Source organism: Pampinifervens navoyensis, from assembly GCF_046159715.1.
Lineage (GTDB): Bacteria > Aquificota > Aquificia > Aquificales > Aquificaceae > Pampinifervens.
The window spans coordinates 54,965-101,805 of record NZ_JBJXCT010000007.1; the positions used below are offsets into that span (position 1 = coordinate 54,965).

The 46,841-nt window shown below is 48.2% G+C and carries 58 protein-coding genes and 1 tRNA gene (1 of these 59 cut by a window edge); 15 read left to right on the top strand and 44 right to left on the bottom strand.

Annotation, left to right across the window (positions count from 1 at the left end; all coding sequences use genetic code 11):
* Positions 1–1,528: the 3' portion of a CTP synthase gene (pyrG, locus tag ACKRDP_RS06450; RefSeq protein WP_409153956.1), read on the top strand. 50 nt of this gene lie to the left of the window's left edge; only the last 1,528 of its 1,578 coding nucleotides appear in the window; its start codon lies beyond the left edge, outside the window; it ends in the stop codon at positions 1,526–1,528.
* On the opposite strand, the gene ACKRDP_RS06455 is transcribed toward pyrG, so the two are convergent.
* From ACKRDP_RS06455 to guaA, 8 genes are read right to left on the bottom strand one after another with little or no spacing between them, the layout of a single operon-like run.
* The gene (locus tag ACKRDP_RS06455) at positions 1,500–2,642 is read right to left on the bottom strand and encodes a metallophosphoesterase (RefSeq protein ID WP_409153957.1); all 1,143 of its coding nucleotides are present in this window, start codon (positions 2,640–2,642) and stop codon (positions 1,500–1,502) included. The two genes, pyrG and ACKRDP_RS06455, sit on opposite strands and share 29 nt — an antisense overlap.
* The gene (locus ACKRDP_RS06460) at positions 2,639–3,310 is read right to left on the bottom strand and encodes a response regulator (RefSeq protein ID WP_409153958.1); all 672 of its coding nucleotides are present in this window, start codon (positions 3,308–3,310) and stop codon (positions 2,639–2,641) included. The genes ACKRDP_RS06455 and ACKRDP_RS06460 overlap by 4 nt, the downstream gene beginning before the upstream one ends.
* Positions 3,307–5,142, bottom strand: coding sequence for a sodium-extruding oxaloacetate decarboxylase subunit alpha (gene oadA / locus ACKRDP_RS06465; RefSeq protein WP_409153959.1), 1,836 nt, complete (start codon positions 5,140–5,142; stop codon positions 3,307–3,309). Before oadA ends, ACKRDP_RS06460 begins: the two co-directional genes overlap by 4 nt.
* A gap of 8 nt (positions 5,143–5,150) precedes the next feature.
* Entirely contained in the window at positions 5,151–6,077 is a 927-nt protein-coding gene (thiL, locus tag ACKRDP_RS06470) for a thiamine-phosphate kinase (RefSeq protein ID WP_409153960.1), read from the bottom strand.
* Positions 6,074–6,316, bottom strand: coding sequence for an NIL domain-containing protein (locus ACKRDP_RS06475; RefSeq protein ID WP_409153961.1), 243 nt, complete (start codon positions 6,314–6,316; stop codon positions 6,074–6,076). Before ACKRDP_RS06475 ends, thiL begins: the two co-directional genes overlap by 4 nt.
* A gap of 12 nt (positions 6,317–6,328) precedes the next feature.
* Entirely contained in the window at positions 6,329–7,576 is a 1,248-nt protein-coding gene (locus ACKRDP_RS06480) for an EAL and HDOD domain-containing protein (RefSeq protein WP_409153962.1), read from the bottom strand.
* Positions 7,542–8,828, bottom strand: coding sequence for a serine hydroxymethyltransferase (glyA, locus tag ACKRDP_RS06485; RefSeq protein WP_409153963.1), 1,287 nt, complete (start codon positions 8,826–8,828; stop codon positions 7,542–7,544). The genes ACKRDP_RS06480 and glyA overlap by 35 nt, the downstream gene beginning before the upstream one ends.
* Positions 8,829–8,838: 10 nt before the next feature.
* Complete coding sequence (gene guaA, locus ACKRDP_RS06490) at positions 8,839–10,371, bottom strand: glutamine-hydrolyzing GMP synthase (protein WP_409153964.1); 1,533 nt, start codon at positions 10,369–10,371, stop codon at positions 8,839–8,841.
* Between the two features lie 67 nt (positions 10,372–10,438).
* On the opposite strand from guaA, the gene ACKRDP_RS06495 reads away from it, so the two are divergent.
* Positions 10,439–11,632: a class I SAM-dependent methyltransferase gene (locus ACKRDP_RS06495; RefSeq protein WP_409153965.1), complete on the top strand. Its 1,194-nt coding sequence runs from the start codon at positions 10,439–10,441 to the stop codon at positions 11,630–11,632.
* Here ACKRDP_RS06495 and ACKRDP_RS06500 read toward each other — a convergent pair.
* From ACKRDP_RS06500 to ACKRDP_RS06515, 4 genes are all read right to left on the bottom strand, one after another.
* Positions 11,611–12,375 carry an ABC transporter ATP-binding protein gene (locus ACKRDP_RS06500; RefSeq protein WP_409153966.1) on the bottom strand — a complete coding sequence of 255 codons (765 nt, stop codon included), beginning with the start codon at positions 12,373–12,375 and terminating at the stop codon, positions 11,611–11,613. The two genes, ACKRDP_RS06495 and ACKRDP_RS06500, sit on opposite strands and share 22 nt — an antisense overlap.
* The gene (locus ACKRDP_RS06505) at positions 12,372–12,809 is read right to left on the bottom strand and encodes a pyridoxamine 5'-phosphate oxidase family protein (RefSeq protein WP_409153967.1); all 438 of its coding nucleotides are present in this window, start codon (positions 12,807–12,809) and stop codon (positions 12,372–12,374) included. The genes ACKRDP_RS06500 and ACKRDP_RS06505 overlap by 4 nt, the downstream gene beginning before the upstream one ends.
* 3 nt (positions 12,810–12,812) lie before the next feature.
* Positions 12,813–13,388, bottom strand: coding sequence for a CDP-alcohol phosphatidyltransferase family protein (locus ACKRDP_RS06510; RefSeq protein ID WP_409153968.1), 576 nt, complete (start codon positions 13,386–13,388; stop codon positions 12,813–12,815).
* A gap of 12 nt (positions 13,389–13,400) precedes the next feature.
* Positions 13,401–13,488: transfer RNA gene (locus ACKRDP_RS06515), tRNA-Ser, on the bottom strand.
* A 22-nt stretch (positions 13,489–13,510) separates the two neighbouring features.
* Between ACKRDP_RS06515 and ACKRDP_RS06520 the strand changes: the two genes are divergently transcribed.
* Positions 13,511–14,680, top strand: a complete 1,170-nt coding sequence (locus ACKRDP_RS06520) for an O-antigen ligase family protein (RefSeq protein WP_409153969.1) — start codon at positions 13,511–13,513, stop codon at positions 14,678–14,680.
* On the opposite strand, the gene ACKRDP_RS06525 is transcribed toward ACKRDP_RS06520, so the two are convergent.
* Genes ACKRDP_RS06525 through ACKRDP_RS06545 form a run of 5 tightly spaced genes read right to left on the bottom strand, consistent with a single transcriptional unit; the run spans position 14,622 to position 18,653 of the window.
* The gene (locus ACKRDP_RS06525) at positions 14,622–15,554 is read right to left on the bottom strand and encodes a dihydroorotate dehydrogenase (protein WP_409153970.1); all 933 of its coding nucleotides are present in this window, start codon (positions 15,552–15,554) and stop codon (positions 14,622–14,624) included. The genes ACKRDP_RS06520 and ACKRDP_RS06525 overlap by 59 nt on opposite strands.
* On the bottom strand, positions 15,547–16,491 hold the full coding sequence (locus ACKRDP_RS06530) for a complex I NDUFA9 subunit family protein (RefSeq protein ID WP_409153971.1): 945 nt from the start codon (positions 16,489–16,491) through the stop codon (positions 15,547–15,549). The genes ACKRDP_RS06525 and ACKRDP_RS06530 overlap by 8 nt, the downstream gene beginning before the upstream one ends.
* Positions 16,488–17,222 carry a twin-arginine translocase subunit TatC gene (gene tatC, locus ACKRDP_RS06535; RefSeq protein ID WP_409154011.1) on the bottom strand — a complete coding sequence of 245 codons (735 nt, stop codon included), beginning with the start codon at positions 17,220–17,222 and terminating at the stop codon, positions 16,488–16,490. Before tatC ends, ACKRDP_RS06530 begins: the two co-directional genes overlap by 4 nt.
* Positions 17,176–17,499: a twin-arginine translocase TatA/TatE family subunit gene (locus ACKRDP_RS06540; RefSeq protein WP_409153972.1), complete on the bottom strand. Its 324-nt coding sequence runs from the start codon at positions 17,497–17,499 to the stop codon at positions 17,176–17,178. The genes tatC and ACKRDP_RS06540 overlap by 47 nt, the downstream gene beginning before the upstream one ends.
* A gap of 23 nt (positions 17,500–17,522) precedes the next feature.
* Positions 17,523–18,653 carry an aspartate aminotransferase family protein gene (locus ACKRDP_RS06545; protein WP_409154012.1) on the bottom strand — a complete coding sequence of 377 codons (1,131 nt, stop codon included), beginning with the start codon at positions 18,651–18,653 and terminating at the stop codon, positions 17,523–17,525.
* A gap of 203 nt (positions 18,654–18,856) precedes the next feature.
* Here ACKRDP_RS06545 and ACKRDP_RS06550 point away from each other — a divergent pair, with 203 nt between their 5' ends.
* Positions 18,857–19,576 (top strand): hypothetical protein, encoded by a 720-nt coding sequence (locus ACKRDP_RS06550; RefSeq protein WP_409153973.1) that lies wholly within the window; start codon positions 18,857–18,859, stop codon positions 19,574–19,576.
* Here ACKRDP_RS06550 and ACKRDP_RS06555 read toward each other — a convergent pair.
* Positions 19,564–21,255: an NAD+ synthase gene (locus ACKRDP_RS06555; RefSeq protein ID WP_409153974.1), complete on the bottom strand. Its 1,692-nt coding sequence runs from the start codon at positions 21,253–21,255 to the stop codon at positions 19,564–19,566. The two genes, ACKRDP_RS06550 and ACKRDP_RS06555, sit on opposite strands and share 13 nt — an antisense overlap.
* A gap of 79 nt (positions 21,256–21,334) precedes the next feature.
* Between ACKRDP_RS06555 and hfq the strand changes: the two genes are divergently transcribed.
* The 5 genes from hfq to ACKRDP_RS06580 all read left to right on the top strand — a co-directional run bounded on the left by hfq (position 21,335) and on the right by ACKRDP_RS06580 (position 24,803).
* Positions 21,335–21,538: an RNA chaperone Hfq gene (hfq, locus tag ACKRDP_RS06560; protein WP_409153975.1), complete on the top strand. Its 204-nt coding sequence runs from the start codon at positions 21,335–21,337 to the stop codon at positions 21,536–21,538.
* A complete protein-coding gene (hflX, locus tag ACKRDP_RS06565) occupies positions 21,538–22,644 on the top strand; it encodes a GTPase HflX (RefSeq protein ID WP_409153976.1) in 1,107 nt (368 codons plus the stop codon). Before hfq ends, hflX begins: the two co-directional genes overlap by 1 nt.
* Positions 22,641–23,933, top strand: a complete 1,293-nt coding sequence (locus ACKRDP_RS06570) for an adenylosuccinate synthase (protein WP_409153977.1) — start codon at positions 22,641–22,643, stop codon at positions 23,931–23,933. Before hflX ends, ACKRDP_RS06570 begins: the two co-directional genes overlap by 4 nt.
* On the top strand, positions 23,918–24,154 hold the full coding sequence (locus tag ACKRDP_RS06575) for a nucleotidyltransferase family protein (protein ID WP_409153978.1): 237 nt from the start codon (positions 23,918–23,920) through the stop codon (positions 24,152–24,154). Before ACKRDP_RS06570 ends, ACKRDP_RS06575 begins: the two co-directional genes overlap by 16 nt.
* A gap of 127 nt (positions 24,155–24,281) precedes the next feature.
* Entirely contained in the window at positions 24,282–24,803 is a 522-nt protein-coding gene (locus ACKRDP_RS06580; RefSeq protein WP_409154013.1) for a CDP-alcohol phosphatidyltransferase family protein, read from the top strand.
* On the opposite strand, the gene ACKRDP_RS06585 is transcribed toward ACKRDP_RS06580, so the two are convergent.
* The 9 genes from ACKRDP_RS06585 to ACKRDP_RS06625 form a co-directional block, all read right to left on the bottom strand.
* On the bottom strand, positions 24,727–25,824 hold the full coding sequence (locus ACKRDP_RS06585; protein ID WP_409153979.1) for an MGDG synthase family glycosyltransferase: 1,098 nt from the start codon (positions 25,822–25,824) through the stop codon (positions 24,727–24,729). The two genes, ACKRDP_RS06580 and ACKRDP_RS06585, sit on opposite strands and share 77 nt — an antisense overlap.
* Positions 25,821–26,552 carry a metal ABC transporter permease gene (locus tag ACKRDP_RS06590; RefSeq protein WP_409153980.1) on the bottom strand — a complete coding sequence of 244 codons (732 nt, stop codon included), beginning with the start codon at positions 26,550–26,552 and terminating at the stop codon, positions 25,821–25,823. The genes ACKRDP_RS06585 and ACKRDP_RS06590 overlap by 4 nt, the downstream gene beginning before the upstream one ends.
* The gene (locus ACKRDP_RS06595; RefSeq protein WP_409153981.1) at positions 26,549–27,433 is read right to left on the bottom strand and encodes a metal ABC transporter solute-binding protein, Zn/Mn family; all 885 of its coding nucleotides are present in this window, start codon (positions 27,431–27,433) and stop codon (positions 26,549–26,551) included. The genes ACKRDP_RS06590 and ACKRDP_RS06595 overlap by 4 nt, the downstream gene beginning before the upstream one ends.
* Complete coding sequence (locus ACKRDP_RS06600) at positions 27,430–27,654, bottom strand: hypothetical protein (RefSeq protein ID WP_409153982.1); 225 nt, start codon at positions 27,652–27,654, stop codon at positions 27,430–27,432. Before ACKRDP_RS06600 ends, ACKRDP_RS06595 begins: the two co-directional genes overlap by 4 nt.
* 167 nt (positions 27,655–27,821) lie before the next feature.
* Positions 27,822–29,252, bottom strand: a complete 1,431-nt coding sequence (locus ACKRDP_RS06605; protein ID WP_409153983.1) for a hypothetical protein — start codon at positions 29,250–29,252, stop codon at positions 27,822–27,824.
* Between the two features lie 12 nt (positions 29,253–29,264).
* A complete protein-coding gene (locus ACKRDP_RS06610; protein ID WP_409153984.1) occupies positions 29,265–29,603 on the bottom strand; it encodes a sulfur reduction protein DsrE in 339 nt (112 codons plus the stop codon).
* A 46-nt stretch (positions 29,604–29,649) separates the two neighbouring features.
* Positions 29,650–29,940, bottom strand: coding sequence for a hypothetical protein (locus ACKRDP_RS06615; protein ID WP_409153985.1), 291 nt, complete (start codon positions 29,938–29,940; stop codon positions 29,650–29,652).
* Between the two features lie 4 nt (positions 29,941–29,944).
* On the bottom strand, positions 29,945–30,235 hold the full coding sequence (locus ACKRDP_RS06620) for a nucleotidyltransferase domain-containing protein (protein ID WP_409153986.1): 291 nt from the start codon (positions 30,233–30,235) through the stop codon (positions 29,945–29,947).
* Complete coding sequence (locus ACKRDP_RS06625) at positions 30,216–30,647, bottom strand: nucleotidyltransferase substrate binding protein (RefSeq protein ID WP_409153987.1); 432 nt, start codon at positions 30,645–30,647, stop codon at positions 30,216–30,218. The genes ACKRDP_RS06620 and ACKRDP_RS06625 overlap by 20 nt, the downstream gene beginning before the upstream one ends.
* A gap of 18 nt (positions 30,648–30,665) precedes the next feature.
* Here ACKRDP_RS06625 and mog point away from each other — a divergent pair, with 18 nt between their 5' ends.
* Entirely contained in the window at positions 30,666–31,196 is a 531-nt protein-coding gene (gene mog, locus ACKRDP_RS06630; RefSeq protein ID WP_409153988.1) for a molybdopterin adenylyltransferase, read from the top strand.
* Between the two features lie 2 nt (positions 31,197–31,198).
* Here the strand turns inward: mog and ACKRDP_RS06635 are convergent, their stop codons facing one another.
* The 7 genes from ACKRDP_RS06635 to ACKRDP_RS06665 all read right to left on the bottom strand — a co-directional run bounded on the left by ACKRDP_RS06635 (position 31,199) and on the right by ACKRDP_RS06665 (position 34,563).
* Positions 31,199–31,438, bottom strand: coding sequence for a PepSY domain-containing protein (locus ACKRDP_RS06635; RefSeq protein WP_409153989.1), 240 nt, complete (start codon positions 31,436–31,438; stop codon positions 31,199–31,201).
* A 26-nt stretch (positions 31,439–31,464) separates the two neighbouring features.
* Positions 31,465–31,677, bottom strand: coding sequence for a DUF3276 family protein (locus ACKRDP_RS06640; RefSeq protein WP_409153990.1), 213 nt, complete (start codon positions 31,675–31,677; stop codon positions 31,465–31,467).
* A 21-nt stretch (positions 31,678–31,698) separates the two neighbouring features.
* Positions 31,699–32,238 (bottom strand): Uma2 family endonuclease, encoded by a 540-nt coding sequence (locus ACKRDP_RS06645; protein WP_409153991.1) that lies wholly within the window; start codon positions 32,236–32,238, stop codon positions 31,699–31,701.
* The gene (locus tag ACKRDP_RS06650) at positions 32,238–32,783 is read right to left on the bottom strand and encodes a Uma2 family endonuclease (protein WP_409153992.1); all 546 of its coding nucleotides are present in this window, start codon (positions 32,781–32,783) and stop codon (positions 32,238–32,240) included. Before ACKRDP_RS06650 ends, ACKRDP_RS06645 begins: the two co-directional genes overlap by 1 nt.
* A 48-nt stretch (positions 32,784–32,831) precedes the next feature.
* Positions 32,832–33,341 (bottom strand): thiol peroxidase, encoded by a 510-nt coding sequence (tpx, locus tag ACKRDP_RS06655; protein WP_409153993.1) that lies wholly within the window; start codon positions 33,339–33,341, stop codon positions 32,832–32,834.
* 143 nt (positions 33,342–33,484) lie between these two features.
* Entirely contained in the window at positions 33,485–34,027 is a 543-nt protein-coding gene (locus ACKRDP_RS06660) for a Uma2 family endonuclease (RefSeq protein WP_409153994.1), read from the bottom strand.
* The gene (locus ACKRDP_RS06665) at positions 34,027–34,563 is read right to left on the bottom strand and encodes a Uma2 family endonuclease (protein ID WP_409153995.1); all 537 of its coding nucleotides are present in this window, start codon (positions 34,561–34,563) and stop codon (positions 34,027–34,029) included. Before ACKRDP_RS06665 ends, ACKRDP_RS06660 begins: the two co-directional genes overlap by 1 nt.
* Positions 34,564–34,606: 43 nt before the next feature.
* Here ACKRDP_RS06665 and ACKRDP_RS06670 point away from each other — a divergent pair, with 43 nt between their 5' ends.
* The 5 genes from ACKRDP_RS06670 (at position 34,607) to ACKRDP_RS06690 (ending at position 38,290) form a co-directional block, all read left to right on the top strand.
* Positions 34,607–35,077, top strand: a complete 471-nt coding sequence (locus tag ACKRDP_RS06670) for a pilus assembly FimT family protein (RefSeq protein ID WP_409153996.1) — start codon at positions 34,607–34,609, stop codon at positions 35,075–35,077.
* Between the two features lie 67 nt (positions 35,078–35,144).
* Entirely contained in the window at positions 35,145–35,609 is a 465-nt protein-coding gene (locus tag ACKRDP_RS06675; RefSeq protein WP_409153997.1) for a GspH/FimT family pseudopilin, read from the top strand.
* Positions 35,606–35,935: a type IV pilus modification PilV family protein gene (locus ACKRDP_RS06680; protein ID WP_409153998.1), complete on the top strand. Its 330-nt coding sequence runs from the start codon at positions 35,606–35,608 to the stop codon at positions 35,933–35,935. Before ACKRDP_RS06675 ends, ACKRDP_RS06680 begins: the two co-directional genes overlap by 4 nt.
* A gap of 10 nt (positions 35,936–35,945) precedes the next feature.
* The gene (locus ACKRDP_RS06685; RefSeq protein WP_409153999.1) at positions 35,946–36,773 is read left to right on the top strand and encodes a PilW family protein; all 828 of its coding nucleotides are present in this window, start codon (positions 35,946–35,948) and stop codon (positions 36,771–36,773) included.
* 5 nt (positions 36,774–36,778) lie between these two features.
* On the top strand, positions 36,779–38,290 hold the full coding sequence (locus ACKRDP_RS06690) for a hypothetical protein (protein ID WP_409154000.1): 1,512 nt from the start codon (positions 36,779–36,781) through the stop codon (positions 38,288–38,290).
* Positions 38,291–38,441: 151 nt separating this feature from the next.
* Here ACKRDP_RS06690 and ACKRDP_RS06695 read toward each other — a convergent pair whose 3' ends face one another.
* From ACKRDP_RS06695 to ppsA, 10 genes are all read right to left on the bottom strand, one after another.
* Positions 38,442–38,750 (bottom strand): type II secretion system protein, encoded by a 309-nt coding sequence (locus ACKRDP_RS06695; RefSeq protein ID WP_409154001.1) that lies wholly within the window; start codon positions 38,748–38,750, stop codon positions 38,442–38,444.
* A gap of 55 nt (positions 38,751–38,805) precedes the next feature.
* Complete coding sequence (locus ACKRDP_RS06700) at positions 38,806–39,129, bottom strand: type II secretion system protein (RefSeq protein ID WP_409154002.1); 324 nt, start codon at positions 39,127–39,129, stop codon at positions 38,806–38,808.
* 205 nt (positions 39,130–39,334) lie between these two features.
* Positions 39,335–39,466 (bottom strand): hypothetical protein, encoded by a 132-nt coding sequence (locus ACKRDP_RS06705; protein WP_409154003.1) that lies wholly within the window; start codon positions 39,464–39,466, stop codon positions 39,335–39,337.
* On the bottom strand, positions 39,463–39,729 hold the full coding sequence (locus tag ACKRDP_RS06710; protein ID WP_409154004.1) for a hypothetical protein: 267 nt from the start codon (positions 39,727–39,729) through the stop codon (positions 39,463–39,465). The genes ACKRDP_RS06705 and ACKRDP_RS06710 overlap by 4 nt, the downstream gene beginning before the upstream one ends.
* A 16-nt stretch (positions 39,730–39,745) precedes the next feature.
* Positions 39,746–41,725, bottom strand: a complete 1,980-nt coding sequence (locus ACKRDP_RS06715) for a type II secretion system protein GspD (protein WP_409154005.1) — start codon at positions 41,723–41,725, stop codon at positions 39,746–39,748.
* The gene (locus ACKRDP_RS06720; RefSeq protein WP_409154006.1) at positions 41,722–41,955 is read right to left on the bottom strand and encodes a hypothetical protein; all 234 of its coding nucleotides are present in this window, start codon (positions 41,953–41,955) and stop codon (positions 41,722–41,724) included. The genes ACKRDP_RS06715 and ACKRDP_RS06720 overlap by 4 nt, the downstream gene beginning before the upstream one ends.
* Positions 41,952–42,692, bottom strand: a complete 741-nt coding sequence (locus tag ACKRDP_RS06725) for a hypothetical protein (protein ID WP_409154007.1) — start codon at positions 42,690–42,692, stop codon at positions 41,952–41,954. The genes ACKRDP_RS06720 and ACKRDP_RS06725 overlap by 4 nt, the downstream gene beginning before the upstream one ends.
* A 3-nt stretch (positions 42,693–42,695) precedes the next feature.
* On the bottom strand, positions 42,696–43,346 hold the full coding sequence (locus ACKRDP_RS06730; RefSeq protein ID WP_409154008.1) for a hypothetical protein: 651 nt from the start codon (positions 43,344–43,346) through the stop codon (positions 42,696–42,698).
* Positions 43,343–44,206 (bottom strand): type IV pilus biogenesis protein PilM, encoded by an 864-nt coding sequence (gene pilM / locus ACKRDP_RS06735; protein ID WP_409154009.1) that lies wholly within the window; start codon positions 44,204–44,206, stop codon positions 43,343–43,345. Before pilM ends, ACKRDP_RS06730 begins: the two co-directional genes overlap by 4 nt.
* Entirely contained in the window at positions 44,203–46,758 is a 2,556-nt protein-coding gene (gene ppsA, locus ACKRDP_RS06740) for a pyruvate, water dikinase (RefSeq protein ID WP_409154010.1), read from the bottom strand. Before ppsA ends, pilM begins: the two co-directional genes overlap by 4 nt.
* Positions 46,759–46,841 lie beyond the last annotated feature (83 nt).

Below are 46,841 nucleotides of genomic sequence, written 5' to 3' on the forward strand. Positions count from 1 at the left end.
GGGTGTTGCCTCAGCCTCAATAGCAACACTGCTTGAGGAGCAGGGGCTTAAGGTAAACCTTCAGAAGCTTGACCCATATCTCAATGTTGACCCTGGCACCATGAGCCCTTACCAGCACGGTGAAGTCTATGTTACGGAGGACGGTGCAGAGACTGACCTTGACCTTGGACATTATGAGAGGTTCACAACCATCAGCATGAGCAGAAAAAACAACGTGACCGCAGGAAGGGTCTACTATAACGTCATACAGAGGGAAAGAGAGGGTGGTTACCTTGGGGCTACCGTGCAGGTCATACCCCACATAACCGATGAGATAAAGAGACTGATAAGGGAGCTGGAGGATGGCTGTGATGTGGTGGTGGTGGAGATAGGGGGAACGGTGGGGGACATAGAGAGTCTTCCCTTCCTTGAGGCTGTGAGACAGCTCTCCGTGGAGGCGGGCAGGGAAAGAGTGCTTTTTGTGCACACCACCTATGTGCCATACATAAGGATAACTGGAGAGCTAAAGACAAAGCCCACACAGCACTCTGTAAAGGAGCTCAGGGCAATCGGTATACAGCCAGACATAATTCTGTGCAGGTCAGAGACGGAGGTGCCTGAAGGCATAAAGGAGAAGATAGCTCTTTTCACCAGCGTCAAAAAGTCTGGGGTTATATCAGCACCTGATGTGGATTACATATACGAGGTTCCTCTGGTTTTCAAGAGGCAGGGGATTGATAAACTCATACTTGAGCATTTTGGCTTTGAATACAGAGAGGTGAGAAGCAAATGGGAAAGTATAGTGGAAATTCTCAGGTCTTCAAGGGGTGAGGTAAACATCGCCCTTGTGGGAAAGTATGTTTCCCTGAAAGATTCCTACAAGAGCGTGGTTGAAGCCCTCATCCATGGAGGTATAGCCAACAGAGTAAGGGTAAACATTAACTGGATAAACTCAGAGGACTATGAGGAAGAGCTTCTTGAAAAGTCTGACGGCATACTTGTTCCGGGAGGCTTTGGAGAGAGAGGGACAGAGGGCAAAATGAGGGCGCTCACCTATGGCAGAGAGAAGAAAAAGCCCACCTTTGGTATATGCCTTGGTATGCAGCTCATGTGCGTGGAGTTTGCAAGGAATGTGCTCGGTCTGGAGGGTGCCAACTCTACAGAGTTTGACCCCATAACGCCCCATCCAGTTATAGACATAATGGAGGAGCAGAAGAACATAAGACAGCTTGGCGGAACCATGAGACTGGGTTCTTACCCATGCATGCTTGTGGAGGGGACAAAGGCAAGGGATATATACGGACAGGAGCTGGTCCACGAACGCCACAGGCACAGGTATGAGTTCAATAACCTATACAGAGAAGCCTTTGAAAGCTCCGGTATGCTCTTTTCCGGGCTCTCGCCCGATGGGAGGCTTGTGGAGATAGTAGAATTAAGGGACCATCCCTGGTATCTTGGCTGCCAGTTTCACCCCGAGTTCAGAAGCAAACCCTTCCAGCCCCACCCTCTCTTTGTGTCCTTCATCTCCGCCTGTTTACAAGGCCAATGACCGCCACATCTGGCGGAGAAAAGAGCCTCATGGGAGGACCGCCCGTTCCTACTCCCTTGCTTACGTAAAGGTAAGAGCCTCCAAGACTATGAAAACCCCTGTCGCTGAGGAAAAGTTTTGTAAGTATAAGCCTGCCCAGTGGATAGTAAACTCCCCCGTGGGTATGACCCGAAAGCATGAGGTCAAAAAGACCCAAAGTCCCCTCTTCCAGCCTTGGCTTGTGCTTCAGGTATAGGACAAAGCTTTTCCTGTCAACCCTCTGCAAAAGCTCTCTGTCTGAAAGGGTGCCAAGGCAGGCTCTGAAAAGCCTGCAGTCATCGTCGTCAATTCCAGCAACTGTGAGGTTGTATTCTTTCAGGTATATCACATCTCCTCTGAGAAGTTTAAAGCCAGCTCTCTGGGTAAAATCCACTGCCTGCTCCACTCCCCTGTAGTATTCATGATTTCCCAGCACTGCATACTTTCCCAGCGGCGGGTTCATCTCTGAAAGGGCATCAGCCAGATAAAGCTTATCCCTCATGTTTCCGTCCACCAGGTCCCCTGTGGAGACCACCAGGTCTGGCCTTTCCCTCTCATACACCTGCATTATGAGCCTGACCTTGTCCATACCCATTACAGGACCAAGGTGAAGGTCCGAGATGTGAAGTATTCTGACCCTCTCCACATGAGCCGGTAGTTTATCCGTATAGAGGGTAAACCTCTCCACCCTGAGGTTAAGAGTTTCGTAGTGGCTGTAGGCGGAAAGGGCAAGGGAAAATATCAGGAGCGCGGCTGCAACCACTTTTACAGGGGGCTTAGGCAGTGGGTTAATCCTCAGAAATCTGTAAGAAACATAAATGACTGCCCTGTAGAGCTCAAAAAGAAGTCCACCCAGCACCAGATAGAAGAGAAATCCCATCCAGAGAAGCCCGCTCAGGGCTGTTATGTAGGCAATATGATAGTTCATGTGAGCATCCGCAAAACGCCAGATGAAGGGTGAAAGGAACCCGAGGAAAAAGAGGGAAAGCACAGCCCTTCTGCCTATTTTTCCAAGGGCTGGCTTGAAAACTCTGAAGTATGCGTAAGCATGCATGAAACCAAAGACTGTAAGAAAAATCAATATAAACCACATCATAGTCCCAGCTTATACCCGAAGCCCCTCACCGTCTGAATCGCCCTGCCCTCTTCGCCCAGCTTTTCCCTGAGCTTTTTTATGTGAACATCCACAGTTCTATCATACACATCTCTCTTGAGAACCCTTTCTATAAGATACTCCCTGCTTACGGGTTTTCCATAGTTTTCAAGAAGTGCAGACAGTATCATAAACTCTGTAGGTGTCAGTTCAATGAGCTCATCCCCCCTTTTTACCTCCTTTTTTTCCAGGTCCACTTGAAGACCACCGAGCTTGAAATGGGTCTGTCTCTTTTCCTTTCCAACCCTTCTCAGCACCGCCTTTACCCTTGCCACAAGCTCCTTCAGAGAAAAGGGCTTTGTTATGTAGTCATCTGCGCCCAGAGAAAAGCCTCTCAATTTGTCCTGTTCCATATCCCTGGCTGTGATAAATATAATGGGGATTTCTCTCAGGTTGTTGCTGTTTCTCACATACTGAGCTATCTTAAACCCGTCGTAGTCTGGAAGCATCACATCAAGGAGCAGCAGGTCGGGTTGTTGTTCTTGGAGATACTTCACAGCTTCAGCGCCCCTCAGACAGATAATTGGCTGATAACCCTCTTTTTTAAGGTTATAGGCTATGAGCTCAGCAAGGTCACTGTCGTCTTCCACAAGGAGTATCTTCAGGTTCATATCTTCAAGGGCTTTATCCTTACAGCCACCTCGTCCGGGTTTACCACATCACCCACAGATATGAGCACTTCCTCCACCACGCCTTCCACAGGACTGTGAACTTCGTTTTCCATCTTCATGGCCTCTACCACAAAGAGCACATCTCCTTCTTTTACCTCCTGCCCTATGCTCACCTTTACGTTTACCACCTTGCCTGATATGGGCGAGGTTACATCTCCAACGCCCACGGGCTTTGGTCTTCTGGGCTTCACCTCTACTGCAGAGGTTATTTCACCGTAAGGAGAGGGAATGCTTTCCACTTCCTTGAGTGGCCTTAGGATGACCTCTTCCAGCTTTCCATCAAGCCTCACAAAGAAGGGCCTTCCTTCGGTGGTTGGTTCACCCCTCCCCGCTATCTGCACATGATACTGTTCTCCATGGACTGTAACAATGAACTCAACAGGTATGTTTTCCTTCATTTCTTCCACGAGTTCCTCAGGTGGAAGTTTTTCTCCCTTCTCTCTGGACTCAAAAAACTCCTTCGCTACCAGGGGAAAGATGGCATAAGAAAGCACATCCTCCTCACTCTTTGCCCCAGCCCTTACAGCCTCTTCCCTTGCTTTGGGTAGCTCAGGCTCAAGAAGGTCTGCAGGCCTTATGTGATATATGGGCTCCTCGTCACCCAGTATCTTTTTTATAAGCTCTTCCCTTATGGGTGCAGGGGGCCTGCCATAGAGACCCTTCACGTAATCCCTGGTCTCCTTTGTCACCACCTTGTACCTTTCTCCGTGAACCACATTAAGAAATGCCTGAGAACCAACTATCTGACTTGTGGGGGTTACAAGGGGAGGATATCCAAGGTCCTGACGGACTATAACCACCTCCTCAAGGACCTCTGGAAGCCTCTCCTCCATACCCTGTTCTCTGAGCTGACTTATAAAGTTGGAAATCATACCACCGGGAACCTGATGGAGAAGCACGCCCACATCGGGATAGGGAGGGAGCACATCATATTTTTTATACTTCTTCCTTATGCCTGCAAAAAGGTCTCCGGCCCTCTGGTAAAGCTTTTCATCCACCCTCACCTGATAGCCGAACTCCCTCAGCACATATATCATGGTCTCACCTGGCGGGTGAGATGTCTGACAGGAGAGGCTGTAAAAGACCGTGTCTATCATGTCCGCCCCCGCTTCCACGCCTTTGAGCTGTGCCATCTGTGCAAGGTCTGCTGTGGTCTGGGTATGAAGATGCACCATGTATTCTGGAAATTCTGACTTGAGGGCGTAGACCAGCTCGTAGGCAACCTTTGGGGAGAGCAGTCCGGCCTGGTCCTTTATGGATATGATATCTATGCCCATATCCACAAGTTCTCTGGCAATACCCACATAATATTCCACCGTGTGCACCGGGCTTATAGTGTAAGAGAGCACACCTTTTACCGTTGCCCCTACCCTCTTAGCAGTTTCTATGGACTTTCTCATATTTCTTGTATCGTTAAGAGCGTCAAAAATCCTGAATACCTCTATGCCGTTGTCATATGCCCTCTTTACAAACTCCTCTACCACATCGTCCGCATAGTGCCTGTAGCCCACCACATTCTGACCTCTCAGGAGCATCTCAAGCCTTGTGTTTGGTGCATGCTTTTTGAAGAGCCTGAGCCTCTCCCATGGGTCTTCCTTGAGATACCTGAGGCACACATCAAAGGTGGCCCCTCCCCATACCTCAAGAGACCAGAATCCGCACCTGTCAAGGACCTCTATAAGTTCAAGCATGTCCTCTGTCCTGACCCTTGTAGCAAGGAGAGACTGAATACCATCCCGTAAAGAAACGTCTGTGATAAAAATCTCTCGCATAGGGAAAATTATAACACCCTGAAGTGGTCAAAGCCTGTAGGCTCAAGCGGCTTCCCATCAAGGAAAACACCCTGCCCCTCTTCCACAAAACCTATCTGCACAATGCTGAGGAAGGGGTTCAGTCTTTCAGGGGGATGGGTAAAAAGAAGCTCGTAGTCCTCTCCACCAGAAAGGGCATACTCAAGAGGGTCTTTTCCGTGCTTTTTGCAGAAGTTTATGAGTTCCTGAGAGAGGGGAATTTTTTCAGAGAAAAAACTGAGCCTCACACCGCTTGCCCTCGAGAGCTTTTCCGCATCTGAGGAAAGTCCGTCGCTTATGTCCATGCTGGCGTTGGCATACTTTGAAACATGTTTTAAAAGGTCTATTCTTGCAGTGGGTCTTAGATGCTTCTCCATAAGCCTGAGCTCAAAGTCCTCGTAAGAGCGTCTTTCCATCAGGAGAAGCTCAAGCCCTGCCCTTGAGTCCCCCAGAGGTCCAGACACAAAGACTCCGTCCCCCGCCCTGGCACCACCCCTGCCCACAAACCTCTCCGCCTTCCCTAACATAAATACATCTATACACAGCTTATCCCCTCTGCTCAAATTCCCGCCCACCACCTCACAAGAGTAGAACTCACAGGCCCTTTTTATGCCAAGGTATACATCCTCTATATACCTCAGCTCCATGTCTGGAAGCACCAGTGAGACAAGGGCATACAGGGGTTGTCCACCGTTTGCCACCACATCGCTCACATTTACAGATATTGCTTTCCAGCCTATGGCGGAGGGAGGATAGTGAAGCTTGAAGTGCCTGTCCTGAAGAAGCACATCGCACGTAAGGAGAAGTAAGCTATTTCCCAGCCTTACTGGTGCGGTGTCGTCTCCTATGAGTCCACTTCCCAGTATACCTTTAAGCCTTTCTATGAGGCCGAACTCACCTATCTCAGAAACCTTCATTCTGTAAATATCTGCCCCTCTATGGGCTGAACCATAACACCCCTATCTTCAATAAACTTCATTGCCCTCTCTATCTCCTCAGCCTCACCTTCCACTTCAACGGTGAGTATGCCTGTGTCCTTTGTTACCTTTGCAGTTCTTATGTTAACCACCACATCAAAATTCTTGCAGACCATACACAGGACTGGCTCCTTCACCTTTTCCTCTGGATATATGAGCTGAAGCCTTATCAGGTTCATAGAAAAATTATATCAGACCTTGAGAATGTAATCGGCCATCTCAAAGGAAGATTTAGCTATGGCAATCAAAGCCTGACTGTTTATACCTGTCAGCTTTTCCAGATTCACAACCACATCACCCTGAGCAGGGTCCTGCATGTTTAGCAATTCCGGAAATTTTTCTTCCAGCACTATAGAATAATCCAGTATGCTCCTCAAGTGCACATTCTTTCCCGTATAACCATCAATAATCTCCTGTTCTATTCTGACATCTTTTAGAAAAGCTATCTTATCCATACCAAGAATTTCATCTATAAGAGAGAAAAGACCAATAAGGTAGGCTTCAGACTCATACTTAGGGTTTATAAGCTCGGCAATCTTCTGAGCTATTAGAGCCCTTGTGAGTGATTTCTTCCATAATTCTGGATTCTCAACGGATACGTAGTCATTCATTGCCAGAACAAGCAGAAAGTTTCTCAAGTTTTTCAGGCCAAGCATGGCACAGGCCTGCTCCACACTCTTTATTTCCTTTATGGGAGAGTAATAAGCAGAGTTTACAAGCCTGAGTATCTTTGCGGTCATGCCCACATCTGTGGCTATGAGGCTGGCAATTTCTCTGGGGCTCTGGGCAGCATGTATGGTGGCTATAAGTCTCAGCAGGGTATTTTTCAGGTAGGGTGCGGTCTGGAATTCTTTCAGTATAAAGGGACTTTCCAGGTAAATACCCTGGAAAAGGTCTCCTATTTTGCTAACTCTGTTGTATTCTTCCGCATCCTCTATTCTTGAGATGAGAAGGGTTTTTGACTTTGACTTTGATAGGTCCAGAATCTTCTGATTTAGCCTTTTTGCATCCACAGAGATTATGTTTACCTTGTCCAGGAGTCCGGCCATCTTCTCATTTTCCAGATTTTTTTCATTTAAACTGAACATAACGCCCTGCTCCATGTATCTGTCTATGGCGTTCAGTATCTGCCTGTAGACCATTTCACCTACTGGCACCTGGGGTTCTATTACCTCAATTATCAGCTTCCTGGGATCAAGGGACTCAATGGCCTTGTTTATAAGTGAGTCAAGGGACACATTTATCATTATCCTTTTGCCTTCTCCCACCCTTTCTATACCCTGCTCCAGAATTATCTCTATTATTATGTAGGTTGCCCTGCTGTAAGGAACTTCCTTTGGATACTCATACATGTTATCCCTTTTTCTGAGAAAGACCTCAAAGGCAACCCTCCTGCCCTCTCTGTTAAATATGGGTTGCTTTGCTATAAGAAAGCTCATCCATGACCTCTTTCATTTCGGGATACAGCGGGAATTGCTGGCAGAGTTCTATAACCTCCCTGCCAACTCTTTCAATAACATCCCTGTCTTCTAAGTTCTCTATCACCTGAGCTATTAGTCTGGCTATTAGCCTCATCTCCTCTTCCTTCATGCCCCTGGTGGTCATGGCAGGCGTTCCGATTCTTATGCCACTTGTCTTTGTAGGTGGCAGGGGGTCAAAGGGAACAGCGTTCTTGTTAACTGTTATGTTTGCTTTTCCAAGGGCATCTTCCACCTGTTTGCCCGTTATTCCCCTGTCTCTCAGGTCAAGGAGCACTATGTGGCTGTCCGTTCCACCGGATACTACCTTAAAACCCAGCTTTATGAACTCTTCAGCCATTGTCTGAGCGTTCAGAACCACCTGCCTTGAGTAAGCCTTGAACTCTTCGCTCATGGCTTCTTTAAAGGCAACTGCCTTCGCCGCTATAACATGCATTAGAGGGCCGCCCTGCAGACCCGGAAAGACGCTCTTGTCTATATCCTTTGCAAACTCTGCTCTGCAGAGTATAAAGCCACCTCTGGGACCTCTGAGGGTCTTGTGAGTGGTGGAAGTCACAAAGTGAGCGTAGGGCACAGGGTTTGGATAAACCCCGCCTGCTATGAGACCTGCATAATGTGCCATGTCCACCATAAGGTATGCACCCACATCTTCCGCTATCTGGGCAAACTTTTCCCAGTCTATAACCCTTGGATATGCGGATGCACCTGCCACTATTAGCCTGGGCCTGTGCTCCTTTGCCAGCCTGTAAACTTGGTCATAGTCAATGAGCTCAGTCTCTGGATTGAGGCCGTAATAGACCGCATGGTATACCTTTCCGGAAAAGTTTACCTTTGCTCCATGCGAGAGATGCCCGCCATGGGCAAGGTCCATACCAAGGATTGTATCGCCGGGTCTGAGAATGGCCATGTATACCGCCATATTTGCCTGAGAGCCTGAGTGGGGTTGCACATTTGCATGCTCCGCACCGTAGAGTTCCTTTACTCTACTTATGGCAAGGTCCTCTGCTATGTCAACAAACTCACAGCCGCCGTAATACCTTTTGTGAGGCAATCCCTCCGCATACTTGTTGGTGAGCACCGAGCCCTGTGCTTCCATAACCGCAAGGGAGGTGAAATTTTCTGAGGCTATGAGTTCAAGATGGTAGAACTGCCTTCTGTATTCCTTGACTACTGCCTCGTATATATCCGGGTCTACCTGTCTGAGGTGTCTCATGTCTATTATTTTACTCCCATTCTATGGTGGCTGGTGGTTTCGAAGATATGTCATAAACCACCCTGTTTATGCCTTCCACCTCGTTTATAATCCTTCTCATCACATAGTCAAGAAACTCGTAAGGAAGCCTTGACCAGTCTGCTGTCATGCCGTCAGAGCTGTCCACAGCCCTGAGCCCCACAACCCTTTCATAGGTTCTCACATCGCCCATCACTCCCACGCTTTTAACTGGCAAAAGCACCGCAAAAGCCTGCCAGACCTTATCATACAGACCCCACCTTTTAAGCTCCTCTATGAATATGCTGTCTGCCTCCCTTATGGTCTCCAGGTCTTCTTTCTTAACCTCTCCCAATATTCTTATGGCAAGTCCTGGACCCGGGAAGGGATGACGCATGAGCACCTCCTCCGGCATTCCGAGAAGTCTTCCCACCTGACGCACTTCGTCTTTGAAGAGCTCCCTCAGCGGCTCAAGAAGTCTCAAATTCATCCTCTCTGGAAGTCCTCCCACGTTGTGATGCGTCTTTATCACCTTTGCACCGGGAATACCCGCACTTTCCACCACATCAGGATACAGAGTGCCCTGAAGCAGAAAGTCTGCACCCAGCTTCTCAGCCTCCCTTTCAAAAACCTCTATAAAGGTGTGTCCCACTATTCTTCTCTTCTCCTCAGGGTCTTCCACGCCCCTTAGCCTCTCCAGAAAGAGCTCTTCTGCATCAACCCTGTAGAAGGGCAGGTTCATCCTCCCGAAGTAGCCTTCCACCTCTTCTACCTCACCCTTTCTGAGAAGTCCGTGGTTTACAAAGACGCATCTGAGCTGGTCTCCAACAGCTCTGTATGTGAGAAGCGCAGCAACTGTTGAATCCACACCACCTGACAGGGCACATATTACCTTGCCGTCCTTTACCTCTTCCCTTATCTCTTCCGTCTTTTCCTTAACAAAGTTGCCCATGCTCCAGTTTTTCTGAGCACCGCACACTTCAAAGAGGAAGTTTGACAAGAGCTCTTTTCCATACTCTGTGTGGGCAACCTCGGGGTGAAACTGCACACCATAGATGGATCTGTCCCTGTGTCTGATGATTGCATAGGGGGAGTTCTCCGAACTCGCAAGGCTTTCAAAACCCTCAGGAAGCCTTACTGCCTTATCTGCATGGCTCATCCACACATCAAACTCCTGGGGGAGGTCTCTGAATATGGGGTCACTCTTCACAAGTCTAAGTCTGGCTCTTCCGTATTCCTGTTTTTCAGACCTTTCCACCAGACCACCAAGCTGGTGCACCATTGCCTGTAGTCCGTAGCATATGCCAAGAATGGGAATGTTAAGGTCATAAAGTCGGAAGTCTGGAAGGGGGGCATCCGGTTCATACACAGAGGCAGGACCACCGGAAAATATCAGACAGTAAGGATTTTTCTCCTTCACCTCTTCATGACTTATGTTGTAGGGTACAATCTCGCTGTAAACACCGAGCTCTCTTATTCTCCTCGCTATAAGCTGGACATACTGGGAACCAAAGTTCAGGATTAGGGCGGGTCTCCTTACCACCATATTTAATTATACATCATTGACAGTTTGGAGTGGTGCGTATATACTAATCGTTGAGGAGGGTTATCAAATGGTAGAAAAAATCATAGCAAGGATAAATACGGGTTTCAGTGAGGGTTTATCCGTTGAACTGCCCGATGGACTGTGTATAGGAAATGGTCAGCACAGGATAAAGGTTCTGAGGAAAGATGTTGTAAAGGATGTTCTGAGAGACCCTGAGATGGGCTTCTGTGAGGCTTACATGAGGGGGGATATTCTCATTGAGGGAGACCTTGAAAAGGTTGTCCGAGCCTGCATGGAATATGTGGAATCGGAAGGTGGAGAAGGTTTGAGAGGCGTTCTGATGACCCTTCTGAGATGGCTATTGAAGGGTTTTGGGTTTATCAAAATGATTGAAGGTAAAGAGGTAAGAAGGCATTACGACCTTGGTAATGAGTTTTATCAGCTCTGGCTTGACAGGTCCATGACCTACTCCTGTGCCTTCTTTTCAGAGCCCAGCATAAGTCTGGAGGAGGCGCAGAGTGAAAAGAGAAGGATAATATACGAAAAATTACAGCTAAAAGAGGGTGACAGGCTTCTGGACATAGGATGTGGATGGGGTTCCATCATACTTGAGACCGCATCCATGTATGGAGTAAACTCTGTAGGCATCACCCTTTCCAAAAATCAGTATGAATACGTGAAAGATAAAATAGAAGGCCTTGGTCTAAGGGGAAAGACTGAGGTTTATCTCATGCACTATGAAGACCTTCCAGAACTTGGCAGGAAGTTCAACAAGGTGGTGTCTGTGGGTATGTTCGAGCATGTGGGAAAGGGAAGGCACAGAAGGTTCTTCGAAGCGGTTACCCAGATAATGGAGGATGGCGGTCTTTTTCTGCTTCATACCATAGGGAAGGTCCATCCTTCAAGTCAGAGCAGATGGATAAGAAAATACATATTCCCCGGTGGCTATTTGCCTTCCATAGAAGAAGTGCTCAGGGCTTCCAGAGGGCTTGGTTTCAACCTGATAGATATAGATGACTGGAGGCTCCACTATTATCTCACACTAAGGGAGTGGAAGAAAAGGTTCCTGAGTGTTAGAGACTGGGTTGTTAAAAGGTATGGAGAGGAATTCTTCAGAATGTGGGAGCTCTACCTTACTGCCTCTGCTGTTTCTTTCTATACGGGCAGCAACCACCTTTTTCAGTTTCTCTTCTCAAGGGGTGTGCTTAACAGCTACCCGGTTATGAGAAGATACATGGGTCAGCCCCTCCTCGCCTCCTGAAGGTCTCCCAGACCTTTCTTTATAAATTCCCTTACAAAAGGTATGCTGGAGTTCATGATATCTTCTCTCGTGCCTGTCTGAACCACCTGTCCATCCTTCAGTATCATTATCCTGTCCGATATGGAAAAGGCGGACACAAGGTCATGGGACACCACGATGGCGGTTGAGCCTGTCCTTTCCCTTAGGTTCAGTATGAGCTCGTCTATGAGCCTGCTTGTAATCGGGTCCAGGCCAGAGGTGGGCTCGTCGTATATTATGAGCTCAGGCTCTGTAGCTATGGCCCTGGCTATCCCAACCCTCTTTTTCATCCCCCCTGAGAGTTCAGAAGGGTAAAGGTCAAGATGTTCTTCAGAGAGTCCAACCATGTGGAGATATTTAAGAGCGAGAACCCTCAGGTCCTCTTCCCTGTTCCTTCCGTGTTCAAGATGGAAGAAAACCACGTTCTCCCATACGGTAAGGCTGTCAAAAAGAGCTGCTCCCTGGAAGACGTAACCTATGTGCCTCCTGAGCTCATCAAGCTCCATCTGATTCAGCGCCGCCACATTCTTCCCAAAAGCCTCAACTCTTCCGGATGTTGGTTTATAGAGTCCAACAAGGCATTTGGTTATGGTTGTCTTACCGCTTCCGCTCCCACCCAGTATGGTAAAGACCTCACCCTCATAAACCTCAAAGCTCACATTCCTGAGTATTTGCCTTTCACCTATATAAAGGCTCAGATTCTCTACTAGGACAAGGGGTTTCATGGAGCCTTCAGGGCGTCAAGCACCAGCTGGTCAAGCTCTCCAGCCCTCTGCAGGTCTCCTGTATGCATGAAGGGTATGGTGCCCGTTATGGTGCCTCCAGGGAAAAGGTTGTTTTCTACGCTGTTTATCTTGACCTCAAACACAGAGACAGGAAATTTGACCTCTTCTATCCTTTCGTGAAGAAGGCTTGCAGTTCCGTAGCAGGCAAGAGCCTTGTCCTGTGCTATAAGCATGAGGCATACCTGCCCTGTCTGGAGCATGTTCTTGGCACTCTTGGCGTTAGAACTCAGGGCAACCCTCAGTGTCCTGTCATCCACTGGATACATCCAGGTTATAAAGGTAAGGTGCATGTTCCCCTCCTTATCGGAGGTAGCAAGAACTGCAGGGAAAACGCCCAGATTACGCATCAGGTCTGCAAGTTCCTTCGGAATCATACTTCACCTCCTTTGAGACTTTTTAAAAATATAAACCCTCTGCAGGGTGGTAAATAGGGAACCCAGAGCCACTATGCTTACCGCGATAAAGACCATATCCAGGGCTATACCAGCCAGAAGCACCGCCCATCTTTCTGGTCTTTCAAAGAGCCCTGCCTTCAGCTCATAACCCAGGCCCTCTGCCCTTGCTCTTGTGTAGCTCACCGTGAAGGAGAAAAGCATGGCTAAGAGCGCCATGAGGGAAAGAAGTCTGTCCTGCGAGGAAAGAGCTAATGCTATAAAGGGGAGGGCATCGGACACTCTGTCAAGAAGGGAATCAAGGAGCGCCCCTAAATCCGAGTTTTTACCAAGTCTTCTGGCAAGACTTCCATCCAGTGCATCAGCAAGAGCACCAAGGAGAAGTAGTAAAAAACTCAAAGCTGTATATCCTGAGTAAAGAGCCAGGGACCCAAGGAACACAAGAAGAAAACCTGTAAAAGTTATGAGGTTAGGCGTAGCCCCCAGCTTTTGAAGCAGGGCGATAAGGGGTTCGGTCATCCTCTCAAAGGCAGGCTTTAGCTCCCTTACAATATAGCTCATGTTCATCTCCTGCGGCGAGGGAGGGATTCGAACCCCCGGTGGGCTCTGAACCCACAGCGATTTTCGAGACCGCCCCGTTCGTCCACTCCGGCACCTCGCCTCACTTATAATTATAAAGCCATATGTTGCTTACAGTTCTTTTTGCAACAGCACTACTTTCTATAAGCCTCTTTGAAGCACTCATAGTTCTCCTGCTTGTGTATGCTCTTTACAGGTTCTTCAGAGGTTTAAGGTATGGGGGTAGGCTTTTCTTGCCACTGACTTTGCACGCTTTTACGGTGCTATTGTCGACAAGCCTTTTCCATATGTCGCAGATAGGCAAAGCTATAGAGAGGGGTCCTTTCCTGCTTCTTTATTGCTATGGAGAACTTCTCAAAGTAAACCCAAAAAGTCTGTTAAGGTTCAACCAGTTTTTGTTTCTGTCGGGGCTTTTTCTTCTACCTGTGGTTTTCTACAGATATAGTCAGACAGGTCAACCTGCCATGTTGTGGGGTGGCTGGTTTGAGGTAGGTGCCTTCTACAGCATTTTCACAGTAGCCAGCCTTTCTCTCTTTTTCTACTCGAGAAAAATATACTATCTGTTGCCCTTCATACCTTTTGTAGGAATGGTCTTTTTCACCATGAGAAGGTCAACCATGCTGGGGCTGGCCTTCGCCCTGATTGCCTTTGCACTGCTCGCCAGTAAGAGTCTTTCCAGAAGGGCCTTCTGGGGTATTTTGATTACCCTATTCATTGGCTTTGTTGCAAGTAGCGTAACTCTCGCTCAGAAAGACATAAGATACAGAGCTGTGTATGAGTTCATAACTGGAAAGAGAGCACTGGACGATGAAGCGCTAAACACCATATCAAGCTATCGCTGGGAGATTGCGAAGGCAGGTATTCAGGTTATAAAGGAGGACCTTCAGGAAGGCAACTGGCTCCCTCTCCTCATAGGACATGGTATAAACTCAGGCTATTACCTTGAACCCAGAAGTCCTGTTGGTGGTGTATATGAGTCGGTTTTTTTGCTTTCTGAATTTATTGAAAAGGGTCTCATTGGCCTTCTGGCAGTTCTCTGGGTATACTACTCCTATTTCAGGTTTCTGCTGAATTTCAGGCTCATGCGTAGAGAAGAATATCTTCTTATGCCCCTTCTCCTTGCTCTTGGCTCACATCTGATAGGTTCTGTCTTTACCTTTTTCTGGGATGCTATGCTCCCCCTCTATCTCGTAATGTTCAGGGTGGTAGAAAGGCTCAAGAACGCACCATCATACGGTGAGCCCTCCCCACAAGCTCAGAAAAGCTCTGAATAGACCTCTCCCTCAGGTATTCTTCCAGGCCATCAAGAATCTTGAGAGGAGAATAAGGGTCAAAGAAGTTGGCAGTGCCTACCTGAATGCACGTTGCCCCTGCCAGCACATGCTGAAGGGCGGAGTCTGTGTCGTGTATGCCACCAACACCTATTATGGGCACAGAAAAACCAAACTCTGAGAAGACTTCCCATATCATTCTTACCGCTACAGGAAGTATGGCAGGTCCGGAAAGACCACCCATCAGAGTAGAAAGCTCCGGCTTCTGTGTCCTTGTATCTATTTTCATGCCAAGCAAAGTGTTTATAAGCACAAGTCCATCAGCTCCAGAGTCCAAACATACTCTGGCGAAGGCTTTTACATCGCCCGTGTTGGGCGAGAGCTTGACAAGAACAGGTTTTCTGACCCTTGCCCTGACCCTGTCCACAAGCCTTCCGAGAACAACAGGGTCATGCCCAAAAAGCATGCCGCCCTTTTTCACATTTGGACAGGAGACATTAAGCTCATAGGCCACCACCTTCTCCGCTCCCTCAAGGGCAAGGCATACCTCCACATATTCCTCCTCGGTCTCTCCGAAGATGTTGGCTATGAAGTGAGTTTCTATGTCTTTTATGCGTGGGTATATCTTTCTCAGAAAGCCCTCCACGCCCGGGTTCTGAAGGCCAATGGAGTTAAGCATTCCACAGGGTGTTTCTGCGATTCTCTCTGGTGCGTTTCCCTCCCTTGGTTTTAGGGATATACCCTTGGTGACTACCGCTCCCAGCCGTGAGATATCGTAGAGTTCCATTGCCTCAAGACCATAGCCAAAAGTGCCTGATGCAACCCAGACAGGGTTTTTAAACCTTATGCCAAAGAGCTCCACAGAAAGCTCAGGCATTCAAACTCCTCCCGAATTCCTCAAGGCTCCACCTGAGAGACTCTTCATAAGGCACAGGCTCTCTTCCGCAAAGCTTTTTTACACCGTTGCTTTCCACATCCTGGTCAAGGCCGCACACATTGCCCCTCCACATCATAAGCATCTGGTCTGAGCTGAAAGGCGGTGGCTGGAGGAGCTTTTCAACCAGAAGACCACCAAGATACATTGCAGCCCTTGGCAAAGGCAGAAGAAGCACCCTTCTCCTCCAGAAACTGAATATATCCTCAAGAAGTTCTCTGAAGCTCACTTTCTGGCTTCCGCATAGCTCGTATGTCTTTCCATCACTTTCATCCGCCTTTAAGGCATTTACAAAAGCGCAGACCACATCCCTAACATCCACGGGCTGGAAAAGATAGCTACCACCACCGGGCAGTGCGACCACGGGCAGGATTCTGGTTATCTTCCACATGTCAGAAAAGAGCCTCTGCTCTGGTCCAAGTATGATTGAAGGTCTCATTATGGTGTAGTTAAGACCAGACCTTTTTAGCTCCTCTTCCGCCATAAACTTGGTGCGGTGATACATGGAAGGTGCATCTGGGTGAGTGCCGAGGGCGCTCATATGAACCACTTTCCTGAGCCTTCCGTATTCCTTAGATACTTCATAAAGGGTCTTTGAGTAAAGATAATGCACCTTCATAAAGGTCTGAGCGTGCCTTCTGTCTTCCACAAGGATACCCACAAGATGTATTAGGAAATCAGGCTCAAATTCCTCAAAGACCTTCAAAAGAGATTTTTTATCCCCAAGGTCAGATATGTAGGGTTCTACCTTATCACCGAACAGATGCTCCAGCTTACTCACATCCCTTACAATGCATCCAACGGTGTAGCCAAGTTTCAGAAGCTCATCAACCACATGTCTTCCCACAAAGCCAGTTGCACCTGTTACCAGAACTTTCATCCCTGAACCACCTCTATGGCGGTTTCCTTTTGCCTGCGCCTTCCTAGCTTGCCTGCCAGAAGGGAAATCTCATATAGAAGGATGAGAGGCACTGCCATGAGCACCTGAGTGGTAACGTCTGGTGCTATGAGGGCCCCAGCCACGAAGGCAAGAACTACAAAATACTTCCTGAAGGACTTGAGCTGTTTTTCTGTGACAAGACCAGACCTCTGCAGGAGAAAAATAACCACAGGAAGCTCAAAGGCTATACCAAAGCCCACTATCATCTTGAGAAGGAAGGATATATAAAGGTTGACAGAAAGAAAGGGAGTTGCCTGGAGCTGGGAAAGTCCTATACCCAGCAAAAACTTCAGAGCCATGGGGAGAGCCAGAAAGTAGGAAAAGGCTCCACCAAGGAGGAAAAGAAGTATAGAGAAAAAGGTTAGAGGCAGGACAAGCCTTTTTTCATTTGGATAGAGAGCTGGCTCTACGAACCTCCACAGCTGATAGAGTATAACGGGCAGAGAGAGAATAAAACCGAAGACTATGGATATTTTCAGAAGTATGAAAAGAGGCTCGGTGGGTGAGAGGGTTACAAGCTGAACCTGGGGGTATGACTTCCTGACAGGCTCTTTGAGAACCTCAAATATGTAGCTGGCAAAGTAAAAAGCCACACCGGTGCCCGCCAGAAACGCCAGTATAGACTTAATCAGCCTGCTTCTGAGTTCCCTCAGATGCTCCGTCAGGGGCATCCTGGGAAGTTCCTGATTCTCCATTCTCTTTCTTTACCTCCTCATGCTGAGCCTCTTCTATTAAATCATATGAGTCTGCTTGAGGGCTGACATCCTTGCTTTCTTCCATTATCTTCTTGTTCACACTTTCCATGTATAGCTGATACCTGAGCTCATCCCAGGTTTCCCTTATCTTGCGCAAAAACTCGCCCAGCTTAGTGGCTACCTCCATCATCCTCTCTGGACCTAGGAAGATGAAAGCCACCGCAAGAATCACCAAAAGCTCAGGAAAGTCCATAGCTCACGCATATTAATATAGCACTATCTGAGGACTTCTGCCAGTATACCCATGGCTTCGTCCACATGCTGTTCCTGAATTATGAGGGGGGGCACAAACCTGAGAACCCTCTCTGAAGTGCAGTTTATCACAAGACCCTTCTCAAGAGCCTTCAACGCCACCTGAGAGCATTCCCCGTCCAGCTCAAGACCAAGCATTAGACCCCTTCCCTTCACCCTGCCTGCCTTCAGCTCCTCAAGCCTGTGTTTAAAGTAATTCCCTACCCTCTCTATCTGGGGAAGAAGACTCTTTACCTTTTTTACCACCACCATGGCGCCCGCACAGACCAGAGGGTTGCCCCCAAAAGTTGAGCCGTGAGAGCCCGGCTTGAAAGCCTGTGCCACCTCCTCCCTTGCCAGAAGCGCACCTATGGGAAGCCCACCCCCCAGACCCTTGGCAAGGGTTATGATGTCTGGCTGTATGCCGTAGTGCTCGTAGGCGTAGAACTTCCCGGTTCTTCCAACACCTGTCTGCACCTCGTCCACCACAAGAAGTAGACCCTCCCTTCTGCAGAGCTCCTGAAGCCTCTGGAGAAACTCCATCTGAGCCTCGTTTATGCCACCTTCGCCCTGAATGACCTCAAGCATTATGCCTGCAGTTTCTTTTCTGAGAGCCCTCAGCACCGACTGGAAGTTGTTAAACTCTGCATAGTCAAAGCCCTCCAGCAGTGGTTCAAAGCCTTTCTGAATCTTCTCCTGAGCGGTTGCAGACATGGCACCGAAGGTCCTTCCATGAAAGCCCCTGTAGAAGGTGATAATCCTATATCTCTTTTCCCCCCTCTCGTAGAAGTATCTTCTCACCAGCTTTATGGCTCCCTCGTTGGCCTCTGCCCCGCTGTTGCAGAAGAAGACCTTTCCCCTTGTCCAGAAGCTTTTGATAAGCTCACCAGCCAGCTCTTCCTGCCAGGGGTTTTCAAAGAGGTTGGAAACGTGCAAAAGCCTCTGAGTCTGCTCGCAGATAGCCTGAGTGAGCTCAGGGTCTGCATAACCCAGAGCATTGACCGCAATACCTGCCAGAAGGTCAAGGTATTTCCTGCCCTGCTCGTCGTAAAGGTACACGCCCTTCCCCCTCACAAAGCGGACAGGAAGCCTTCTGTAAGTGTCCATAAGGTGCATGGCTAAATAGTCTACCACTTCTTAACTATTTTTAACCGGACTGGTATGTTATAACGCAAGTTGCAGGTTAGACTACAGCCATCTATCTTTACCTCTTGACCACACTGAACACATTCTCAGCAAGCCTCCTGTATCCTTTTCAGCTCAGGTTATAATATTGATATTGAATGTGCTTTTTAACATGGTTTTATGGAGGTATAAAGATGAGAAAGTTAGCACTTGTTATGGTAATGTATTCTCCTGCCCTTGCCTTCTTTCCCTTTGAGGCAGAGGACGCAGGCACGCTGGGAGGACTGGGAAACTTCCAGTTTGAAACCAATTACGCCAGCTTTAAATACTACAACGGAGCAAGAAGGCAGAGCCTGGACTTTCAGTTTCAGGCTGGACTTTTAAAGAACATGGACCTTGCCCTCCTTCAGCCCTATGTGAAGCTCAGGGAATGGGGGGAGAGGCTCAGCGGTCTGGACGACCTTAGGGTTTTCATAAAGCACATACCCTATGAGAAAGAGGGCTGGAGAGCAGGCTACAGGCTACAGCTCAACCTTGACACGGGCAAAAGGGGCATAGGCTACGGAAAGACCACCGCCAACCTCAACCTTATTCTTGAAAGAGACATAGGTAGGCTCACCCTCAACCTGAACGGCGTATACCTAAAGTCCTCCCATGTGGAAGGTCTGAGGGACGCCTACGGCGTCATATTTCATGCCTACGGCAGACCCACTCAGTGGCTCACCCTCGGTGCAGAGCTAAAATACATAAGACCAGAGCAGAGAGAATCAAAGAGAGATACCCATGCTCTCCTTGGCATACTACTGCATCCCACAGAAAGCATAGACCTCAGCTTTGGTCTTCACAAAAGCCTCAACAAACATCCTGCACAGCCAGACTATGGCTTTCTTGCCGGCTTTCTCTACAGGTTCTGATAGCCGTTGCTTATGGGCATCCTCCAGTCCTTTCCAAAGGCTCTCTTTGTGAGCTTTGGACCGGGAGGTGCTTGCTTTCTTTTGTATTCCGCTCTTTTTACCATCTGCAAAACTCTTCTTACAAGCTCCCTGTCATACCCTTCAGATACTATCTCCTCCAGACCCATGCCCTCCTCTATGTGCAGCTCCAGAACCCTGTCCAAGAGCTCGTAAGGTGGAAGGGTGTCCTGGTCTGTCTGACCGGGCCTTAGCTCTGCGGTGGGAGGTCTCAGGAACACCCTCTCGGGAATGTCTGGGCTAATGGAGTTTCTGTATCTGGCAAGCCTGTAGACCCATGTTTTGTAAAGGTCCTTTATGGGGGCAAAGCCCCCCGCCATGTCTCCGTAGATAGTGGTGTATCCCACCGCAGACTCGCTCTTGTTGGAGGTAGACAGCACAAGCCAGCCATACCTGTTGGAAAGGTAAAAGAGTATGTTTGCCCTTATGCGAGCCTGAAGGTTTTCCTCTGCGGTTGTAAGCTCCTGTGAATTTACAGTATTGAGATAGCTCCTGTAAACCTCTGTGATGGGATATTCAAGAAGCTCAAAGCCTAAATTTTTTGCAAGTTGGTAAACATCCTCTCTGCTCTCTCTGGAGGTAAACTCCGAAGGCATAAAAACGCCAACCACCTTCTCCTTTCCCAGGGCGTCCACCGCAAGGCAGGCAACAAGAGAAGAGTCTATCCCACCAGAAAGACCCAGAACCACCCTTTCAAAGGAGTTCTTCCTCACGTAGTCCTCTAATGCCAGCCTTATGGCTCTGTAGAGCTCTTCCTCCTCTGAAGGGGAGCTTTCCACACGGGCAGACACCCTTTCCCTTTCCGGAAAGTCCGAAAGCGATACGGGTTTTACCCTTTCTACAACCCTCTCGCGGAGTCTGAGGTCTAAAAGCCTTTTCCTTCTTACCCTCTCTATATCAAGGCTTACAAGGAGCAGGTCTTCCTCAAAGGCCTTTGCCCTTGCCATAACCTTGCCCTCCGGGTCCACAACAATGCTCCTGCCGTCAAAGACCAGCTCATCCTGTCCCCCCACCATGTTCACGTAGACCACATATGCCAGATTGTCCTGAGCCCGAGCCTTCAGGAAGTTCTCTTTGAACTGATACTTCCCTCTGTAGTAGGGAGAGGCGTTTATGTTTATGAGCACTTCACAGCCAGAAAGGGCGTAGTATCTTTCCCAGCCGTCGGGATGCCATATGTCCTCACACACAGAAAAGCCCACTCTTACGCCGTTTATTTCAAGCATGAGAGGCTCCCTTCCAGCTCTGAAGTATCGTTTCTCATCGAAAACAGAATAGTTGGGAAGGAAAGTTTTTTTATACACACCCAGCACCTCACCCCTGCCTATCAGCACAAGAGCGTTGTAAAGGTCTTCCTCGTAGTAGGGGGTTCCGAGAACTAAAAGTGAGGACATACCCCTGGATAAGCTCACAAGCTCATCAAGGGCTCTACGGCATTTTCTCAGAAAATCCAGCTTCAAAAGTAGGTCCTCAGGAGGATAACCACACAGAAAAAGTTCAGGGAAGATAAGGAGGTGGGATTGGGTATCTATCTTTTCCCATATACTCTTTATTTTCCGAAGATTTCCGCTTATGTCCCCCACAACTGGATTTGTCTGGCAGAGGGTTATACTGAGAGACATGGCTTAATATTTTAGACCTTTAAAGGCTTGACTGAAGCAAAAAGTTTTATAATTTATAATGGAGGTTTGCAGGATGTTTATGGAGAAGAACACGAACGTGCAGGACGAATACATAGAAGAGCTCAAGAGAAAGGGTGCTACCGTAACCGTGTTCCTGACAAGAGGGAACAGAATAACGGGCAAGGTGCTTGACCATGATAAGTACACCTTGCTTCTTGAGGTGGAAGGCGAACCAAACCTCATATACAAGCACGCCATAAGCACCATAGTGCAAGGGGGTTAATGAAAAGTATTCTCGTAAGCCTCATAGAAAACAGCAAGAAGGATAGCAGCGAATCTCTTGAGGAACTCAAGGAACTTCTCAAGGCGGTGGGGGGCCACTGCCTTGGATACATAATCCAGAGGAAGAGCCATCCAGACCCTAAATACTATGTGGGTGCAGGAAAAGTGGAAGAGATAAGGCAGGTGGCAGAAGGCACCGGAGCGGATGTGGTCATATTCGACACCTTCTTGAGCCCCTCTCAGGTGGCAAACCTTGAAAGGGCTATAGGCAGGAGAATTATGGACAGGGCAGACCTTGTGTTGGAAATATTTTCCAGGAGGGTAAGGTCAAAGACCGCCAAGCTGCAGGTAGAGCTGGCAAAGCTCACATACGAGCTCCCGAGACTCTACGGAAGAGGAAAGGAGCTCTCAAGGCTTGGGGGTGGCGTGGGAACAAGGGGCCCTGGTGAGCAGGAGGCAGAGATAAGAAGAAGATGGATAAAGAGGAGAATACAGCAGATAAAGGAGGAACTTGAGGACATAAAAAGGCAGAGAAGAGAGCAGAGGAAAAAGAGGGAAAGCTCAGGAGAGCTCAAAGTTATAAAGGTAGCCCTTGTAGGCTACACAAACGTGGGAAAGTCCAGCCTGATGAGAGCCCTCACGGGGAGAGAAACACTGGTGGCGAACATGCCTTTTGCCACACTTGACACCACAACCTCTGCAAGGCTTCTCTTTCCAGACATAAAGGTTCTGATCACCGACACGGTGGGCTTTATCAGAAAGCTACCTCCTGAGCTCATAGAGTCCTTCAAGGCAACCCTTGAGGAGGTGCAGGAGGCGGACATTATCCTGCATGTGATAGACCTTTCGGACAAGGGCTGGCTTGAGAAGGTAAAGGTGGTCAGAGATATACTCAGAGACCTCTCTGCAGAGGAAAAGCCTGTTATATACGTTTTCAACAAAGCGGACAGAGTGGTGGAAAAGGAGGAGGACATAAAGTATCTTACAGAGCCCGCCTTTATGGAAGGCAGGTCAGTGGTGGTTTCCGCAGTTAAGGGTTGGGGGATAAGAGATTTGCTTGAAGCTATAAGGGAAAAGGTGGAAGAGCTTCAGGGAGCGATTGGATGAAGAGACATCTTGTGATACTGGGCGCCCAGTGGGGCGATGAAGGAAAGGGTAAGGTGGTGGACCTTCTCTCTGCGGACTTTGATATGGTAGTCCGATATCAGGGTGGAAGCAACGCAGGGCATACGGTGATGGTGGGGGATGAAAAGTTCGTCCTGCACCTTCTGCCAACCGGGATACTCCATGAGCATGCAGTGGGTGTGGTGGCTCAGGGTATGGTGGTGGACCTGGAGCTTCTGGTCAGGGAGATGGAGGAGCTCCAGGCAAGGGGTCTGAAAGTATGGGAAAGAGTTTTTATCAGCGACAGGGCGCACCTTGTGCTCCCCTACCATAAGGTGCTTGACTCTCTCTTTGAGAGGAAGGGAAAGATAGGAACCACCCTGAGGGGTATAGGACCCTCTTACATGTTCAAGTATGGAAGGAAGGGTATAAGGGTCTGCGACCTTGAGGACCCGGACAGAACCTACAGGCTAATAAAGGAAAACATAGAGTTTGTAGCAGACCTGTGTGAGAAGGTCTACTGCGAAAACCACAGCATGGATGCACAGGAAATATTTGAAGGCACCATGGAAAACTACAGAAGGATAAGGGAGAGGGTAGTGGATACCACGCGTCTGCTTCTGAACTTTGAGGGCAGAGTGCTTTTTGAAGGTGCTCAGGGAACCATGCTGGACATAGACATGGGCACATACCCCTATGTTACCTCCTCCAACGCCTCAGCCCTTGGACTTTCCAACGGAACGGGGCTTCCACCAAAATACTTTTTAGAAGCAAGCTTCTGGGCCGTCTCAAAGGCATACGCCACAAGGGTGGGAGAAGGACCTTTTCCCACAGAATTGAAGGGAGAAGAGGGCGAACTTCTCAGAGAAAGGGGCGGAGAGTATGGAGCTACTACGGGAAGACCAAGGAGGTGTGGATGGCTTGACCTGGTTGCCCTCAGGCATGCGGTGGAAGTGAACGGGCTTGACGGGCTTATAATCACAAAGCTGGACGTGCTGGATGCTTTTGAAGAGATAAAGGTCTGCGTAGCCTACGAAATTGATGGAAGAGAAAGAGACAGCTTTCCTGCAAGCCTGAGTGCCCTCTCAAGAGTAAAACCTGTTTACAGGACCTTTAAGGGCTGGCTAAGAGACACCAAGGGGGCAAAAGACCTACAAAGCCTTCCAGAGCAAGCCCTCTCCTACCTTGACTTTATCCAGAGCTATCTGGGTGTTCCCATAGTGATGCTTTCCACAGGTCCGGAAAGGGAGGAATACCTCTGGCTTGAAGTGCCCGCATGGAAGGAAGGGTGAGGCTTTCTGAAAAGACTCTCAGGTCAATAAGGGAAACTGCAGAGGAGGTCTTTGGCAAGGAGGTGGAGGTCTATCTCTTTGGCTCAAGGACAGACCCTGCGGAAAGAGGGGGAGACATAGACCTGCTTATAAAAGCACCCATGAAAGTGGTGCCGTATCCAGAGGGTGAAGAGGAAAAGCCCATACACAGGATAGCATTGGAAGAAGGTGTAAGGCTTTGAGAGAAAAGCAAGTTCCCGCTCTTATACACTACTACACCGCCTGCCAGAAGAACTACACAGATATGAAGGAGGAGGGAATATTCTCTTCATAAGGGTTAGAGGAAAAAGGCTAAGGCTCCTGCCAAGCCTGCTAAGCTCTACCAGAATCCTGCTTGGACTGCTCTTTCTGTTTTTCCTGCTTAAAGGCAGGCTTGGAGAAGGGCTCCTTGTTTTTATTCTAGGTGTCTTCAGCGACAAGCTGGATGGCTTTCTGGCAAGGAGGTTCAGGGTAGAGAGTGAGGCTGGAAAGGTTGTAGACCCCGTATCGGACAGGATATTTGTAGCTCTTGCTTTTCTTGCCCTTTATTTTGCACCGCTCAAGATTGACGTGAGCTGGTGGGCTGTTCTGCTAACGGTGGGGCAGGACATTGCTCTCGCACCTGTGGGCGCTTATGCAACCCTCATCAGACACAGGGTAAAGGTTTCAATTCTTGGAAAGCTCGTCACCTTCTATCAGTATCTTTTTGTTATGCTTGTCCTTTTTCTGAACCTTCTTGACGTGAGCCTAAACCTGCTACCCTTTGAGCTCCTTCTTATAACCCTAAACCTTCTTTCTGCAGGGCATCATGTATACCTCTGGCTACTGAAAGGGAAGAATGGGGCTTCCTGAGCCTTCTTATGTTTTCTCTAAGAGATTCCCTGAACTGGCTATCTTCAAAGAAGAACCTCAGGACTCTACCGAGCTCTCTCCTGTTGCCGGCAACCATTCCCGCCTCGTTTTTCAGAAGATACAGAGCGTTGTAGTATTCCTGACCGGGGAGTGGTCTGTAGACGAGAAGAGGTGTCTCTGCAGAAAGAGCTTCTGAAGTGGTTATGCCACCTGCCTTTGATATGAGAAGAACAGACCTACCCATATATCTCGCCATCTCTTCGTGGGTGAGGACTCCTTCAACCGCCTCAACCCTTCTGAATCTCATTTTCACCTTCTGATAAAGTCTTCTGTCGGTGCCACACAGCAGTGTTATTTTTAGGTTCCGGGGAACAACTTCTTCGACCACCTTACATATCTCCATAACGGAGGGGGTCATACCAAACATACCTGCACTTATGAGGACTGTGTCCCTGTCTCTTTCCCGGAACTTCTCAAACTCGGGATTTATGGGTATACCCGTGACTTGAACCCATCCGCAGACCACACCCTTTCTGTGTAAGTGAAACTTTACCTCCTCTGAAGGCACGAAGTAAACATCTATACCGTCATGAAGCCACTGCACATGGGCAACGAAGTCCGTTATCACCACAAAACTCTTCGGAACAGAAAAGCCTCTCTCTCTAAGTATCCTGAGCATGCCCGCGTAGGTAGGGTAGACCGCCACCACCGCATCCGGTCTTTCTTCTTCTAAAAGCTCCCTCAGCTTATCAATGCCCGGAAGGGAGAGGAGAAAGTTAAGGATGCTGTCCTTTTCAAGGTCATAGGTGGAGTTGTAAAAAAGCCCGTAAACTCCGGGAAAGTATTTCATCATGTATACGTAGAACCTTGCGTTAATCTGGTTCAGTCTCGGGTTCATGAGGTGGTAGGGGTCTTCTATCCTGACGCTTGCAGAGTAGTTTTCCTCAAGGGCTCTTTTGATAGCCCTTGCAACGCTGTTATGCCCCCCACCAAAAGAAGAGGTGAGTATCAACACCTTCATTTAGCCATTTTAATTATAAACACAGCAAGCCCCATTAGAGAGTGTAAGAAAACAAGACTATATCCAGTGGGCATATCAAGCCAGAAGGAAAGGGCTATTGCCAGAAAGCTCCAGAAGGTCCCCCATACCCAGGCAAAGACAAGCCCCCTACCCAGAAGCAGAGAAACGAGGGCAGGGGATACAAGAAGAGAGAAGACCACAAGCACGCCAGCAAGCTTGACTGAGCTGGCAAGGGTAAGGGAAAATAGGGCAAAAAAGGAAAGCTCCCGCAGAAGCCCTCTGAGATACCTGCGAAGGTATAGCATTATGCCGATGGCGGAGTATATGAATGCGGTTTTTAACACCTCTTCAAGTCTTACGAAAAGGATGTCGCTGGCTGTGAGCCTTTTGAGCTCCTCCATGCCATGGGCAGAGAAGGACAGTATAAGAACTACAAGGGAAAAGCCAAGGGCGTAGAGAAGACCTATGAAGGCTTCAGCATAATCTTTAAGCCTTTGAGACAGGGCTATGAGAAGGCTGGCAAGCAGGCCAAAGAACAAGGAAAATAAGTAGGTATATTCTCCATGAAAGAGCATGAGGGAGAGGGCAATGCCCACCCCTGAAAACTGAGCCACCGCAATGTCTGTGAAGATTATACCCCTGCGGACTATCTCCCTGCCAAAGTAGGCATGAATGCCCACAAGCAACACAGAGAGAAGAAAGCTGGAAAGAAACAAGTCCCATATCACTGAGATAGCCTCCTCAGGATTATGTCATACATTTCAAAAAGGCTTTTTGCACCTTCGGAGCCCACGTCGCTGGGAAGTATAGCCACCTTTGCACCTATTTGCTCTGCCACCCTCTGGGCAGTCCTTCTCTCTCCAGCCCTGAAGCCCTCAATGACCACATACCTCACCCCCTGACCTTTTGCGGAGGACACAAGCTGTTCAAGATGTCTTGCGGTGGGGGGAATACCAGGAATAGGCTCTAAGGTGCCTATAGTCTGTATTCCATAGCGATTAAAGAGATAGTTGTAGGTTTTATGCCACTGGATAACTTTCAAGCCTCTGAGCTTTAAAAAGCCCTCGTCCCATTCCTTCAGCTTTGCATTCCATCTTCTGAGGAAGTCCTCAAGGTTTGACCTGTAGAAAGAGCATTCAGACTGCCTGAGCTGACACATCCTTTCGGTGACCGCTTTTGCGAGCACTGGAATGTTGTAGGGGTCATACACGTAGTGAGGATTTCCCTCCGGATGCACGTCCCCCATCTCTCTGGAAACCCTCTCAGGCTTTTCTATTATCTGGACAAACTCCGAGAGATCCAGAAAACCCTCCCTTCCCGGCTGAATTCTTGGATTGTTGGACTGCTGAAGGAGTGGTGGAAGAAAGCCAACTTCAAGGCTCGCACCGTTTATAACCAGCAGGTCCGCATCCCTTAGCTTTGCTATATGAGAAGGTCTTGGCACCACAAAGTGAAAATCTTCATCCGGACGGGCTATAACATGCACCCTTACCCTGTCCCCACCCACTTCCTTCACCAGCTCCCCTATCCATGGGTAGGTGGCAACTACCCTCAGCTGGGCAGAGGCAAAGGAGAGGCTAAGGAGCAAAAAGACCAGCAGACTTTTCATGGCTCACACCTCCTTGTATGTTTACCCCCTTCCCCCTCAGCCTCCCCTCCCCTTATAGAGGAAAGGAGCTTTTTACTACCTATAAGCAGGGCAAGACCCACCACGCTGGCTGAAGCCCCAAGGCATGCGGGACAGTGCCCACAACCGCAGGCAGAAAACACCCCAAGGGTGCCAGCGTAAGGAACAAGAGGGAGCGTCTTTACGAAGACTTTCTTAAGCATAATAACCCCTCCCCCCTCCTGTCATAAACGGTGCTTCCACAGTAGAGGGAGCAAGGCTCAGCGTGACCGAAGAGACAGAGCGATTAGAAAATTTCTTAATGAAAAAGATTTTGATTGTATTCTTGCAGGGAGTTAGATATGCGGGGAGTGACCCCCCGCCTGCGATTTCAGAAAGGATGCGCACCATGGGCTCCTATGGCAAAGTTGAACTGCAGGATGACCTCTTTTACGGGCTTGCGTTTCTGACCCTCGTAGAAGGCTCTGTTTTCTCCCACCTGAAGCCTTATGCGTGAAAACTCAGTGGGTGTGTATTCAAGCATGGCGTAGTAGGCAGGAAGGTTGTCGGGTGCCCACAGGGCAGTGCCGTTTCTTTTAACATCGTTCTTGTTTATAAGCTCATAGCGAACACCTGCCCTCCACTGCTTGTGGAACCTGCCCACAAGCTGTGCATAAAAACCTGCCTGTTTTCTGTCAATCTTTGCTGTAGTCACGTTCCCAGCGTTGTTAAAGCCATACCTTGTCCCATCCTGGTCTCTCCACATATACTCACCCTGCAGAGCCAGATATCTGACGCTGTCTATCTGATATCTTGCGGTAAGGTCAAAGCCGTATAGCTTGGTCTTCGCATCCAGTCCGTGGTCGTCATGAGCGTGTCTGTGCTTACCCTGAGCGTAAGAAAGCCCGGTAAGCACGGAGAGCCTTCCAAGGTCAAAGGAGGTCTTCATATAGCCCACATAGAGGTTTGGAACTGGCTTGTCGCCAATTTCAAAGGTATTGCTTGGATTGTTTGGGTCAGTTATGGTAAAGCCCTTGTAGCCAAAGCTCTGGTCGTTCTCCCCCTGAAGCACCTCAAGACCAAAGAGAAGATAAAAGGGTGTAGGTGCAAGCCAGTTTATACCTATGCCTTTCTCCACAAGCCCGTCATCACCAAGAAATACCTTGTTGGGAAGTGGCTGGGTGGCAAAGTCCCATGCGTGAGGGTGCTGTGCGTTGAGCCTTCCAAAACCGCTCCTGAACTTACCCACCTTCAGCTGTAAGCCACCGGGAAGACCTCTAGTGACCGCATAGGCTTCTTCTATTTCCGCACCATCTTCGGAGAAGGGTATGGTCGCATACAGGTCAAAGTAAGGGTCAACAGGAGCATACAGATACAGCTCTCCGTAGTTGAGGTTAAAGCCTCTCTTATCGTTCAGGAGTGCATGTCCGTGCCCGTTGTGCTCGTGCCTGTGCCAGAGCCTGGGAATTACAAGCTCCTCGTATTCCTTATCCTTTCTGTTTCTTGCCACCGCAGAAAAGTCCAGTATGAAGGAAATGTCGGGTAGAAAGGCGGTCTGTCTGAAGGGAGAAACCTGATATGCTCTCAGCCTTTCGTCAAACTTTGCCCTGAGCTGGAGACTTCTGTCTGCGGGCTCTGGCTTTGTGAGCTCTTTCTTTTCCTCTGGCTTTGACTGCTGAGCTTTTTCAAGGGACTGAATTTTTCTTTCCAGCTCCTGTATGAGCTTTCTATGCTCTTCCAGCTGACGCTTCAAGTCCTGAAGGTTTTCCTGTGCAAAGGTAAAGCCAAACAGACCTGTCAGAAAAATAAAAGCCTTTCTCATCTCTTCACCTCCTTAAAGTGTTATGACCTGCTGGACGCCCAGTTGCTGGGCTTTTCCATAAAGGTTTGGAAAACACCCTATAGTGGCACCATCCACGAGTTTGTCCGCTATGTTTCTTTCGTAACAGCACTGGTCGCAACCCATCAGAAAGCCAATCTTTCCATCCCTGAGAAGTTTTGCAAGCCTCTCCCCTATGGGGTTTCCCTTCACCAGCACATAGTTGTTGTCAAGAAAGAAAAACATCCCTGAGACCTCTACCGGGTGGGCGTCGTTTTCCAGCTGGGGCAGTATCATTCTGCCCAGTATGTAGCTGGCGCTGTTTAGCGTGCTGAAAATGTATAAAACTTTCATGGCATGCACCTCCTTTTGAGTTTTTATAAGGGGTCGGTGTAGAGGTTTAGAGGGCAGGAGGTGCTCTACAGTGCGTGGTCTTTATAAGGGGTTTAAATACTGGCTGAAGGGGTTTTTCCTGAAATTTTACAGGGATTGTGAGAATTCTTATGTCTAAACTGGGCTTGTAGCTGGGGGTGTCCAGCTGGGTATGCTGGAGGATACATACGGAGCAGTCTACATGAAGCTCATGGTCCTCGTGGTGATGCTCTGCCACCGCAAAGTCCGCAAAGAGCAGGAGCAGCGTGCTGAGAAGGGAGACCACCAGCTTCATGCTGAAAGTGATTTTAACATTCACAATATCAGATGTCAACCTTCTCAGGATATATCTCTAAAGCTTCCTCTGGCAACTGCCAGTTCATTATAAGGTCAATCTTATAAGGTATGTCAAGCTCCTCAAGCTCTGAGTAGAGCTTCAGGTAGCGGTCAAAGCTCATACCCGGAGCCACAAGAAAAAGGTCTATGTCTGAAGCCTTAGAGTAATTGCCTCTTGCCCTTGAGCCAAAAAGATAAACCTTCTCCACCTCTGGATACTTTCTAAAGACGCTCTTTAGAAGTTCAAGAGTCTTAGTGTCAAGAGCTACTCTGTTCATATTCCTTCTCAAGCCTTTCAAAAGCGTTCTGGAGTTTTTCAAATTCTGACATATACTGTTCCACTATTGCTTTAATCACCTGCTCCGCAAGGCTCTGGTCGTAGGTGTGTGATGTGAGGTTTCTAGCAGACATCATCTGTATCCATAGCTCACCGTCCTCTATAAGACCATACCTGAAGGCTGTTCTTATGGCATCCCTTGAGCCTTTTATGTCCGTATGTCCCTGATAAAGAAGATAGTCTCTCAGTAAGTTCCAGCCAAGTTCAAACACATACTCAAAAGCTTGAATCATACCCTGCTTTTCCAGGTCTGTAAGCTGCCTTTCCCCGAATAGCTCCACCGCAGACCTGAGCTGTTTTAGAGCTTTTCTGTAGTTTTCAAGCCTGTAGACCCACCTTGGTTTTTGCTCCATGTTTTATAATGTTAACCCATGGAAAAGGCAAAAATAGGTGTTCTCACTATTTCTGACAGGGCAAGCAGGGGAGAATACGAGGACATAAGCGGTAAATACATAATAGAGTATGTGAACGAAGTTATAACCTCTCCTTTTGAGGTGGTTTATCGTATAGTTCCCGACGAGAGGGACCTAATAGAGGGTGCACTCATCCATATGTCAGATGTGGAGGGCTGTTGCCTGATACTCACCACAGGCGGGACGGGACCAGCGCCCAGGGATGTGACGCCTGAGGCTACAGAAGCGGTGTGCCAGAAGATGCTTCCTGGATTTGGTGAGCTCATGAGGGCGGTATCTCTAAAGCAGGTTCCCACTGCCATACTCTCACGCCAGACAGCAGGAATAAGAAACCGGACTCTCATAATAAACCTGCCGGGAAAGCCTCAATCCATAAAGGTATGTCTTGATGCCGTCTTCCCTGCAGTGCCTTACTGCATAGACCTCATAGGAGGTCCATACATAACCACCGACGAGACAAAGGTCAAAGCCTTCAGACCCTCAAAATAGACTTATCGCCTTCTGGTAAACTTAAGCAGCTTTCCATCCCTTGCATCTATCACCGCAGTGCCCTCAGACCCCCTAACTCTGTAGAAACACTCTCCCGTTTTTCTGTTCTGAGATAGCTGAGCGGACTGGACATTCCCCACATGTTGCCTTGCGTTGTTTATTGCCTGTTCAAGACTTATGGAGGGTCTACAATCTTCAAGGGCAAAGCTGGCCATTGGTAAGAGAAAGAGAAGCAACTTCATGCCCCAACCTCCTGCGAATTGTCTGTTTATTTCACCTCTTTCATCTTGCCCAGGGCTTCCTGCAGTGCCTGCATGAACTCTTCTGCCCTGTCCTCAAAGACCATTAGCCTGTTCTTCTTGTCCTCAGTCTGCTCTGTGATTATCAGGTAGGCAGAACCGTCCCTGCCCTTCTTAATGTCAAAAAAGTAAGTCCTTTTGCCAGCGTTCAGCTTCTTTGAATAGAGCCTTTCCCTTTCCACGATAAAACCTCCTCCCTTCTATTATAAGGTAAATACCTCTTCCACATCCAGCTCAAAGCCCTCGAGAACCTTTGACTTTACCCTACCCTTCTCTGTAGCGTAAGAAAAAAGCTCATAACCCTTCTCTGTAAGCTCATAGACCATTATGGTCTTTTCTAAAGGAAAGACAAGCCAGTATTCTTTAATGCGGTGTTTTTCGTAAATTTTCATCTTATCGGTTATGTCTCTTTTGAGGGTGGAAGGTGAAACCACCTCCACCACAAGGTCTGGTGAGCCGTGTATTCTGTTGCCTACTTTGGAAGTATCTGATACATAGACTATATCCGGCTGAAGCACCATATCTTCTGAAAGCACCACATCAATAGGTGATGCAACTACAAATCCAGTCTTTCTGCTATCTACCCATGAAAGCATGTTTGATGCAATCCTCAATACTACCAGTTGATGCATAAAGCTCGGCGCCGGCATTTCGTAGACCTCCCCGTCAATGAGCTCAACCCTGCTCTCCTCTGGATAGAGTTTAAAAAACTCCTCAGCGGTCAGCCTTGTTTTAACCTCCATCACAGACCTCCAAAAAGCTCTTCCACCTCCAGCTCAAAGCCCTGCAGGACTCTTGACTTTACTTTGCCCTTCTCTGTGGCATAGGAAAGGAGCTCATAACCCTTTTCTGTAAGCTCATAGACCATTATGGTCTTTTCTAAAGGAAACACAAGCCAGTATTCTTTTACACCATATCTCTCGTAAAGCTTCATCTTATCTGTCAAATCCCTTTTGAAGGTGGAAGGCGAGACTATTTCCACTACAAGGTCCGGAGAGGCGTATATCCTGTCTCTAACTTCTGAAAGGTCTGACATATAGACAATGTCCGGCTGGAGAACCGTATCCTCTGAAAACACCACGTCCACTGGAGAGATAAAGACCTCACCCTGAATATCCTGCTTCATAATTAATTCCTGCATACTCCTTGAGATGTAAAAAAGCACTCTCTGATGGTGAACACTTGGCGCGGGCATCTCGTAGACCTCCCCTTCTATGAGCTCCACTCTGGACTCTTCGGGATAGAGTCTGAAAAACTCCTCTGCGGTGAGCTTTGTTTTTGTTTCCATAAGGTTAAATATAGGCTGGATGGGGGCAGAAGCCCCCATGTTAAAGTATTAGAGAAGTTCCTTTACCTTTGAGACCACCTCATCGTAATTGGGCTCCTGAGTGATTTCGGGCACAAGCTGTATGTAGGCGATTTTGCCCTCCCTGTCCACTACAAAGACAGCCCTTGCAAGAATGCCCTTGAGGGCACCCTCAGATATTAGGACGCCATACTTTTCCATATCCCTGTATCTGAAGTCAGAAGCCACCACCACGTTGCCTATGTTGAAGCTCTCGCAGAACCTCTTCTGTGCAAAGGGCAGGTCCATGGATATGACGCATACCGCAACTCCGTTCATACCAGCCATGAGCTCGTTGAACTTTTTTGTCTCCGTCTCACACACGGGGGTATCAAGGGATGGAACGGTGACTATGACCTGCACCTTATCGCCGGGACCTCCCACAGCTATCTCCTGAAGGTCTTTTGTAACTACGTATGCCACAGGGGCATCGTCTCCCACCTTGAGAGCAGGTCCACACAGAGCAACGGGATTGCCCTTTAGGTTAACAGTCTGTGCCATGATTTTACCTCCTTATGGGTTTTGCTCTTATTTTAAGGGCTGTGAAAGGCTTCTCATAATGATTTATATCAACTGGAGAAGCGGAATTCAGGCTCTTGGCTACGCTATGTGTAAGGGCTGGACGGGTCTGAAGATATAAGTCCTTAAAACCCTTCAAAAACTTCTTCTACAGCAAGCTCAAAACCCTCGAGAACTTTAGACTGGACTTTTCCTCTATCTGTTGCTGACGAATAGAGCCTGTAACCTTCTGATGTAAGTGTGTAAACGATTATAACCTTTTCAAGTGGCAGAACAAGCCAGTATTCCTGTACCCCGCTCTTTTCGTATATTTTCATTTTATCAGTCAGGTCTCTTATGATTGTGGAAGGTGAGACTATCTCAACAACCAGCTCTGGCACCCTGTCTATTCTCGGGCTAGAAAAGGAGAATTCCCTTGCCCATACCACATCCGGCTGAAGCACTGTATTTTCCGAGAAGACAACATCAACCGGAGCCACAAACACATTACCGTAAGTCCTTTCCTTCACGAAAGACTTCATGGCAGAAGCAATCCTCATCAGAATTTCTTGATGTATAAGGCTCGGTGCTGGCATCTCATAGACCTTCCCTTCAACAAGCTCTACTCTGGACTCTTCCGGATATAGCCTGAAGAACTCCTCAGCGGTCAGTTTTGTCTTTGCCTCCATCACAACCCTCCAAACACCTCCTCCACTTCCAGCTCAAAGCCCTCAAGAACCCCTGACCTGACCTTTCCTTTTTCTGTGGCATAAGAAAAGAGCTCATAACCCTTTTCTGTGAGCGTATAGACCATTATGGTCTTCTCTAAGGGAAACACGAGCCAGTATTCTTTCACTCCGTGTTTTTCGTAAATTTTCATCTTGTCGGTTATGTCCCTTTTAAAGGTTGAAGGAGACACTACCTCCACCACAAGGTCTGGAGAGCCGTATATTCTGTCTCTTACCTTTGAAGGGTCAGACACGTAAACTATATCGGGCTGGAGAACGAGGGTCTCTGAAAGTACCACATCAATGGGTGATGGAACTGTTCTGTCCCTTGCCTCTGGGTGCTTCAGAAGAGCTGAGAGTATCCTTACCACTATGAGCTGATGCTTAAAGTTGGGTGCCGGCATTTCGTAAACCTCCCCTTCAATAAGCTCCACTCTACTCTCTTCCGGGTAGAGTTTGAAAAATTCCTCAGCTGTGAGTTTGTTTTTTGTTTTCATGTATTAAAATATAAGCCGTAAAAGCTCTGGAGGTAAAGCAGTCATGGGGAGAAGAGGGTTAAGTCTCGTTGAGCTTTTTATAGCAATTACTATAGTGGCAATACTTGCGGGCGTAGCCATACCCCTCGTGGGGGAGTACTACAGGGCATACAAATATAACGAGTATGTGCTTCAGGTAGAAAGCACCATAAAGTGGGCAAGACTCATAGCCATGGAAAGGGGCATAAATGTGGGCATATGCGTGCAGAGCAACATGCTCACCCTTCACGATATGGGGACAAGGAGGTCTGGCATATGCAACGGAGATGGGATGAGAAAAGTGGAGATAATGGACAACTTTGTCCAACTGAATGCCACGGGTGGAGGCTCAGCCTTTGACCCGAGAGGATTTGCCATATTTAGCAGCACCGTGTTCGTCAGGCGAACTGATACTGAGCGATGTGAATGCTACACCTTACAGCCTCTAAGGGGGCTTATAAGAAGGGGAACATGCACTGGAACCAACTGTCAGTAGTTTCACGATGCCTTCACGCAGAGTATCTTTCGTAGCCTTAAACTAAATGTGCAAGGAAGGTGTGGAGATGAAAAAGGGCTTTAGCCTCATAGAACTTCTCATAGTGGTGGCTATCATCGCCATTCTTGCGGGCATAGCCATACCCTTTGTAAGGGAATACTACAGAGCTTACAAGTATCAGGAATACGTGCTTCAGGTAGAAAGCACCCTCAAGTGGGCAAGAATGGTTGCAATAGAAAGGGGTGTAAACACAAGCATATGTCAATCAGGAAATGGAATTGCCGTCTATAATATTGGAGTATCAAGAAACTTGACATGTGGTGGAGATGTAGTAAGAAGTGTAAGTGTTGCAGAGTCTGACGCCCAATTTGTGCAGATAAACGCTAATGGTGTTACCGGGTTTGACCCGAGGGGTCTCGCCATAAACACCTCTGATGCCACAGTAGATGTGAGAAGAACAGATACAGGAAGATGCGTAAGATACACCATAAGGGGCTTTGGCCCATCAATAGTAAGGGGGTCATGTCAATGAGAGGCTTTACTCTCGTGGAAGGTCTTGTGGCGGTGCTCATAACCTTTATAGTTGCCGTGGGCATAGCAGGGCTTCTTACTTTCTTCGGTATATACAACAGGCAGAACATACTTCAGACCTGTTTAGTGCAGGCGGCGAGCTCAGCCATAGAAGCATGCAGAGGTGGAAACGCTGTGGGCAACATACAGTGCAATCGCTTTAATGTATCAATCAGCGTGAGTGGAAGCTGTAATCCCCGTATCAATTCCTGTAGCACTGTGACCGCAACAGCATCCGCTGAGGGCAGGAGCTTCAGTCTTACAGATATAGTGTGCAGATTTGATTGAGGTGAATGTCATGAAAAACAGAGGTATATCTCTCGTTGAACTTCTTGTAGCCATAGTGGTTGCTACCATCATACTTGGCGCAGTGGCAAGCATGTTCATAGGCTCAAACAGAGCTTTCAGGGGGAACAGGGATGTTTCTGAGATGAGCGAGGATGTAAGGAATGCTATAACCACCCTTGAGTTCCTTTTCTCAAGATGGGGGGCTGGAGTACCCTGCCCTGGAAACACTACAGACCAGAACAACGTATGCAACATAAACCCCAATCTCATACCCCCCTGCAACAACCAGTATCCACCACAGGACCCCATGTGTATGGACATTGCAGGTAGCTCGGTGACCTTTTATGCCAACCTTTACGGAATAGGGTTTGTAAGAGCCGTAAGCGGTAACAACGCAACTGTGATAAGTTGCAGGCTAAACACCGGGGCAAATCAGAACTGCTATTATGTATGGCACAACGCAAGAATAAAGCCGGGATATGATAACAACGGGCGACCTGTAGTGGTCTCTCTTGGGGGCTCACTGAATCAGCCAGACTGTATGACGGGTATGAATACGGTAAGCATACCTGCAAACCTGGGGAACAATGTCAACCTGGGAGCCGGGGACTACATAACCCGTGTGCCACACAGAATCACCATACGTATGGATGGTGATTGGCTCGTGATGGACAGGGTGGACATGGCTGGCAACTGCACGGATAACGAGAACGCAGTCCGAATAGGAAGGGTTCAGAACTTCAGCGTGCAGGCTCAGGGCAGGTCTGTCAGGGTGGATGCCACCTTCCTCAGTGCAGACGGCAGGCAGTATCAGATAACAAGGTATTACGGGAGGTGATAGCCATGAGAGAAAAAGGCTTTGCTCTTGCCACAACGCTCGTGATAGCGGTTGTGGTGCTTATCATGGGTATGGCGGGCATGTATATGACGGAGATGGGCTTTAGGTCCATAACCTCTGAATCCAGATGGCATCTTGCAGAAAAGGCTGCGAACGCAGGAATAATGGAGGCAACAAGAAGAAGATTTGATGGCGCTGAATGTGCAAACATTGGTGGAACAATGAACTACAACGGTGCAAGCGTAGAGGTTCAGACAGCTGATGCGGGCGGTGCATGTTTTGTGTGGTCAAGGGCAACTATTGGAAACGCAAGGGTGGTCAAGGTTGCTGTGCTCACAGCAAGGACCTATGCAAACCTTGGAGCCGCCAACTTTTTAGAGCTTGATGGCATAAATCTTGGTGGCTCCGGAGCAATAGCCAGCTGTGAAGAACAGTGCAGGACGTCGGCTCTTCTGACAGGAAATCTGGTGCAGAACCCACCAAGAGAAAACGAGGTTCAGAGATGTCCGAATAACCCGCGAGGAACAACAGCCCTTGTGGACCCTTATGTACCCAGCGCCTTTCCCCCTGGAACGGACCTGACAAGAGATGTCTTTGACGGAGCAAGAAACAGAGCTGAGCTTCTTGACCTCTTATCAAGAAACTTCGGAGTGAGCTTTGCAACCGATGGAAGACCAAGCCTCTCAACCGCCGGACTTCCACAGGAATGCGTTAACAACAACTTCAGCAGTTGCACTGCCTCAGGAAACACAATATCCTGTGGCTCTGGAAATAACGCTGTAAGCTTTGTATGGAACGGCACCGCCTACGAAAAAAGACAGGGCAACGCCACCCAGGCCATATGTGAAAGGGTAAACCTTGGAAACAACGCAAATCTTAGCTTTTCTGGAACATTCACCGGTGGAGGTGTAGTCTCGGCCAGCAACGTAAACCTTGGAAATGGAACAGTAAACGGCCAGAATCTAACGCTTGTTGCGAGTGGCAGAGTGGAAGATGGTGGAAATGGTCTTAGGGTCAACAATGTAAACGTCTTTGCGTACAACATCCATCTGAATGACCGGAACATAAGATGGAATGGCGGTCTTTTATACACTGGCGGAGGGAATGCCACGAGCTGTTCAGACCCGCCAGCAAACGGTTGCTTTTACATAGACCTCAACTCACAGAGTGCTCTCGGTTCCGAACAGAATCCTGTTCTCATAATAACCGACAACAACATGGTCATAAGCAGGAATGGCACGGCGGAGATAAACGGTCTTGTTTTCGCAACCAGCAACAGCAGACAGTTCTCCATAGGTTCTGGAAATGGAACCTTTGACATAAACGGGATGTTAATAGTCAATTCAACAGGTCAAAACGCCAACAACAGGATAGACATAAGCGGTAACTTTGAAATATGGTTCAATTCTCAGGTCGTAAGGAACCTCAGCAACATGTTCAGCTTTGTGAAACCACCGCTCTGTGCCAACGTGACCGCTGGAGTGCCCTTCATTCAGACAAAGACCACCACCTACTGAAAGGCACGGGACCCTCTGCGGTCCCTTATATTCTTCAGACCCATCCCAGACCAGGCTAATAGTCATCAAGAATCAGTCCCTGTCTTCTGTATATCCTGAAAAAGAAAGGGAGGAAACCTGCAGGTTTTAGATAGATTATTTAGAATCAAACCTACTGACAGCTCACAGAACCGCCATCACCGAGGGTGCATGTAACTGAACCCACAAGTCCAGAAACTGTGCAGGTGCAGGATGAGCCATCAGCAGAAAGAGTACAACCTGCAGGTGGAGTGTATGGGTCGTTTTCTACTGTTGAAGCTGAATATTCCGACAGACAGACTCTGGCATTAGCCAGTGCAGAAGCCCTGTAGGACTTTCTTATGGCATCTCCAAAAAAGGCGATGGCAATGGAAACAAGAACAACAAGAATGGCAATTGCCACAAGAAGCTCAACGAGTGTAAAACCCCTCGCCGTTCTCATTTTCAACCCCCAAAAGCAAAAAAGCCCCCGGATGGGGGCTTAGGAAAGATTCATATTACTCGCAGTTCACTCCGCCCTGAGCGACTGTGCATGTAGCGCTCTGCTGTCCTACAGTGCAGGTGCAAGAGGTTACATCTCCTTGACAACCGGCTGGAACTTGCGTGCTTACACCTGCCTCAATTGCTGCATAGGCTGTGAGGCACTGTCTTGCGTTGGCTATGGCTGCTGCCTTCTGTGACCTTTCCCTGTACTGGTTGAAGGCTGGTATGGCTATGGCTGCAAGTATGGCTATGATGGCTATGACCACAAGAAGCTCAATCAGGGTGAAACCCCTGTTTGCCTTTGCTGACCTTGCGGTCGCTTCGTAGATTGCTCTCATGGTAAACCCTCCTTTAGAGTATTTCCTCCCCTGCCCGGGCATTCGGAGGATGATAATAGTTTACTCCGCATATGAGATATGTCAAGAGACTTCACGAAAATTTCACGAAAAAGGGCTACTCCACGTCCCCCTTGTGGGAAACCTCAAGCACTTTGTATAAAAGCATACGGATTTCTCTTATTTCCTCCTTTAGTTCTGTAAACCTTCAGTCCATATCCTGCCTGAGCTCATCAATTCGTCTATTGGTATCGTCTATTCTCTTATTCAGCGGGCTCACTGCAATACCTACTACTACAGTGATGGCAGATATTATGGTTATTACCTCTGTGAGGTTCATTCCTTTTCCTCCTTGTGAGGCACCTCAAGGACTTTGTAGAGGAGTAAACGAATCTCCCGTATCTCTTCCTTCAGCTCCGTGAACCTCCTGTCAGTGTCCTGCTTGAGTTCTGTAAACCTCCTGTCCATGTCCTGCCTGAGCTCGTCAATACGCCTGTTGGTATCTTCTATTCTCTTATTTAGCAGACTTACCGCTATGCCAACAACCACAGTTATAGCAGAGATGATGGTTACAACCTCTGTCAGGTTCACCGCATCCTCCACCTATAAATATAAGCCCCTACTGGCTTATAAGGGTGGGCTGTATAAAGATAAGAAGCTCAGAATCCTCTTTCTCCGTCCTCTGCTCCATAAAGAGCCACCTGAAGAAGGGAACTCTCATGAGACCAGGAATGCCTCTTTCTGTGGTTTTGTCCAACGCCTTGACAAGTCCCCCGAGCACTACGAGGTCTCCATCTTTTACTATCACCTTTGTGTCCGCCCTCTGGCTCTGGACAGTGGGTATGTCAAAAACAGAACCCGTCTCAAGTTGTATCTGTTCAAGCTTGACTATTTCAGACTTGTTAATGGTTATATCCAGCATGAGATTACCCTCGGGCAGGATAACAGGTGTCACGGTAAGGTAAACCGGTATTCTCTTGTACTGTATGTCCACTGTAGCTGTTCCACCGGGCACCACTGTGACTCTTCTGATAGGGAATTCAAGAACACTCTGTATTATTGCAGGCTCTCCGTTCAGTGTTACTACCACAGGCTTTGAAAGCGTCTTTGCCTTCTGCACCTGCTCGTAGGCGGAAAGTCTCAGGTTTAGTGCGTTCAGAATACCCCTCTGGAAGGTAAAGGCGAGTATGCCACCGGGAGTTGTGGAAAGACCCGGAGAGAGATATTGAGGTACTCCAAAGAGCGTTCCAGGCGCTGGAGACACACCTATTCCCAGATTGGAGCCACCTCCACCACTCCAGAATTGAGGCACCCTTGCTTGAGAGAGAAGAGCGTTCCAGTTTATACCAAGCTCCCTCACCGCACTGGAAGAGAGTTCCACAACCCTTGCCTCTATCTTTATCTGAAGTGGTTGTTCTGAGACAATGTCCCTGTACCTTTCCATAACTCTGTATACCACGTCCGCATAGTCTCTCACTATGACCGCATTCTGGAATATTACCCTTGCGGACTTGTCTTTTCTGTATTCAGGTCCTATTCTTGCCAAATCCTCAGAATCTGGAAATCTGTCACCTATACGCACGCTGTCACCCCTCTGTCCCGCAGGTGCCTGAAGCACCCTCTGAATCTCCTGCTGTCTCTGCTGAAGTTGCTGGAGCTGTTGCTGAAGCAGCGTCCTTTCCTCAGGGGTTGCTTCTCTGAGCCTCTCCGCTATTGCCTGTGCCCTCTGCTGGAGCTCTCTTAGCTCCCTCTCCTCAGCCACTGTTACCGCAATACCAGTTCCAAGAATGTAGACCTCGCCTACTTCTGATAGCATTGGTTGTATTATCCTTCTGAATTCATCCGCAGGCACATACTTTACATAAAGAGCTTTTGTAAGAATGGGCTTTTCTATTCTTGTATCCATTACATACTTTTCAAGGGCTTTTTCCACCCTTTCAAGGTCGCTCCTGCGGGCTGAAATTATAAGGGCGTTGAATTCTGGAGCTTCAGTTATGGTCATGTCTTTTATCTTTAGCTCCTGAAGGGCCTTTGATATGTCTTTGTAGGATATGTCCCTTCTTATGTAAAAGACTCTGGTGATGTATTCTTCTTTTACCTCCGCCCGAAGGCTTGCCCTTTCAATATCCTTTTGAAGTTTTCTGAGCTGTTCTATCTTTGAGATTTCGTCTCTCACAAAGACCTTTTTGAGTGTCCTGTCTATGACAATTTCTGCGGAGGGGCTCACTCTTGCCTTCAGGAGGTCTATAAGTTCCTTTACCTGTGTATCTGTATAGCCAGCTATATCAAAGGTTATGTCTCCTGCCTTCGTTATCCTGAAAACTTTCGTGTCTGCTGGCACGGCTATAAGCCCGTGGGTTTTCAGAACTATGTTCATAGCCTCGCCGACCGGTACAGGTCTGTATATGGCAACACTCACGGTCTTCTGAAGCTCCTGAGATATGGCAGGGTCAAATATTATGTTCATGCCCGAAACTTCAGAAAGTGCCTTGAGGACTATCTCTAACTTCACGTTCTCAAACCTCATCTCCCTTATGGTCTGGGAGTATGAGAGACTTACAAAAAGAAGAACAGTCAGCAGACTCAGCAACCTTTTCATTTCCTACCTCCTTCCCTTGGTTCTTCGGTCTTTTTCATGAACTGAGCGGGATTTTTGTCCACTTTTACCGTTCTTACAGAACCGTCCTTGCCCTCAACAACCACATAGTTTTCAACCTTTCCACCCCTTTCCACCACTATGTAGCCCACAGCACCCTCAAGGCTCTGAAAGGGTTGCTGAGAATAGGAGAGACCTGTTATGGAAAGAAGAGTAATAATAAGTTTTCTCATAGCTCCTTTCCCTCCTTTATGAGTAAATAAAGGTTTATTTCTGTCCTGACCCTGTTGCCTTCGTTGATGAGGTTGAGGCTGGAAGGGTAGGATATTATACCCTCTTTTCTGAGCCCTTCAAGGAAGTTTCTGACCCCTCTGTAGTCCCCGGTCAGGGAGAGCTTCAGCTCACTTCTGAGAAAAGCCACGCTTTCCACTTTCTGTTGAGGCTGTTGTACGGGCTGTTGTGCAGGCTGTTGTTGTGCAGGCTGCTGGGCTTGCTGCTGAGCCTGCTGACCCTCCTTTGGCTTTGGAACCTCCTTTACGAGCTTCTTTTCCGCATCCTGAGCCAGGTAGTATTCAACCTTTTCAGGTTTTGTAACCTGCATCCCCAGTATGAGCACTCCGCTTTTTCTGGCTATGTTACCTATGTTTCTGAGCACGATACCCATGTCCTTCTCCGTGGGTATTTCACCCACAAGGTTAATGAGCTCCTCATACTTTTTTGAGTATTCTGCCCTCAAATCCTCCTCCTGCCTTTTCAAACCCTCCATTATCTTTGGGTCTATACCAGCCTTTATCCTCTCTATATCCGCCTTAAGATTCCTAACATCCATCTCAAGCTTGCTTCTTTCATCAAGAGCCGGCGTGACCATCATAAACCAGAGATAGAGAATGAGAGCAAGGGGTATTAATATAAGAATGGCGTACCTCTGCCACGGTGGAAGCGCCTTAAGCTGTGCTACGAGCCTCTCCATATCTTACCTCCCTTCCTGAAGCTCTCTCTCTGTATTCAGCTTTATGCTGTAGTATTCAAAACCATGGGGATTGAGTTTTCTCTCCAACTGTGTGAGCATTACCCTCTGAGAGCCTGTCCCGAGGGTCTTACCGTAGTTGCTGAGGCTGTTGTAGTCAAGGGAATTAACTTCAAGCTCTGTTACGAGCATCTGCCTGTCCAGGTCAAGGTTCTGCCTGTAAGAGCTGACCCATGAAGCCTTTGGCACGTAAGAGGTGTAGAAGAGAAAGCCCGAATTGAAAGGTTCGTAGTAAGATTTCAGCCCAAGAATTATATCCTTACTCCTCTCAATATCCTGAATCTCCTTCTTTATTCTTGCTATTCTTTCCTCCACAGCCTTTTTCTCATCAAGAAACCTCTTTGCCTCTGTCTGAAGCTTTACCTTCTCTGCGTTCAGCCTGTTAAGCTCAGCTTTTAGGGCATCCACATCCTGATTTACCTTCCAGTAGTATCCAAGAACTGCCACAACTCCAATCCAGAGCACAATCCCTGCGTAATACTCGCCGCCCGCCTTGAATAGGTCCCGAAGCCTCAGTCTTCTGATGGCTGCGATGTCTACGGCTACAGCCTTCTCAGGTCTTTCTTTCCTCACCCTCGCAAGGTTTATCTTAATCATCCTTCCATCCCCCTTATACTTAGTATATACGGAATAAAGAAGTTTGGCTTAACCCCCTCAAGGTCCAGAAGCCCCAGTATGGGAAGGTTTTCCATTATTCTGGTAAGCATTTCCTCCTCTGCAATTATGGGTCCTGCCACATACATGCTGGAGAGGTCGTTGAGGACAACTATGTTTCTTATCTCAGCAAAGAAGCTCTCAAGAGATTCCTCGTCTCTGCTTTTGAGAAATTCTGAAAAGCTCCAGTAGGTCACGTAGTAGCTTATGTTGGTGGGTGAATAGGTGGTGAGTATGGAGTAGTTGTAATCAATGTAAAGAACAGAGAAGGGCACAGGAAGCCTGTGATAGAGTCCATAGTTTATGATGGCCACCACCTCATAGTCCAGTGAATGGAGCTTTAGACCCGCAGACTGGAGCATGTTTCTTATTCCTTCAACGGTTTCCTTGCGTGAAAGAACAAGGACAACACCAATCTGTTTGTCTCCTGGACTCGGCTCGAGTATAAAGTAGTCATAGTAGGTTTCCTCCTTCATGGCGGAGAGCTCTCTCTTTATAGACCACTCTATGGCACTCTGGAGGTCTTTTTTACTCATGGCTGTGGGATACTTGTAGAACTTGAGAAGCCCATCGTTGACGGGTATGCAGGCAACTACCCTTTTGCCAGAAAGTCCGTGCCTCTGAACAAGCTCCTTCAGCACCCTTTCCTTATCCCTCCCCTCAAGGCTTACCTCAAGAGGCTCAGATGCTGGCTTTCTATCCTTTCCCAGCTCCAGTAGCCTTATAACCCTGTCTGTAAAGTGCATGCCAACAACGGTCTTTACTCCCCCCAGTATGGGCGGAAAGGCAAGGCTTATGTTCATGGCACCATCTCCCTCATTCTGTTTTCTGCATCGGCAACCACAAGCATGGTTTTTAGCACTGAGTCTGGGTTCAGGGATATGCTGTCTATACCCTGCTCCACAAGAAAGACGGCAAACTCAGGAAAGTCTGAAGGTCCCTGGCCGCATATTCCCACCTTTCTTCCCTTTTCCTTGGCAACCTGTATCAGGTGGGCTATGAACCTCTTTACCGCCTCATTCCTCTCGTCGTAGAGGTGGGCAACAAGACCCGAATCCCTGTCAAGTCCGAGGGTGAGCTGTGTGAGGTCATTGGAACCTATGGAGAAGCCATCAAATATCTCTGCAAACCTGTCTGCAAGTATGACGTTGCTTGGAAGTTCAGCCATCACATAAACTTCAAGACCATTCTCCCCCTTCCTCAGTCCATATTCCTCCATCACCTTAAGCACCCTTTCTCCCTCCTCGGGTGTTCTACAAAATGGTATCATAACTTTTGTGTTTGTCAAGCCCATCTTGTTACGGACCCTAAGGATTGCCTGGCACTCAAGACCAAAGGCCTCTTTGTATACCTCAGAGTAATACCTTGAAGCACCCCTCCAGCCCAGCATGGGGTTTTCCTCTTCCGGCTCAAAGAGCTCACCACCTATGAGCCCCCTGTATTCGTTGGACTTGAAGTCTGAAAACCTAACTATAACGGGGTTGGGATAAAAGGCGGAGGATATCTTTGCAACTCCGTAGGAGAGCTTCTTTACAAAATACTGGGCCTTGTCCTCGTATCCAAAGGTCAGGCTTTCTATGTCTTCTATGAGCTTCTGAAGGTTGACCTGCTTCCTGTCCTTGCCCTTCGCAAGTTTTTCAGACAGCGGTGGCTTTGCATACCTGTATATTACGCCCATACTCACGTTGCCCCTGTCATCCAAAAGACCCTGCGTTCTGAGATCCTGGTAGAGCTCTCTTATTTCTCCATAGTGCAGAAGGGCAAGGGGATGGACCTTTATGTAATTGGCTATTATGAACTCCTCTCTTGCAAGACCAACACCGTCGTTGGGCAAAGAAGAATATCTGAAAGCAGACTCAGGATTGCCCACGTTCATCATTATCTTGGTGCTGGTCCTTGGCAGGTTCTGAAGGTTTATCTCCTCCACCTCAAAGGGCACATAACCTTCATAGACATAACCAATCTCACCCTCCGCACAGGAGAGGGTCACTTCCATGCCCGTTTTGAGTATCTCCGTTGCCTTGTGGGTGCCAACCACGGCGGGGATTCCCAGCTCTCTTGCCACTATGGCTGCATGGGCCGTTCTTCCACCCCTGTTGGTTATTATGCCCATAGCCTTCTTCATTACGGGCTCCCAGTCTGGGTCTGTTATGTCGGTAACCAGTATTTCCCCTTCCTGAAACTGCCCTGCATCCTTAAGGTCATGTATGACCCTTACCTTTCCATGGGCTATCTTGTCACCAACGGCAATGCCGTATACGATTCTCTTCTTGATTCTTTCCTCTATGGGCTGAGTGAACTTGTAAACCTTGAGAATATTCTCCTCCCTTCTTGAGTGGACCGTTTCCGGTCTTGCCTGCACCACAAAGAGCTGGTTCAGGATACCATCCTTTGCCCATTCTATGTCCATGGGCATCCACCTTCCGTTCCTTCTTGAGTAGTAGTCCTCTATGAGAATTCCCCATCTGGCAAGCTGAAGAATCTCGTCGTCAGAGAGGGCAAACTGCTTCTGCTCCTGAAGGGATACATTTACCACCTTTACCCTCTCCTGTCCTGTGCCGTAGACCATCTTTCTATCCTTCCTTCCGAGCTTTTTCTCAATTATTGCCGAGTATCCAGCCTGAAGTGTGGGCTTAAAGACCATATATTCGTCTGGGGTTACCATGCCCTGCACCAGAAGCTCTCCAAGTCCGTAGGAGGCATTTATTACCACCACATCCTTGAAGCCAGATTCTGTGTCAAGGGTGAACATTACACCAGAGGCACCCATGTCTGACCTGACCATCTTCTGAACTCCCATGGCTATGCCAACCCTGAAATGGTCAAAGCCAAAGGATTCTCTGTAGGATATGGCTCTGTCGGTAAAGAGGGAGGCAAAGCCATTCTTTACCGCAGTGAGCACGTTCTCCGCTCCCACCACATTCAGGTAGGTTTCCTGCTGTCCTGCAAAGGAGGCATGAGGCAGGTCTTCTGCAGTGGCTGAAGAACGCACCGCCACATCAACGGCAAAGGAGCCATACCTTTCCGAAAGCCTCTGATAGTATGTCTTTATTCCCTCTTCAATCTCCTTTGGAAATTCTCCACCCTTTATGAGCTCTCTTATCTGATGGCCTCTTTTTGCAAGGTCCACCACGTCCTTTGGGTCAAGCCCACGCAGGATTTTTCTTATCTCCTCTTCAAGGTGGTTATACCTTATGAATTCATAATAGGCTTCAGAGGTGACCACAAAGCCATAGGGCACGTTTACACCAAGAGAGGACAGGTTTCTTATCATCTCACCAAGAGAGGCGTTTTTGCCCCCTACCAGTGGTATGTCCTCAATGCCCACTTCATCAAGCCAGACAAGATGCTTCATGCCTTACCTCCGCAAAGAAATTTTCAAGTTTTAAGAAATTTTCAAGTTTTTTAGGGTTTTTCACAGGTATTCCCAGGGCTATC

What these genes read in the sequence shown, in the direction of transcription:
- ACKRDP_RS06550 (WP_409153973.1), top strand. Translation starts at nt 18,857, where the DNA reads ATGAGAAAGTTAGCACTTGTTATGGTAATGTATTCTCCTGCCCTTGCC.
- ACKRDP_RS06685 (WP_409153999.1), top strand. Translation starts at nt 35,946, where the DNA reads ATGAAAAACAGAGGTATATCTCTCGTTGAACTTCTTGTAGCCATAGTG.
- ACKRDP_RS06645 (WP_409153991.1), bottom strand. Translation starts at nt 32,238, where the DNA reads ATGGAGGTTAAAACAAGGCTGACCGCTGAGGAGTTTTTTAAACTCTAT.
- ACKRDP_RS06530 (WP_409153971.1), bottom strand. Translation starts at nt 16,491, where the DNA reads ATGAAAGTTCTGGTAACAGGTGCAACTGGCTTTGTGGGAAGACATGTG.
- ACKRDP_RS06660 (WP_409153994.1), bottom strand. Translation starts at nt 34,027, where the DNA reads ATGGAGGCAAAGACAAAACTGACCGCTGAGGAGTTCTTCAGGCTATAT.
- ACKRDP_RS06695 (WP_409154001.1), bottom strand. Translation starts at nt 38,750, where the DNA reads ATGAGAACGGCGAGGGGTTTTACACTCGTTGAGCTTCTTGTGGCAATT.
- ACKRDP_RS06625 (WP_409153987.1), bottom strand. Translation starts at nt 30,647, where the DNA reads ATGGAGCAAAAACCAAGGTGGGTCTACAGGCTTGAAAACTACAGAAAA.
- glyA (WP_409153963.1), bottom strand. Translation starts at nt 8,828, where the DNA reads ATGAGACACCTCAGACAGGTAGACCCGGATATATACGAGGCAGTAGTC.
- ACKRDP_RS06575 (WP_409153978.1), top strand. Translation starts at nt 23,918, where the DNA reads ATGGAAGGAAGGGTGAGGCTTTCTGAAAAGACTCTCAGGTCAATAAGG.
- ACKRDP_RS06540 (WP_409153972.1), bottom strand. Translation starts at nt 17,499, where the DNA reads ATGGACTTTCCTGAGCTTTTGGTGATTCTTGCGGTGGCTTTCATCTTC.
- ACKRDP_RS06460 (WP_409153958.1), bottom strand. Translation starts at nt 3,310, where the DNA reads ATGAACCTGAAGATACTCCTTGTGGAAGACGACAGTGACCTTGCTGAG.
- ACKRDP_RS06620 (WP_409153986.1), bottom strand. Translation starts at nt 30,235, where the DNA reads ATGAACAGAGTAGCTCTTGACACTAAGACTCTTGAACTTCTAAAGAGC.
- ACKRDP_RS06675 (WP_409153997.1), top strand. Translation starts at nt 35,145, where the DNA reads ATGAAAAAGGGCTTTAGCCTCATAGAACTTCTCATAGTGGTGGCTATC.
- guaA (WP_409153964.1), bottom strand. Translation starts at nt 10,371, where the DNA reads ATGGTGGTAAGGAGACCCGCCCTAATCCTGAACTTTGGTTCCCAGTAT.
- ACKRDP_RS06705 (WP_409154003.1), bottom strand. Translation starts at nt 39,466, where the DNA reads ATGAACCTCACAGAGGTAATAACCATAATATCTGCCATCACTGTAGTA.
- ACKRDP_RS06650 (WP_409153992.1), bottom strand. Translation starts at nt 32,783, where the DNA reads ATGGAAACAAAAACAAAGCTCACCGCAGAGGAGTTTTTCAGACTCTAT.
- ACKRDP_RS06680 (WP_409153998.1), top strand. Translation starts at nt 35,606, where the DNA reads ATGAGAGGCTTTACTCTCGTGGAAGGTCTTGTGGCGGTGCTCATAACC.
- ACKRDP_RS06635 (WP_409153989.1), bottom strand. Translation starts at nt 31,438, where the DNA reads ATGAAGTTGCTTCTCTTTCTCTTACCAATGGCCAGCTTTGCCCTTGAA.
- ACKRDP_RS06520 (WP_409153969.1), top strand. Translation starts at nt 13,511, where the DNA reads ATGTTGCTTACAGTTCTTTTTGCAACAGCACTACTTTCTATAAGCCTC.
- ACKRDP_RS06605 (WP_409153983.1), bottom strand. Translation starts at nt 29,252, where the DNA reads ATGAGAAAGGCTTTTATTTTTCTGACAGGTCTGTTTGGCTTTACCTTT.
- ACKRDP_RS06700 (WP_409154002.1), bottom strand. Translation starts at nt 39,129, where the DNA reads ATGAGAGCAATCTACGAAGCGACCGCAAGGTCAGCAAAGGCAAACAGG.
- ACKRDP_RS06555 (WP_409153974.1), bottom strand. Translation starts at nt 21,255, where the DNA reads ATGTCTCTCAGTATAACCCTCTGCCAGACAAATCCAGTTGTGGGGGAC.
- ACKRDP_RS06545 (WP_409154012.1), bottom strand. Translation starts at nt 18,653, where the DNA reads ATGCACCTTATGGACACTTACAGAAGGCTTCCTGTCCGCTTTGTGAGG.
- hfq (WP_409153975.1), top strand. Translation starts at nt 21,335, where the DNA reads ATGGAGAAGAACACGAACGTGCAGGACGAATACATAGAAGAGCTCAAG.
- tatC (WP_409154011.1), bottom strand. Translation starts at nt 17,222, where the DNA reads ATGCCCCTGACGGAGCATCTGAGGGAACTCAGAAGCAGGCTGATTAAG.
- ACKRDP_RS06610 (WP_409153984.1), bottom strand. Translation starts at nt 29,603, where the DNA reads ATGAAAGTTTTATACATTTTCAGCACGCTAAACAGCGCCAGCTACATA.
- ACKRDP_RS06670 (WP_409153996.1), top strand. Translation starts at nt 34,607, where the DNA reads ATGGGGAGAAGAGGGTTAAGTCTCGTTGAGCTTTTTATAGCAATTACT.
- ACKRDP_RS06500 (WP_409153966.1), bottom strand. Translation starts at nt 12,375, where the DNA reads ATGAAACCCCTTGTCCTAGTAGAGAATCTGAGCCTTTATATAGGTGAA.
- ACKRDP_RS06665 (WP_409153995.1), bottom strand. Translation starts at nt 34,563, where the DNA reads ATGAAAACAAAAAACAAACTCACAGCTGAGGAATTTTTCAAACTCTAC.
- ppsA (WP_409154010.1), bottom strand. Translation starts at nt 46,758, where the DNA reads ATGAAGCATCTTGTCTGGCTTGATGAAGTGGGCATTGAGGACATACCA.
- ACKRDP_RS06715 (WP_409154005.1), bottom strand. Translation starts at nt 41,725, where the DNA reads ATGAAAAGGTTGCTGAGTCTGCTGACTGTTCTTCTTTTTGTAAGTCTC.
- ACKRDP_RS06600 (WP_409153982.1), bottom strand. Translation starts at nt 27,654, where the DNA reads ATGCTTAAGAAAGTCTTCGTAAAGACGCTCCCTCTTGTTCCTTACGCT.
- hflX (WP_409153976.1), top strand. Translation starts at nt 21,538, where the DNA reads ATGAAAAGTATTCTCGTAAGCCTCATAGAAAACAGCAAGAAGGATAGC.
- mog (WP_409153988.1), top strand. Translation starts at nt 30,666, where the DNA reads ATGGAAAAGGCAAAAATAGGTGTTCTCACTATTTCTGACAGGGCAAGC.
- ACKRDP_RS06725 (WP_409154007.1), bottom strand. Translation starts at nt 42,692, where the DNA reads ATGGAGAGGCTCGTAGCACAGCTTAAGGCGCTTCCACCGTGGCAGAGG.
- tpx (WP_409153993.1), bottom strand. Translation starts at nt 33,341, where the DNA reads ATGGCACAGACTGTTAACCTAAAGGGCAATCCCGTTGCTCTGTGTGGA.
- ACKRDP_RS06480 (WP_409153962.1), bottom strand. Translation starts at nt 7,576, where the DNA reads ATGAGCTTTCTTATAGCAAAGCAACCCATATTTAACAGAGAGGGCAGG.
- ACKRDP_RS06505 (WP_409153967.1), bottom strand. Translation starts at nt 12,809, where the DNA reads ATGATTCCGAAGGAACTTGCAGACCTGATGCGTAATCTGGGCGTTTTC.
- oadA (WP_409153959.1), bottom strand. Translation starts at nt 5,142, where the DNA reads ATGCGAGAGATTTTTATCACAGACGTTTCTTTACGGGATGGTATTCAG.
- ACKRDP_RS06525 (WP_409153970.1), bottom strand. Translation starts at nt 15,554, where the DNA reads ATGCCTGAGCTTTCTGTGGAGCTCTTTGGCATAAGGTTTAAAAACCCT.
- ACKRDP_RS06585 (WP_409153979.1), bottom strand. Translation starts at nt 25,824, where the DNA reads ATGAAGGTGTTGATACTCACCTCTTCTTTTGGTGGGGGGCATAACAGC.
- ACKRDP_RS06720 (WP_409154006.1), bottom strand. Translation starts at nt 41,955, where the DNA reads ATGAGAAAACTTATTATTACTCTTCTTTCCATAACAGGTCTCTCCTAT.
- ACKRDP_RS06690 (WP_409154000.1), top strand. Translation starts at nt 36,779, where the DNA reads ATGAGAGAAAAAGGCTTTGCTCTTGCCACAACGCTCGTGATAGCGGTT.
- ACKRDP_RS06475 (WP_409153961.1), bottom strand. Translation starts at nt 6,316, where the DNA reads ATGAACCTGATAAGGCTTCAGCTCATATATCCAGAGGAAAAGGTGAAG.
- ACKRDP_RS06595 (WP_409153981.1), bottom strand. Translation starts at nt 27,433, where the DNA reads ATGAAAAGTCTGCTGGTCTTTTTGCTCCTTAGCCTCTCCTTTGCCTCT.
- ACKRDP_RS06455 (WP_409153957.1), bottom strand. Translation starts at nt 2,642, where the DNA reads ATGATGTGGTTTATATTGATTTTTCTTACAGTCTTTGGTTTCATGCAT.
- thiL (WP_409153960.1), bottom strand. Translation starts at nt 6,077, where the DNA reads ATGAAGGTTTCTGAGATAGGTGAGTTCGGCCTCATAGAAAGGCTTAAA.
- ACKRDP_RS06730 (WP_409154008.1), bottom strand. Translation starts at nt 43,346, where the DNA reads ATGATTAAGATAAACCTTGCGAGGGTGAGGAAAGAAAGACCTGAGAAG.
- ACKRDP_RS06495 (WP_409153965.1), top strand. Translation starts at nt 10,439, where the DNA reads ATGGTAGAAAAAATCATAGCAAGGATAAATACGGGTTTCAGTGAGGGT.
- ACKRDP_RS06510 (WP_409153968.1), bottom strand. Translation starts at nt 13,388, where the DNA reads ATGAGCTATATTGTAAGGGAGCTAAAGCCTGCCTTTGAGAGGATGACC.
- ACKRDP_RS06570 (WP_409153977.1), top strand. Translation starts at nt 22,641, where the DNA reads ATGAAGAGACATCTTGTGATACTGGGCGCCCAGTGGGGCGATGAAGGA.
- pilM (WP_409154009.1), bottom strand. Translation starts at nt 44,206, where the DNA reads ATGAACATAAGCCTTGCCTTTCCGCCCATACTGGGGGGAGTAAAGACC.